Source organism: Streptomyces sp. MMG1533 (assembly GCF_001279775.1).
Classification (GTDB): domain Bacteria; phylum Actinomycetota; class Actinomycetes; order Streptomycetales; family Streptomycetaceae; genus Streptomyces.
The window spans coordinates 1-55,622 of record NZ_LGDG01000211.1 but is presented as its reverse complement, the minus strand read 5'-3'; the positions used below and the strand labels follow the sequence as shown (position 1 = coordinate 55,622).

At 71.4% G+C, this 55,622-nt stretch carries 53 protein-coding genes, 1 pseudogene and 1 riboswitch (1 of these 55 running past the window's edge); of the genes and pseudogenes, 28 read left to right on the top strand and 26 right to left on the bottom strand.

All coding sequences use genetic code 11. From position 1 onward, the window contains the following. From ADK57_RS20545 to ADK57_RS20525, 5 genes are all read left to right on the top strand, one after another. On the top strand, positions 1-1,045 hold the 3' portion of the coding sequence (locus ADK57_RS20545; RefSeq protein WP_053750933.1) for a helix-turn-helix domain-containing protein. 305 nt of this gene lie to the left of the window's left edge; 1,045 of the gene's 1,350 nt are visible here — the last part of the coding sequence; its start codon lies beyond the left edge, outside the window; its stop codon occupies positions 1,043-1,045. Between the two features lie 70 nt (positions 1,046-1,115). Further along, the gene (locus ADK57_RS20540; protein WP_053750932.1) at positions 1,116-2,120 is read left to right on the top strand and encodes a permease; all 1,005 of its coding nucleotides are present in this window, start codon (positions 1,116-1,118) and stop codon (positions 2,118-2,120) included. A gap of 38 nt (positions 2,121-2,158) precedes the next feature. Then, entirely contained in the window at positions 2,159-2,911 is a 753-nt protein-coding gene (locus ADK57_RS20535) for a TIGR03943 family putative permease subunit (RefSeq protein ID WP_053750978.1), read from the top strand. Positions 2,912-2,970: 59 nt separating this feature from the next. Then, on the top strand, positions 2,971-3,792 hold the full coding sequence (locus ADK57_RS20530; RefSeq protein ID WP_078973240.1) for a GAF and ANTAR domain-containing protein: 822 nt from the start codon (positions 2,971-2,973) through the stop codon (positions 3,790-3,792). Positions 3,793-3,852: 60 nt separating this feature from the next. Further along, positions 3,853-4,734 (top strand): GAF and ANTAR domain-containing protein, encoded by an 882-nt coding sequence (locus ADK57_RS20525; protein WP_053750930.1) that lies wholly within the window; start codon positions 3,853-3,855, stop codon positions 4,732-4,734. A gap of 22 nt (positions 4,735-4,756) precedes the next feature. On the opposite strand, the gene ADK57_RS20520 is transcribed toward ADK57_RS20525, so the two are convergent. Beyond that, entirely contained in the window at positions 4,757-5,521 is a 765-nt protein-coding gene (locus ADK57_RS20520) for a hypothetical protein (RefSeq protein ID WP_053750929.1), read from the bottom strand. A gap of 355 nt (positions 5,522-5,876) precedes the next feature. On the opposite strand from ADK57_RS20520, the gene thrS reads away from it, so the two are divergent. Then, positions 5,877-7,106: a threonine--tRNA ligase gene (thrS, locus tag ADK57_RS20515; RefSeq protein ID WP_053750977.1), complete on the top strand. Its 1,230-nt coding sequence runs from the start codon at positions 5,877-5,879 to the stop codon at positions 7,104-7,106. A 50-nt stretch (positions 7,107-7,156) separates the two neighbouring features. Continuing rightward, positions 7,157-8,119 (top strand): nucleoside hydrolase, encoded by a 963-nt coding sequence (locus ADK57_RS20510; protein WP_053750928.1) that lies wholly within the window; start codon positions 7,157-7,159, stop codon positions 8,117-8,119. A 59-nt stretch (positions 8,120-8,178) separates the two neighbouring features. Here the strand turns inward: ADK57_RS20510 and ADK57_RS20505 are convergent, their stop codons facing one another. Next, entirely contained in the window at positions 8,179-8,517 is a 339-nt protein-coding gene (locus ADK57_RS20505) for a hypothetical protein (protein WP_053750927.1), read from the bottom strand. A gap of 236 nt (positions 8,518-8,753) precedes the next feature. Between ADK57_RS20505 and ligA the strand changes: the two genes are divergently transcribed. Further along, positions 8,754-10,862 (top strand): NAD-dependent DNA ligase LigA, encoded by a 2,109-nt coding sequence (ligA, locus tag ADK57_RS20500; RefSeq protein ID WP_053750926.1) that lies wholly within the window; start codon positions 8,754-8,756, stop codon positions 10,860-10,862. Positions 10,863-10,877: 15 nt separating this feature from the next. On the opposite strand, the gene ADK57_RS20495 is transcribed toward ligA, so the two are convergent. Continuing rightward, positions 10,878-12,023 carry a HoxN/HupN/NixA family nickel/cobalt transporter gene (locus ADK57_RS20495; protein ID WP_053750976.1) on the bottom strand — a complete coding sequence of 382 codons (1,146 nt, stop codon included), beginning with the start codon at positions 12,021-12,023 and terminating at the stop codon, positions 10,878-10,880. Positions 12,024-12,050: 27 nt separating this feature from the next. After that, positions 12,051-12,274: riboswitch (cobalamin riboswitch) on the bottom strand. Positions 12,275-12,341: 67 nt separating this feature from the next. Here ADK57_RS20495 and ADK57_RS20490 point away from each other — a divergent pair. Further along, a complete protein-coding gene (locus ADK57_RS20490) occupies positions 12,342-12,698 on the top strand; it encodes an ArsR/SmtB family transcription factor (protein ID WP_053750975.1) in 357 nt (118 codons plus the stop codon). Between the two features lie 124 nt (positions 12,699-12,822). Here ADK57_RS20490 and ADK57_RS20485 read toward each other — a convergent pair whose 3' ends face one another. Continuing rightward, complete coding sequence (locus tag ADK57_RS20485; RefSeq protein WP_053750925.1) at positions 12,823-13,752, bottom strand: LAETG motif-containing sortase-dependent surface protein; 930 nt, start codon at positions 13,750-13,752, stop codon at positions 12,823-12,825. A 285-nt stretch (positions 13,753-14,037) separates the two neighbouring features. Between ADK57_RS20485 and ADK57_RS20480 the strand changes: the two genes are divergently transcribed. Continuing rightward, positions 14,038-15,705 (top strand): glycoside hydrolase family 13 protein, encoded by a 1,668-nt coding sequence (locus ADK57_RS20480; RefSeq protein WP_053750924.1) that lies wholly within the window; start codon positions 14,038-14,040, stop codon positions 15,703-15,705. Between the two features lie 47 nt (positions 15,706-15,752). On the opposite strand, the gene ADK57_RS20475 is transcribed toward ADK57_RS20480, so the two are convergent. Then, a complete protein-coding gene (locus ADK57_RS20475) occupies positions 15,753-16,454 on the bottom strand; it encodes a DUF4142 domain-containing protein (RefSeq protein ID WP_199830635.1) in 702 nt (233 codons plus the stop codon). Positions 16,455-16,795: 341 nt separating this feature from the next. Between ADK57_RS20475 and ADK57_RS20470 the strand changes: the two genes are divergently transcribed. Beyond that, positions 16,796-17,497 carry a DUF6445 family protein gene (locus ADK57_RS20470; RefSeq protein WP_053750973.1) on the top strand — a complete coding sequence of 234 codons (702 nt, stop codon included), beginning with the start codon at positions 16,796-16,798 and terminating at the stop codon, positions 17,495-17,497. A gap of 16 nt (positions 17,498-17,513) precedes the next feature. Here ADK57_RS20470 and ADK57_RS20465 read toward each other — a convergent pair whose 3' ends face one another. Further along, complete coding sequence (locus ADK57_RS20465; protein WP_053750923.1) at positions 17,514-18,686, bottom strand: aminopeptidase P family protein; 1,173 nt, start codon at positions 18,684-18,686, stop codon at positions 17,514-17,516. A gap of 148 nt (positions 18,687-18,834) precedes the next feature. Beyond that, on the bottom strand, positions 18,835-19,326 hold the full coding sequence (locus ADK57_RS20460; RefSeq protein WP_053750922.1) for a hypothetical protein: 492 nt from the start codon (positions 19,324-19,326) through the stop codon (positions 18,835-18,837). 222 nt (positions 19,327-19,548) lie between these two features. Here ADK57_RS20460 and ADK57_RS20455 point away from each other — a divergent pair, with 222 nt between their 5' ends. Further along, a complete protein-coding gene (locus ADK57_RS20455) occupies positions 19,549-20,103 on the top strand; it encodes a DUF7144 family membrane protein (RefSeq protein WP_053750921.1) in 555 nt (184 codons plus the stop codon). Between the two features lie 36 nt (positions 20,104-20,139). Here ADK57_RS20455 and ADK57_RS20450 read toward each other — a convergent pair whose 3' ends face one another. Together ADK57_RS20450 and ADK57_RS20445 are read right to left on the bottom strand one after the other, a co-directional pair. Continuing rightward, on the bottom strand, positions 20,140-20,511 hold the full coding sequence (locus ADK57_RS20450; protein ID WP_053750920.1) for a DUF6479 family protein: 372 nt from the start codon (positions 20,509-20,511) through the stop codon (positions 20,140-20,142). A 57-nt stretch (positions 20,512-20,568) separates the two neighbouring features. Next, the gene (locus ADK57_RS20445) at positions 20,569-21,138 is read right to left on the bottom strand and encodes a TetR family transcriptional regulator (protein ID WP_234390328.1); all 570 of its coding nucleotides are present in this window, start codon (positions 21,136-21,138) and stop codon (positions 20,569-20,571) included. Between the two features lie 255 nt (positions 21,139-21,393). Between ADK57_RS20445 and ADK57_RS20440 the strand changes: the two genes are divergently transcribed. Next, positions 21,394-22,152 (top strand): dienelactone hydrolase family protein, encoded by a 759-nt coding sequence (locus ADK57_RS20440; protein WP_053750919.1) that lies wholly within the window; start codon positions 21,394-21,396, stop codon positions 22,150-22,152. Between the two features lie 107 nt (positions 22,153-22,259). Beyond that, positions 22,260-22,913, top strand: coding sequence for a hypothetical protein (locus tag ADK57_RS20435; RefSeq protein ID WP_234390327.1), 654 nt, complete (start codon positions 22,260-22,262; stop codon positions 22,911-22,913). 30 nt (positions 22,914-22,943) lie between these two features. On the opposite strand, the gene fxsT is transcribed toward ADK57_RS20435, so the two are convergent. Beyond that, positions 22,944-25,763: an FxSxx-COOH system tetratricopeptide repeat protein gene (gene fxsT / locus ADK57_RS20430; protein ID WP_159050112.1), complete on the bottom strand. Its 2,820-nt coding sequence runs from the start codon at positions 25,761-25,763 to the stop codon at positions 22,944-22,946. 226 nt (positions 25,764-25,989) lie between these two features. Further along, on the bottom strand, positions 25,990-27,879 hold the full coding sequence (locus ADK57_RS20425) for a hypothetical protein (protein WP_159050111.1): 1,890 nt from the start codon (positions 27,877-27,879) through the stop codon (positions 25,990-25,992). Here ADK57_RS20425 and ADK57_RS20420 point away from each other — a divergent pair. Both ADK57_RS20420 and ADK57_RS20415 read left to right on the top strand, forming a co-directional pair. Beyond that, on the top strand, positions 27,866-30,340 hold the full coding sequence (locus ADK57_RS20420) for an MFS transporter (protein WP_107091604.1): 2,475 nt from the start codon (positions 27,866-27,868) through the stop codon (positions 30,338-30,340). The genes ADK57_RS20425 and ADK57_RS20420 overlap by 14 nt on opposite strands. 110 nt (positions 30,341-30,450) lie before the next feature. Continuing rightward, positions 30,451-32,154, top strand: a complete 1,704-nt coding sequence (locus ADK57_RS20415) for a lysyl oxidase family protein (RefSeq protein WP_053750915.1) — start codon at positions 30,451-30,453, stop codon at positions 32,152-32,154. A gap of 25 nt (positions 32,155-32,179) precedes the next feature. Here ADK57_RS20415 and ADK57_RS20410 read toward each other — a convergent pair whose 3' ends face one another. Beyond that, positions 32,180-32,656 carry a DUF5994 family protein gene (locus ADK57_RS20410; protein WP_053750970.1) on the bottom strand — a complete coding sequence of 159 codons (477 nt, stop codon included), beginning with the start codon at positions 32,654-32,656 and terminating at the stop codon, positions 32,180-32,182. A 580-nt stretch (positions 32,657-33,236) separates the two neighbouring features. Beyond that, on the bottom strand, positions 33,237-33,569 hold the full coding sequence (locus ADK57_RS20405; RefSeq protein WP_324612200.1) for a hypothetical protein: 333 nt from the start codon (positions 33,567-33,569) through the stop codon (positions 33,237-33,239). Positions 33,570-33,761: 192 nt separating this feature from the next. Between ADK57_RS20405 and ADK57_RS20400 the strand changes: the two genes are divergently transcribed. From ADK57_RS20400 to ADK57_RS20370, 7 genes are all read left to right on the top strand, one after another. Further along, entirely contained in the window at positions 33,762-34,130 is a 369-nt protein-coding gene (locus tag ADK57_RS20400; RefSeq protein ID WP_053750914.1) for a MerR family transcriptional regulator, read from the top strand. 306 nt (positions 34,131-34,436) lie between these two features. Continuing rightward, the gene (locus tag ADK57_RS20395) at positions 34,437-34,640 is read left to right on the top strand and encodes a cold-shock protein (protein WP_010986199.1); all 204 of its coding nucleotides are present in this window, start codon (positions 34,437-34,439) and stop codon (positions 34,638-34,640) included. Between the two features lie 135 nt (positions 34,641-34,775). Continuing rightward, complete coding sequence (locus ADK57_RS20390) at positions 34,776-35,069, top strand: SCO5918 family protein (protein ID WP_053750913.1); 294 nt, start codon at positions 34,776-34,778, stop codon at positions 35,067-35,069. A gap of 274 nt (positions 35,070-35,343) precedes the next feature. Further along, a complete protein-coding gene (locus ADK57_RS20385; protein WP_078973238.1) occupies positions 35,344-36,492 on the top strand; it encodes a ferredoxin reductase in 1,149 nt (382 codons plus the stop codon). A gap of 20 nt (positions 36,493-36,512) precedes the next feature. Beyond that, on the top strand, positions 36,513-37,598 hold the full coding sequence (locus ADK57_RS20380) for a fatty acid desaturase family protein (protein ID WP_078973237.1): 1,086 nt from the start codon (positions 36,513-36,515) through the stop codon (positions 37,596-37,598). Between the two features lie 68 nt (positions 37,599-37,666). After that, positions 37,667-38,257, top strand: a complete 591-nt coding sequence (locus tag ADK57_RS20375; protein ID WP_053750912.1) for a TIGR03086 family metal-binding protein — start codon at positions 37,667-37,669, stop codon at positions 38,255-38,257. A 79-nt stretch (positions 38,258-38,336) separates the two neighbouring features. Further along, positions 38,337-38,948, top strand: a complete 612-nt coding sequence (locus ADK57_RS20370) for a phosphoribosylanthranilate isomerase (protein ID WP_053750911.1) — start codon at positions 38,337-38,339, stop codon at positions 38,946-38,948. 6 nt (positions 38,949-38,954) lie between these two features. Here the strand turns inward: ADK57_RS20370 and ADK57_RS20365 are convergent, their stop codons facing one another. Further along, the gene (locus ADK57_RS20365; protein ID WP_053750910.1) at positions 38,955-39,305 is read right to left on the bottom strand and encodes a MerR family transcriptional regulator; all 351 of its coding nucleotides are present in this window, start codon (positions 39,303-39,305) and stop codon (positions 38,955-38,957) included. A 398-nt stretch (positions 39,306-39,703) separates the two neighbouring features. Between ADK57_RS20365 and ADK57_RS20360 the strand changes: the two genes are divergently transcribed. Further along, positions 39,704-40,078 (top strand): hypothetical protein, encoded by a 375-nt coding sequence (locus tag ADK57_RS20360; protein WP_053750909.1) that lies wholly within the window; start codon positions 39,704-39,706, stop codon positions 40,076-40,078. A 75-nt stretch (positions 40,079-40,153) separates the two neighbouring features. Here ADK57_RS20360 and ADK57_RS20355 read toward each other — a convergent pair whose 3' ends face one another. The 7 genes from ADK57_RS20355 to ADK57_RS20330 all read right to left on the bottom strand — a co-directional run bounded on the left by ADK57_RS20355 (position 40,154) and on the right by ADK57_RS20330 (position 43,997). Next, positions 40,154-40,474 carry an SCO5918 family protein gene (locus tag ADK57_RS20355; protein ID WP_053750908.1) on the bottom strand — a complete coding sequence of 107 codons (321 nt, stop codon included), beginning with the start codon at positions 40,472-40,474 and terminating at the stop codon, positions 40,154-40,156. Between the two features lie 6 nt (positions 40,475-40,480). Next, complete coding sequence (locus ADK57_RS20350; protein ID WP_420711874.1) at positions 40,481-40,777, bottom strand: CBS domain-containing protein; 297 nt, start codon at positions 40,775-40,777, stop codon at positions 40,481-40,483. 95 nt (positions 40,778-40,872) lie between these two features. Then, positions 40,873-42,480, bottom strand: coding sequence for a DEAD/DEAH box helicase (locus tag ADK57_RS20345; RefSeq protein WP_053750906.1), 1,608 nt, complete (start codon positions 42,478-42,480; stop codon positions 40,873-40,875). Between the two features lie 237 nt (positions 42,481-42,717). Continuing rightward, on the bottom strand, positions 42,718-42,921 hold the full coding sequence (locus ADK57_RS20340) for a cold-shock protein (RefSeq protein ID WP_030342329.1): 204 nt from the start codon (positions 42,919-42,921) through the stop codon (positions 42,718-42,720). Between the two features lie 233 nt (positions 42,922-43,154). After that, positions 43,155-43,325, bottom strand: coding sequence for a hypothetical protein (locus ADK57_RS50515; protein WP_199830634.1), 171 nt, complete (start codon positions 43,323-43,325; stop codon positions 43,155-43,157). A 34-nt stretch (positions 43,326-43,359) separates the two neighbouring features. Next, the gene (locus ADK57_RS20335) at positions 43,360-43,716 is read right to left on the bottom strand and encodes a PRC-barrel domain-containing protein (RefSeq protein ID WP_053750905.1); all 357 of its coding nucleotides are present in this window, start codon (positions 43,714-43,716) and stop codon (positions 43,360-43,362) included. Further along, positions 43,713-43,997: a hypothetical protein gene (locus ADK57_RS20330; RefSeq protein ID WP_199830633.1), complete on the bottom strand. Its 285-nt coding sequence runs from the start codon at positions 43,995-43,997 to the stop codon at positions 43,713-43,715. The genes ADK57_RS20335 and ADK57_RS20330 overlap by 4 nt, the downstream gene beginning before the upstream one ends. A gap of 52 nt (positions 43,998-44,049) precedes the next feature. On the opposite strand from ADK57_RS20330, the gene ADK57_RS20325 reads away from it, so the two are divergent. Continuing rightward, positions 44,050-45,474 carry an FAD-binding oxidoreductase gene (locus tag ADK57_RS20325; RefSeq protein WP_053750904.1) on the top strand — a complete coding sequence of 475 codons (1,425 nt, stop codon included), beginning with the start codon at positions 44,050-44,052 and terminating at the stop codon, positions 45,472-45,474. 10 nt (positions 45,475-45,484) lie between these two features. Here ADK57_RS20325 and ADK57_RS20320 read toward each other — a convergent pair whose 3' ends face one another. Together ADK57_RS20320 and ADK57_RS20315 are read right to left on the bottom strand one after the other, a co-directional pair. Further along, positions 45,485-46,762 carry a cytochrome P450 family protein gene (locus ADK57_RS20320; protein WP_053750903.1) on the bottom strand — a complete coding sequence of 426 codons (1,278 nt, stop codon included), beginning with the start codon at positions 46,760-46,762 and terminating at the stop codon, positions 45,485-45,487. Positions 46,763-46,791: 29 nt separating this feature from the next. Next, on the bottom strand, positions 46,792-47,646 hold the full coding sequence (locus ADK57_RS20315) for a patatin-like phospholipase family protein (RefSeq protein WP_053750902.1): 855 nt from the start codon (positions 47,644-47,646) through the stop codon (positions 46,792-46,794). A gap of 137 nt (positions 47,647-47,783) precedes the next feature. Here ADK57_RS20315 and ADK57_RS20310 point away from each other — a divergent pair, with 137 nt between their 5' ends. Beyond that, positions 47,784-48,470 (top strand): TetR/AcrR family transcriptional regulator, encoded by a 687-nt coding sequence (locus tag ADK57_RS20310; protein WP_053750966.1) that lies wholly within the window; start codon positions 47,784-47,786, stop codon positions 48,468-48,470. A 107-nt stretch (positions 48,471-48,577) separates the two neighbouring features. On the opposite strand, the gene ADK57_RS20305 is transcribed toward ADK57_RS20310, so the two are convergent. Continuing rightward, on the bottom strand, positions 48,578-51,565 hold the full coding sequence (locus ADK57_RS20305; RefSeq protein WP_234390326.1) for a hypothetical protein: 2,988 nt from the start codon (positions 51,563-51,565) through the stop codon (positions 48,578-48,580). Positions 51,566-51,917: 352 nt separating this feature from the next. Here ADK57_RS20305 and ADK57_RS20300 point away from each other — a divergent pair, with 352 nt between their 5' ends. Further along, positions 51,918-52,406 carry a hypothetical protein gene (locus tag ADK57_RS20300; protein WP_053750900.1) on the top strand — a complete coding sequence of 163 codons (489 nt, stop codon included), beginning with the start codon at positions 51,918-51,920 and terminating at the stop codon, positions 52,404-52,406. 260 nt (positions 52,407-52,666) lie between these two features. On the opposite strand, the gene ADK57_RS20295 is transcribed toward ADK57_RS20300, so the two are convergent. After that, a complete protein-coding gene (locus tag ADK57_RS20295) occupies positions 52,667-53,410 on the bottom strand; it encodes an SDR family oxidoreductase (protein ID WP_053750899.1) in 744 nt (247 codons plus the stop codon). Positions 53,411-53,558: 148 nt separating this feature from the next. Between ADK57_RS20295 and ADK57_RS20290 the strand changes: the two genes are divergently transcribed. Further along, positions 53,559-54,401, top strand: a complete 843-nt coding sequence (locus ADK57_RS20290) for a helix-turn-helix transcriptional regulator (protein WP_053750965.1) — start codon at positions 53,559-53,561, stop codon at positions 54,399-54,401. A gap of 462 nt (positions 54,402-54,863) precedes the next feature. Here the strand turns inward: ADK57_RS20290 and ADK57_RS51315 are convergent. Beyond that, a pseudogene (locus tag ADK57_RS51315) lies at positions 54,864-55,328 on the bottom strand (GtrA family protein); the annotation flags it as partial. Between the last annotated feature and the right edge of the window lie 294 nt (positions 55,329-55,622).

Below are 55,622 nucleotides of genomic sequence, written 5' to 3'. Positions count from 1 at the left end.
CGCGGCGGTCCTCGCGGAGGCGGAGGCACACGGTCTGGTGGGCGAACAGGCCGACGCCCTGCTCGGGCTCGGCGAGTCCGGCATCGACACCGGCGACCTGGCCGCCGCCCGGCTGTACTTCGAGCGGGCCGAGGAGGCGCTCGCCCGTGCGGACGCCCCCCTCCCCGCCCGCGTCCCGGCGATCCGGGGCCGGGCCGTCGCTCACTACCTCGGCGGCGAACTCCGCTACGCCGTATACCTGTTGGAGTCCACCCTCGACGAGCTCAACCGCGGCGGCCTGCACGACCCCGACGCGCTGCTCCTCCTCTACGCCAGCGTCATCGGCCCCTACATGGACATGGGCGCCCACGCCCGCGCCGCCCAGGCCGCCGAACTCGCCCTCGCCCTCGCACCCCAGGCCGGCGACCCCGCCCTCGTGGCCCGTATGCACCGCTCGGTCGCCCGCACCCTGCTCGCCGAGGGCCGCATCGCCGAGGCCGACGCCTCGCTCGCCAAGGCGGCCGAGCTGTACCGGCAGCTCCAGCTCCGTACCGAACTCGCCAACTGCCACTGGATGCGCGGGTACGTCTACGCGCAGAACGGCGAACTGGGGCGCGCCGAGGCCGAGTTGCGGGAGGCCCTCACGATGCTCTCCGCCAAGCGGGCCGCCCTCTACTCCAGCCAGGTCGGCGTCGAGCTGGCCGACGTACTGCACCGGCGCGGCAAGTCCGAGGAGGCCGCCGCCCTGTTGCACGACGTGCTCAGCGACTTCACCGCCGAACGCGGTGCCCTGCACTCCGCCGCCGCCCACCGCCTCCTCGGCATCATCGCCGAGGACACCCGGGACACCGAGGCAGCCGAGGAGCACTACGTACGCGCCCTGAGCCTGCTGGAGCGCGCGGGTGCGGCCGGTGACCTGGCCGACCTGTGCCGGCTGCTGGGGGATCTGCTGCGCCGCACGGGGCGGGTGGAGGCGGCGCTGGACGCCTACCGGACGGGGCTCGGACACCGTACGGCCCCGGGGACGACCACCCTCGGGCCCGCGCCCGCACAGCCTCCTCTGTGACGAAACCGGGGCGGCCCACAGCGGTCCCGGCTACCGTGCGCTGAGACCAACGGACTACCGGGACAGGCACGTGGAGAACCAACGGACGGCGGGCGACAGCGTGCGCCTCGCCGTGCGCGCGCTCTTCTACGCCGTCTTCGGCGGGGCGGCGCTGCTCGCCATCGCGACGGTCGTGTCCGTCCTCGGGCCGATGCTCGCGCTCGATCTGTACACCCCGACCGTCGCCGCCTGGTGGACCGTCTTCACGGCGGTCGCCGTCCAGGGCGTGCCGTTCCTGCTGCTCGGCACGGTCGTCTCGGCGGCGATCGGAGCGTTCGTGCCGGAGAAGGTGTTCAAGCGGCTCCTCCCGCGCAACCAGGCCCTAGCGGTGCCGGTCGCGGGGGCCGCGGGAGTCGTGCTGCCCGGGTGCGAGTGCGCGTCCGTGCCGGTGGCCGGGAGCCTGATGAGCCGGGGGGTGGCCCCCGCGGCCGCCCTCGCCTTCCTCCTCTCCGCGCCCGCGATCAATCCGGTGGTGCTGGTGGCGACCTCCCTCGCCTTCCCCCGGCAGCCGGAGATGGTGCTCGGGCGGCTGGTCGCCTCGCTGGGGACGGCCGTGGTGATGGGCTGGCTGTGGGCCCGGTTCGGGCGGGACGAGTGGATACGACTGCCCAGGCGGCGCACCCCGGCCGGCGGGGGTGGTCTGCGGGCCTTCGGCGCCGGGCTCCAGCACGACTTCCTGCACGCCGGCGGGTTCCTCGTCCTCGGTGCGGCGGCTGCGGCGACCTTCGACATCGCCGTCCCGCGGTCCGTGCTCGACGTCTTCACCGGCTCGGCGTGGCTGTCGGTGCTGCTGCTGGCCGTCCTGGCCGTCGTCCTGTGCGTGTGCAGCGAGGCCGACGCCTTCGTCGCCGCCTCGCTCAGCGGCTTCTCGCCCACCGCCCGGCTGGCGTTCATGGTCGTCGGGCCGATGGTCGACCTGAAACTGATCGCCCTGCAGACGGGGACCTTCGGGCGTGCCTTCGCCGTACGGTTCTCGGCCGCGACCTGGGTGGTGGCCGTGGCGAGCAGCGTGCTGGCGGGGTGGTGGCTGCTGTGAGCGTACGACGGTACGGCTCCCCCCTCCTCCTCGCCCTCATGGGCGCGGCGATCCTGCGGATATCCCTGTTCAGCGAGCTGTACCTGCGGTACGTGCAGGCCTCGTTGCGCCCGTACCTGGTCGTGTCGGGGGTGGTGCTGTTGCTGCTGGGGGTGGTGATGGCGGTGGTACGGCGGTTCTCGCCCGCCGGCGCCGAACACGCCGAGCACGCCGAGCACGGGGAGCACGGGGAGCACGACGAGCACGGGGACCACGACGAACACGCCGAGCACGGGGGGCACGGCCATGACCATCACCACGGCCCCCGCGTCGCCTGGCTCCTCGCCCTGCCCGCCCTCGCCCTGCTGCTGTTCCCGCCGCCCGCGCTCGGGTCGTACAGCGCCGGGCGCGAGGCCGCCCAGCGGGCGGCGCAGGGGGTCGGGACCTTCCCGGCGCTCGCTTCCGGGGACCCGGTGGAGCTGACCCTCGCCGAGTTCAGCTCCCGGGCGATCTACGACAGCGGGCGGTCGCTGCGGGGCCGTACGGTCCGGATGACGGGCTTCGTCACGCACGGCGACGACGGCACCTGGTACGTCACCCGGCTCTTCGTCACCTGCTGTGCCGCCGACGCGACGGCGGGCAAGGTCGAGATGCGCGGGGACGACGCGCCGCCGGTCGACACCTGGATCACCGTGACCGGCACCTGGCATCCGAAGGGCAGGCTCGGCAGCGACGCGGCCTGGCCGCCGGTGCTCGACGTCAGCTCGGTGAAGCGGGTGGAACAGCCGGCGGATCCGTACGAGCAGCGATAGGGGGTACCCGGCGAGCGGACCACGGTCATCCACCGTGTCGTCGTTCTTGGGAGGCCTTCGTGACGGATTCATCTTCCGCTTCCCCGCCCACCGGGCCTGAGGGCGGCGAGGAGCTCCTCGTGCGGTTGCAGGCGCTGCTGCTGGAGGCCGACGGGATCGAGGACTTTCTCCGGGAACTCGTCGCGCTCGCCGCGACGGCCCTGCCGGCCAAGGTGCACTGCTCGGTCACCCTGCGCGCCGAGGACCCGGACCATCCCTACACCGCCGCCGCCAGCGACGAGGCGGTGGACGTGTTCGACCAGCGCCAGTACGACGTGGGTGAGGGCCCCTGTCTGGAGACGCTGCGCACGGGCACGCCCCACCACATCGACGACGTCGACGAGGAGGAGCGCTTCGGCGCCTTCCCGAAGCTGGCCCGCGAGAGCGGCATGTGCAGTGTGCTCGCGCTGCCCCTGGTCCCGCCCCGGCAGAACGTCGCCGGCGTCCTGAACATGTACGCCGCGAAGCCGCACAGCTTCACCCGGCCGGTGCGGGAGCAGGCGGCCGTGTTCGCGGGGCACGCGTCGGGCGCGCTCGGCGTCGCGCTGAAGTTCGCGGGGCAGCTGCAGTTCAGCATGGACCTGCAGACCGCGATCGCCTCGCGCACGGTCATCGACCAGGCCCTCGGCGTCATCATGTCCCAGGAGTCGTGCACCGCCGGGCGGGCCTTCGAGATCCTCACCCAGGCCTCGCAGCACCGGAACGTGAAGCTGCGAGAGCTCGCCGCCGACATCGTCACGAAGGTCGGCGGGCAGCCGCCCGAGGTGCGCCCGCTGTGGCCCCGGCCCTCCCCCCTGAGCGGGGAAGGCCGGGCGGGGTTTCGCCCTTCGGCCGAGGGGTAGTCGGGCGTCGCCCCCGAGGGGGCCAGTACGAGGGTGGGCGCGCTGTGATCAAAGGAGGCGGTGGCCGTGCGTCCCAGGGACGGCCCAGAGGGCGCCCACGGTGACGAGCCCGGCCGGCACGGGGCGGATAGCGGCGAGCCCGGTCACCCTCGGCATCCGCCGCACCCCCGGTACCCGGAGCCTCTCGGGGCGTCGGACCTCGATGCCGAGCGCGAACTCGCCCGGGACCGCCTGCAGGCCGTCGACGTGATCGCGGAGGGCGTGCGGGACGTCGAGCCCAGGGAGCTCCCCGGGCGGCTGTGCGGGGTGGCGGTCGAGCTGCTGCCGGTGGTCTGCGCGAGCGTGGCGCTGCACAGCGACGGCATGCCGGTACGGCTCAGCGCGAGCAGCGAGCAGGCCCGCCGCGTGGCGGAGATCCAGGCCACCCTGGGTGACGGGCCCTGTCTGTACGCGGCCCGGATCGGCGCCCCCGTGCTCGCCTGCGACCTCACGGCCGGGCGGGACGTCCACCGCTGGCCGGTCTTCGCCCAGCAGGCCACGGCTGCCGGGGTACGGGCCATGTTCTCGATCCCGCTGGGCAACGACTCCGTGTGCTTCGGCACCCTCGACCTCTACCGCGACACCCCCGGCGAGCTCACTCCCCGCCAACTGCGCACCGCACTGCTGGTGGCCAGCGTGATGACGGTCGCCCTGATGGCACTGCCCCGCGGCGAGGAGAACGAGGGCCGGGAGTCGGAACCCTGGATGAGCGGCCTGGCCAAGGACCAGGACGAGGTGTACCAGGCCGTCGGCATGATCATGGCCCAGCTCGGCGTCGACTCCGACGAGGCCCTGGCCCGCCTGCGCGCCCACGCCTTCGCGGAGAGCTGTACGGCGCTGGAGATGGCGCGGGACGTGGTCGGACTCCGTACGAGGTTCGACCGGGACGGCGACGGGGACTGAACCGCCGTGGCGTCGTGGGAGCTCAGACCTGCACCCGCGCCTGTTTGCGGACCTCCGTCAGGCGTTGCGCCCCGAGTTGGACGACCGCCTGCGCGACCTCGGGCGACACCTCGCCGAAGCCGCCGTGGGTGAGACCGATCGCGTCGTCGCCGATGCGGACGGCGGCGACGTTCAGGGTGAACGCGGCCGGTTCGCCGTCGGCCGTCTCGCCCCACACGATGATCCGCAGCCCCGCCCGGGCTTCCCCGACCTCCGGCAGCGGGGCCGCGGTGACCTCGACGGCGTGCACGTCGCCCTGGGCGGTCTTCGCCGTGAACCTCCCGCACTTCTTCGGCAGCGTCCTCAGCCAGGCCAGCGTGCGGTCCACGTCCGCCGCCGGGTGGGCGACGAACTGCTGGCGCAACTGGGCCTCGTTCCAGTCGTCGTCGAGCCTGACCACCGCGCGGGGGCGGGCGTCCGCGCCGAACAGCTCCTCGGAGTAGAGGGTGCCGAGCAGGCGCCGGCAGTCCGGCAGTTTCGTCGTCGCCTTGAGCACGGTGTCGTGCCAGGTCGCGGTGGACTGCGTCGGCGTCCACGGCTCCCCCAGATCGGCGTCGGTGAGCAGCGTGGACTGCGCCTGCGCCTGGGTGAGGGCGGAGGTGGCGGCCGGGGCCGGGCTCTTCCCGGTCGCGGAGAGATCGGGTTTCTCGGCGGTGGGCGGGGTGGTGAGGGCGGAGCAGGCGGTCGCGGTCAGGAGGGCGCACAGGGTGAGCGCGGCGGCGAGAGTGCGGGCCGGGGGTGGTGTCATCGAGGGCTCCTTGAGGCGGCCAAGATCGAGTGCGCCCTCTTACGGCACCACCGGGACCGACCCGCCACCAGCGAGCCGGTCCGTCCGGGTGAGGGGCCTCGGTGCCGAGGGGGTGCGCAGCCCGGCGCTGCGGGGTGCCGCCCGGCGGAAAACCCGTCGCCCCGCTCTCCACCCCTTGTTAGCGTTCCCCCATGCAGCGCGCCCACGTAGTACTCGTGTCTCTCACGACGACGCCGGAGAGTGTCCCGGCGCGCTGACAGCTGACCCAGTCGAAAGCCCCGGGGCGAGTGCCCCGGGGCTTCGCCGTGCGGGGGCTCGTCTCCGGTCACCGTGAGGAGAAACCGCCATGAGCGCCATGACCGGTTCGCACGACCACCGCCGGCTCGGCCGTGAACTCGGCCTGTTCGACACCGACCCGCTGATGGGCGCGGGTCTGCCCTACTGGCTGCCCGACGGGGCCGTCGTACGGCACACCCTGGAGGAGTACGTCCGGGAGGCCGAACGCGCCGCCGGCTACCGGCACGTGTACTCGCCGGTCCTCGGCAAGCGGGAGCTGTACGAGATCTCGGGGCACTGGTCCCACTACAGCGAGGACATGTTCCCGCCGATGGAACTGGGCGCGGAGGAGGTCGTGCTGCGGCCGAGCCTGTGTCCCCACCACGCGCTGATCTACCGTTCCCGCTCCCACAGCTACCGTGAACTGCCGTTGCGAATGGCCGAGTTGGGCGGCATGTACCGCTCCGAGCTGTCCGGGGTGCTGGGCGGCCTGACCAGGGTCCGGTCCATCAACCTCAACGACGCGCACATCTTCTGCACCCTGGACCAGGCCGTGGACGAGGCCCGCGCCGCCCTGGAGCTCATCGGCCGCGCCTACGCCGACCTCGGCATCCGCCCCGCCCGCCACCGGCTCTCCCTGCCCGGCGAGGGCGGCAAGTACGTCGCCGACCCGGACCTGTGGCGGCGGGCCACCGCGCTGCTCAGGGAGGTGCTCGACGCCTCCGGCGTGGAATACGAGGCCGCGGAGGGCGAGGCCGCCTTCTACGGCCCCAAGATCGACGTCCAGATCGCCGATCCCGCCGGCCGCGAGGCCACCCTCTCCACCGTCCAGATCGACTTCCACCAGCCCGAACGCTTCGACCTGCACTACATCGGAGCCGACGGGGCGAAACACCGGCCGGTCATGGTGCACCGCAGCATCATCGGCAGCGTGGAACGGATGGTCGCGCACCTCATCGAGCAGCACGGCGGCGCGTTCCCGGCATGGCTCGCGCCCGTGCAGCTGGTGGTGCTGCCGGTGGCGGACGCGCAGGAGGAACGGGCTCACGAGGTCGTACGGCAGGCCCTGGCGCGGGGACTGCGGGCGGAACTCCACGGCCCCGGCGACGGCACCCTCGGCGCCCGCATCCGGGCGGCGCGACTCGTGCCGTACCAGGCGGTGATCGGGGAGCGGGAGGCCGAGGACGACCTGGCGGCCGTACGGCTGCGGGACGGGAGCCGTCCGGGGGCGGTGCCGGTCGCGGAGCTGCTGGACCGGATCGCCGCCCGGGTCGGTGCTCGCGGGACCGAACTGTGGGGGCCTGCGTAAGGTCACTGTCGTAGGACCGCGGACACACCTATGTAGTGAGGAGCGCCGCCGTGACCGGTCAGCCCATCCCGGTGATCATCGACTGCGACACGGGAGTCGACGACGCCCTGGCCCTGCTGTTCGCCGTACGACACCCGGCGCTCGATGTGCGCGCGGTGACCTGTGTGGCCGGCAACACCGACGTGGACGGGGTCGTACGCAACACCCTGACCGTGCTGGAGCAGGCCGGCGCCGGTGACATCCCGGTCGCTCGGGGTGCCGAACGCCCGCTCATCGAGCCGGTGCGGGTGGCACGGCACGTGCACGGGCAGGACGGGATGGGCGACCTGGGGCTGCCCGCGCCGACCCGGGTGCCGGTGGACGTGGACGCGGTGACCCTGCTGCGGCGGGAGATCCTCGCCTCGCCGACGCCGGTCACCCTCATCCCCACCGCGCCGCTGACGAACATCGCGCTGCTGCTGCGCACCCACCCCGAGGTGGTCCGCAACATCGAGCGGATCGTGTTCATGGGCGGCGCGGTGGCGACCGGGAACGCCACGCCGGTCGCGGAGTTCAACGTGTGGCACGACCCCGAGGCGGCCGCGATCCTGCTCACGGCCGGGGTGCCGATCACCATGTACGGCCTGGACGTGTTCGAGCGGGTCGTCGTCCCGGCGGCGGACGTGCAGCGGCTGCGGGCGAGTTCGGAACCCCGCCTCCGCCTGGCCGGCGAACTCCTCGCCCACCGCGACCCGGCCACCTCCGGCGACCCCACCCCCACGGGCGGCCTCGGCGACGCGGGCGCGGTCTGCGCGGTCGTCGACCCGGAGGGCATCACCACCGAACGCCTCCCGGTCGAGGTGAGCCTGGCCCCGGGACCGACGCGGGGCCAGACGATCGCCGACCGCCGTCCACGCCCCGGCGAGGCCGAGATCCACGAGGGCGGCCGTGAACAGCGGCTGGTGGACGTGGCGTTGGGCGTGGACGTGGAGCGTTACGTGAAGCTGTGGCTGACGACGGTGGAGGGCGCCTAGGCCGTGAAGGGCCGTACGGGCCGGGGTGACCAGCCCTTCGGCCGCGTGCGGCCGTTGGCCTAATAGGCAGTGGACCAGGCCTGCGTGGTGTGGTGGATCCAGCGCTGGATGGTCATGTTGATGCTGTCGGGCAGGGCGCTGAGCTGGTCGATGGCTTCCCGGTCCTCGAGCTGGGGCGGGACGCCGGCCGTGGTGAGGGCGGCGTGCAGGTCCAGTCGCCTTCGGTCGCGCGGGCCGACCGAGATGTCGAGGCGCTGGGCGGGGTTCGGGGGCGGCAGCAGGTAGTCGTCCTGCTCGGGCTGCGGAGCCGGCTCCCGGCTGGAGGAGTCGGGGACGTCACAGGCGTAGGGATCGAAGAATGCCTGCGCCGCGTCGGACTCGAAAACCGTGGCAGTCATGAGGATCTCCTCGCGTGAGGGGTATTCGGTTCTGCAAGCCAGGAGTCGGTCCGTGCACCAGCCGGTTGCAGAACGGGCCGCATGTCACGCGGACGGCGGCATCGGCAGCTCATCCGCCCGTCACATCAGCCTGCCGCACCCGGCTGCTGCCGCACCCGGCTCCTGGTCCCCCGGTACCAGGACGGCGTCCTCACGGCGGGCGGCCTGCAGGGGCGTTGTCAGTGGTGGCAGGCAGGATGACGGGCATGACGACACCAGCTGCTCGGATCGTGGATGCCGCCGCCTACGCGCAGGCGGTCGAGACCGTGGTGAAGGCCGCGGCCGCCTACTACGCGGACGGCACTTCCCCGCTGGACGACGACACCTACGACCGGCTGGTGCGCGGGATCGAGGCGTGGGAGGCCGGTCATCCCGACGAGGTGCTGCCGGATTCGCCGACGGGGAAGGTGGCCGGCGGTGCGGTGGAGGGGGACGTCCCGCACACGGTGGCGATGCTGAGTCTGGACAACGTGTTCTCCCCGGAGGAGTTCACCGCCTGGACCGAGTCACTGGCCCGGCGCATCGGCCACGACGTCACCCGCTTCAGCGTGGAGCCGAAGCTCGACGGGCTCGCGGTCGCCGCCCGCTACACCCGCGGCCGGCTGAGACAGCTGATCACCCGCGGCGACGGGACCGCCGGGGAGGACGTCTCGCACGCGATCGGCACCATCGAGGGCCTGCCCGAGCAGCTTGCCGAGCCGGTCACCGTGGAGGTGCGTGGCGAAGTCCTGATGACCACCGCCCAGTTCGAGCACGCCAATGAGGTGCGCACCGCGCACGGCGGGCAGCCGTTCGCCAATCCGCGTGGTGCCTCGGCCGGCAGCCTGCGTGCCAGGGAGCGTGCCTACACCGTGCCGATGACGTTCTTCGGCTACGGGCTCCTCCCCGTGCCCGGTACCGAGACCGCGCCGGCGGAGCGGCTCCTGGAGCTCGCGCACAGCGACCTGATGGCGCAGGCCGCCGCGTACGGAGTGAACACCACCGCCGCCACCGCCGTGCCCGGCGTCACCGCCGCCACCGCCGAGCAGGTCCTGGCCCGGGTGAGCGAGATCGCGGAGCTGCGGGCCGAGTTGCCGTTCGGGATCGACGGGATCGTCATCAAGGCCGACCTGGCCGCCGACCAGCAGGCCGCCGGCTCGGGCTCGCGTGCCCCGCGCTGGGCGATCGCCTACAAGCTGCCCGCGGTGGAGAAGATCACCCGGCTCCTCGAGGTGGAGTGGAACGTGGGCCGCACCGGCATCATCGCCCCGCGTGCCGTGCTGGAGCCGGTCGAGATCGACGGCGCCACCATCACCTACGCCACTCTGCACAACCCCGGCGACATCACCCGCCGCGACCTGCGCCTGGGCGACCACGTCATGGTCCACCGGGCCGGCGACGTCATCCCCCGCATCGAAGCGCCCGTCGCCCACCTGCGCACCGGCGACGAACAGCCCATCGCCTTCCCCGAGGTCTGCCCGCGGTGCGGGTCGGACATCGACACCAGCGAGCAGCGCTGGCGGTGCGAGAACGGCCGCAACTGCCACCTCGTGGCCGCCCTCTCCTACGCCGCCGGCCGCGACCAGCTCGACATCGAGGGCCTCGGCCACACCCGCGTCGTCCAGCTCGTCGAGGCCGGTCTGGCCGCCGACCTCGCCGACCTGTTCACCCTCACCCGCGACCAGCTCCTCGGCTTGGAGCGGATGGGGGAGACCAGCACCGACAACCTCCTCGCCGCGCTCGGCCGGGCCAAGGAGCAGCCGCTGTCGCGGGTGCTGTGCGCGCTCGGCGTGCGGGGCACCGGCCGGTCCATGTCCCGCCGTATCGCCCGCTACTTCGCCACCATGGATCACATCCGGGCCGCGGACGCCGAAGCGATGCAGCAGGTCGAGGGCATCGGCACCGAGAAGGCCCCGTCGATCGTGGCGGAACTCGCCGAACTCGCCCCGCTCATCGACAAGCTCGCCGCGGCCGGGGTGAGTATGACCGAACCCGGCGCCACCCCGCCCTCCCCCACGACCGGTGCCGCCGCCGATGCCGGAGACGGACCGCCGGTGACCGCGGACGGGGTGGGTCTGCCGCTGGACGGGATGACGGTCGTGGTGACGGGTGCGATGACGGGCGCACTGGGGGAGCTCAGCCGGAACGAGATGAACGAGCTCATCGAACGCGCCGGCGGCCGCTCCTCCTCCAGCGTCTCCAAGAAGACCAGCCTGGTCGTCGCCGGAGAAGGCGCCGGATCCAAGCGGGCCAAGGCGGAAAGCCTCGGCATCCGGCTTGCCACCCCGGACGAGTTCGCCGCCCTCATCGCCGACTTCGTCGGCTGAGACGCGCGGCGCGTCTCAGCCCGCGGACCGGGACCCGGCTCCCGCCGGCCGTACCGCCCACCGCTGTTCCACCTTCGCGAGCCGCCAGTAGCCGATGGCCGCCGCCCACACCACCACGAACAGGCCGACGATGACGTAGCCGACGCTGTCGAGGTTGATGCCGGCGATCCAGGTGGTGACCGTGTCGGTCAGGTCGAGCTTCTCGTGCAGGACGCCGACGAGTTCGATGGTGCCGATGAAGAAGGCGACGGCGATGGACAGCCCGGTGATCGTGAGGTTGTAGAAGACCTTGCGAACCGGGTTGGAGAACGCCCACTGGTAGGCGAAGTTCATGAACGTGCCGTCGAGGGTGTCGAACAGGCTCATGCCGGCGGCGAAGAGGAGGGGCAGGGAGAGGATCGCGTACCAGGGCAGCCCGGCCGCCGCGCCCGAGCCCGCCATCACCATCAGGGTGACCTCGGTGGCGGTGTCGAAGCCGAGGCCGAAGAGGAAGCCGAGCGGGTACATCTGGCCGGGGCGGCTGATGGACTTGGTGAGGCGGCCGAGGATCCGGTTCATGAACCCGCGCGAGTCCAGGTGCTGTTCGAGCTCCTTCTCGTCGTACGAGCCCGCCCGCATCGCCTTGAACACCTTCAGGATGCCGAGCAGGGCGGCGAGGTTCAGGGCGGCGATGAGGTAGAGGAACGTGCCGGAGATCGTGGTGCCGAGGAAGCCGAGGACCTGGTGGGTGCCGGAGTCCTCGTTCATGACCTTTCCGGCGAGCTGCGTGCCGCCCGCGATCAGCAGGGCGAGGAGCACCACCACGCTGGAGTGGCCGAGCGCGAACCAGAAGCCCACCGACACCGGCCGCTTGCCGTCGGCCATGAGCTTGCGGGTGGTGTTGTCGATCGCGGCGATGTGGTCGGCGTCGAAGGCGTGCCGCATGCCGAGGGTGTAGGCGGTGATGCCGAGACCGATGCCGAAGGCCTTGTTGTCGACCTCGTAGTGCCCGGGGACGACGAGGAGGAACAGCACCCCGAAGGCCACGACGTGGAGTGCGGCGACGACCGCCATCAGGCCGGCGGTCTTGAGGGTGTCCTCCCGGCGCCACTTGAACGACGCCGACGTCGCGGCGGGGGACGTCGCGGCGGGGGACGTCCGGGCAGGGTCGGGCAGGGTCATGCGGTCACGCTCCAGCACCTCGTGGATCACCTCGTGAGATGCCGCGGCCGGTCTCCTGGCTGACGGGTCGTGCGTCCGCGCACCTGCCTTCCCGGCCCCCTTGCGGCGGCCAGTGGCTCGTCCCTCGCGGGACGGCGGTACGCGAACTCCCCGATCACAGTGGCGAGGGCCGCTCCGGCATGGACCCCCTGAGGGGCCGTCACCGGCTTCCCGAGCACCACGGCCCGCCCACCGTAGGTGGGCAGACGGTCTTCTGCATAGCTGCGCACCTGCGCAGGTATGGAAGATCACACAAGAGCGCCTGCGAGGATGGGCGGCATGCATCTCGTTCCGGCCGACCGAGCGGATCGCCGAACCATTGACGGGCACCGGGTGTGCGACGCGATCGCCGCGATCGGTGAACCCGGCCACGTCCGCACCTGGGCCGACCGCTTCTCGCTGCTCGCCGATCCCAAGAGGCTCGCACTGCTGCTCGCCCTGCACCGGACCGGGCCACTGGCCGTGTCCGACCTGGCGATCGCCACCGGCATGAACGACCCCGCCGTGTCGCAGGCGCTGAGGCTGCTGCGGGCGGCGGGGGTCGTGGAAGGGGCCAAGGAGGGGCGGGTCGTGCGGTACCGGGTGGTGGACGCAGACGTCGCCGCGCTGCTCGAGCACTGTGCGGCGGACGGCTGAACGCCGGTCGAGCGGGCTGCCCGACCGGCGTTGTCGTCACCCTGCCGAAAGCGAGCCGCCATGCGGCTTGCTGTCGTCACCTGACCAGGAGCGAGCCGCAATGCGACTCGCTGTCGTCACCTGACTACGGGCGAGCCGCCTTGCGACGTCGCGTGGCCACCACGATGCCCGCGCCGCCCGCGAGGAGCACCGCCGCGCCGATCGCGATCGGGCCGGTCGCGCTGCTGCCGCCGGTCTCGGCGAGGTCGTCGCCGCCGCCGTTCGGAGTGGTGGCCGGGGCGGTGGTGGACTCCGAGACCGACGGCGTCGGGGTCTCGGTCGTCGTCGAGGCCGACGGGGTCGGGGTCGGGGCCTCGGTGGCCGGCTCCGTGGCCGGGGGCGTCGTCTCCTCCGACGGGGTCGACGGGGTCGGGGTCGGGGTGGCCGGGGGCTCGGACGGGGCCGTCGTGCAGTCCTTCGTGCCGCCGTTCCAGGCCGCGATCAGCTTGTCCTTGATGACCGGACGGTCCGGGCCCTTGGGCAGGTCGCCGTGGACGAAGCCGTCGTTCGCGTCGAGGACGCCGTCGAACTTGACCGCACCCCGGTAGAGGTCGATCTGCGCGAAGCAGCCCGCGTCCGGCACCGCGATGTCGAGGGATTCGGTCTGGCCCGGCTTCACGGTCACCGTGTCGAAGTCGACGAAGACCTGCTCGCCGGAGGTGGCGAAGGTGGCGCCGTGGGCGAGGTAGGAGGCCAGGGAGGCCGTGCAGGTGGTCGCGTCGCCCGCCGTGCGGACCTTGACGTGGACCTTGCCGTCGTCGGTCGGCTTGAGGTTCTGGTCGTCGACCTTGACCGAGTCGTAGAAGTTCGTGCCGTCGAGCGAGAACTGACAGCGGTCGGTCACCGTCTCCGTGCCGGCTCCGGTGCCGGGCTTGTAGCTGCCGCCGGAATTCCAGCCCTCGCCACCGGGGGTGCCGGTGGCCCAGGAGGTCGGGGCGGAGACGGCGCAGAGGACGAGCGCCGCGGCGCCCGTCCCCAGCAGGCGGCGCGCGGTGACACGTCTGACTATGGACATGCAGATCCCATCGGGGTGAGGGGGTGGCGGTGCTCCCGAAGGGCACCGGTCTCAGAAACACTGGGCTCATTGGTCACATGCGCCACAGTGTCCGCTCATCGTGGATCTCCCCACGGAACGCTGTCAACCTGCGGTGATGCAGAGCGAGTTCAAGAGTCCATCACAATTCCGCCACACAGGGAATGAAGTGCTCCGGACGGCGTTCGAGTTCGCTTTCCCGACAATGGGGACAGGTACCTGAGTGCCGCTGACCACCGTCATGACCGCCATGAGGGAGACCGCCGCGTGACCGACCTCAACCCCGACCTTCCCGACCTCTCCTCCAAGGACCCCGACTGGTGGCGCCAGGCCGTCGTCTACCAGGTCTACCCCCGCAGCTTCGCCGACGCCGACGGCGACGGGCTCGGCGACCTGCGAGGCGTCACCCGGCGCCTGAACCACCTCGCCGCGCTGGGCGTGGACGCCCTGTGGCTCAGCCCCTTCTACCCCTCCGAACTCGCCGACGGCGGCTACGACGTCGCCGACTACCGTGACGTCGACCCGCGCCTGGGCACCCTCGACGACTTCGACGCGCTCGCCGCCGAGGCCCACCGTCTCGGCCTCAAGGTGATCGTCGACCTCGTCCCGAACCACACCTCCCACCAGCACGTCTGGTTCCAGGAGGCCCTCGCCGCCGGGCCCGGCTCGCCCGCCCGCGACCGCTACGTCTTCCGCGACGGCCGCGGCCCGCACGCCGAACTCCCGCCCACCGACTGGCAGTCCGTCTTCGGCGGCAGCGCCTGGAAGCGGGTGCCGGACGGACAGTGGTACCTGCACCTGTTCGCCCCCGAGCAGCCCGACCTGAACTGGTCGAACGAGGAGGTCCGCGCCGACTTCCGCACCACCCTGCGCTTCTGGTCCGACCGCGGGGTCGACGGCTTCCGCGTCGACGTCGCCCACGCCCTCGCCAAGGACCTGGACGAACCGCTGCGCGACCTCGGCGCCCCCGAGCTCAGCAGCGAGGACGCGCTGTCCGAGTTCCCGCCCGGCACCCACCCCTTCTTCGACCGCGACGAGGTCCACGAGATCTACCGCGACTGGCGCAGGGTCCTCGACGCCTACCGCCCGCCCCGGATGGCGGTCGCCGAGGCCTGGGTGCAGGGCGATCGCCGGGTGCGGTACGCCCGTCCCGACGCACTCGGCCAGGCCTTCAACTTCGAGTACCTGCAGGCCGGCTGGGACGCCGACGAGCTGCGCCAGGTCATCACCGACTCCCTCGTCACCGCCCGCGCGGCCGGCGCCTCCGCCACCTGGGTGCTGTCCAACCACGACGTCGTACGCCACGCCTCCCGGCTGATGCTCCCGCCCGGCACCGACGACAACGCCTGGCTGCTGTCCGGCGGCCACGCCCCCGCGATCGATCCGGCCGAGGGCCTGCGGCGCGCCCGCGCGGCCACGCTCCTGATGCTGGCGCTGCCCGGATCCTCGTACGTCTACCAGGGTGAGGAACTCGGTCTGCCCGAAGTCGCCGACCTGCCCTTCGAGGTCCTCCAGGACCCGATCTGGGAACAGACGGGGCGGGTCCGCAAGGGCCGCGACGGGTGCCGGGTGCCGCTGCCGTGGACGACGACGGGACCCTCGTACGGCTTCGGCGCGGGCGGCGCCTGGCTGCCGCAGCCGGAGAGCTTCGCGGCGTACGCCGTCGAGGCACAGAACGGGGCCGAGGGCTCGACCCTGGAGCTCTACCGCACGGCCCTGAAGCTGCGCCGCAAGCTGCTGGAGGGCGAGTCGCTGACCTGGACGGCCGACAGCCCGGCCGGAGTGCTGGACTTCGCCCGGCACGACGGCTGGCGGTGTGTGGCCAACCTGTCACAGACGGCCGTACCGCTGCCGCCGGGGGAGGTGCTGCTCTTGAGCCGCCCGTTGGAGAACGGGCGGCTCGGGCCGGACACCACCGTCTGGCTCGCGTCCTAGGACAGTCCTGGGACAGGCCCTGGCGACCGGTCACCCCACCGACGGGCTCAGGGCGTGATGGTCGGGGTCGCGGTCGCGGTCGCCGGCGGACTGAGGACGACCATCGGCTCACCGGCCTGCGGCGCCGGCGGGGTGAGGTCGTCGCTGGGCAGTTTCGGCGGGGTGGTCTGCTGGAAGAGGGCCTGGTCGTAGTTGACCAGGCCGGTCTTCTCCATGACCGTGATGTGGTCCAGGACGGTGTTGTTGGCCTGGTCGGCCAGCTGCCGTATCAGCGAGTTCTTGGTGGTGGAGCGGATCTTCGCGATCGTGTTGAAGATCGAACCGTGCGTGGTACGCAGGATGTTGGCGAAGTTGGAGTCGAACGCCTTGCCGGTCTGCGAGTCGATCTGGTTCACGAAGGACACCTGCTGCGGACTCGCCACGTTCGGGAGGGTGATGTTCAGCATCGGGGCGATCTTGCGGCAGCTGGCGTCCAGCGCCGCGTGCCCGTCGACGAGGTGCTCGGATGCGGTCTTGACCTCCGGGGTCGTCCCCTTCTTCAGGCCGATCTGCCCCAGCGGGTACTCCCACAGCCCGGCCGCGCGCACCTTCACCACGAAGTCCCGGTCCCCCTCCGTCAACGGCCCCCACTGTGTCTGGGCGATGATCCGGTCCTGGGAGCTGGAGACGGTGTCGAGGCCGAGCATCGATGGGTAGGCGAGTGCGCCCAGAGTCAGCGTGAGGGCACCGCCCACAAAGAGGGTTCCCATCGCATTCCGTGACAGCGGCACCTTGCCTCCTACCCGGTCGGGGGCCCGCCGTCAGGCGGGTCGGACGCATATGAGTACGCACGTCGAGGCGTAGGTGTTCATCAGCCCCGGGTGCTTCCTCGTCGCCGCCTCAGAAATGCATCCCTCGCCCGTACGGCCGCTCGGCGCAGACCACCTGCGGAAACGGCCCGCGAGGATCGCACGCAACGAGGGCCGCGCCGACGGGTGTTGCGGTGGCGGGCACGCCGGCCGTCCGGATCCGCCGGTCGGGATTGACACAAGCTTGACCGGTTCGCGGGCGAGTGCAGAGGGACCCCGGAGATACCTTCACGCGCATGTCCATGTCAGCAAGGCGGCGCCCGGCGGGGACCCCCGGGCCCCCGCGGACGCCCCTCCCCGTCCTCCCTTACCGCAAGCCCACCAAGGGCCGTGACTACTGGGTCCTGGACGACGTACTGCCGGACGTGGACGCCGTACGGGAACGCTGCCTCGCCAAGGACGACTGGACCGAGGGATACCCGCACAAGCCCGAGGCCTGGCCGGGACTGCGTGCGATGCCCGGCCTCGAACCGTCCGAACTGGCCCGCGTGGAGCGCCTGGTGCGGCAGGCGACCGGAGCCGGGGAACTGTGGGTGCAGCGCACGCCCGGCGGCGGCACCCTCAACCACAACTGCGTCCAGGTGGTGGGGGAGGGCGAGAGCACGCCCCGCCCGCACACCGACTCCCGCTCCCTGTGCCGGTACGCGGCCGTCCTCTACCTCAACCCCGGCGTCCCCAAGGACTGCGGCACCAGCTTCTACCGGCAGTCCCTGCCCGGCGGACGGCTCGGTGGCAACGTCGTCCAGGCCCCGCACAACAACCTCGTCGACGCCCTCGGCACCCGGTTCGTCGCCCCGGACGCCTTCGAGGAGGACGTCCGCGTGCCCCACAGGTACAACCGGCTGCTCCTCTACAACGCCAACCTCGTGCACAGTGCGACCGGTTACTCCGGCCTCACGCTGGAGGAGAAGCGGATGACGGCGGTCTTCTTCTGGATGGCGTGAGCCCCCACCAGGGGACTCAGCTGACCACGGCCATCTCGTGCGGTGTCGCGTTCAGCCGCCGCCCGCCCGTCTCCGTGCACGCCACGATGTCCTCGATACGGACACCGAAGCGGCCGGGCAGATAGATGCCGGGCTCGATCGAGAAGCACATCCCGGGCACCAGCGGTCGCTGTTCGCCCGCCACGAGGTACGGCGGCTCGTGCGTGGTGACACCGATGCCGTGGCCGGTGCGGTGGATGAAGTACTCGCCGTAGCCGGCGTCCTCGATCACCATGCGGGCCACCCGGTCGATCTCCTCGCAGGGCACCCCGGGCTGTACGGCCTCGAAGGCGGCCTGCTGCGCCAGGCGCACGACGTCGTGCACCGCGCGTTCCTCGTCCGTGGGCTCGCCGACATGCACGGTCCGCGTGGTGTCCGAGCCGTACCCGTCCTTCAGACCGCCGAAGTCCAGGACCACCATGTCGCCGTCCACGATGGTGCGTCGGCCCGCCTCGTGGTGCGGGTTGGCGCCGTTGGGCCCGGAGCCGACGACGGTGAAGTCGACCTGGCTGTGCCCGTGCCGGCGCAGCAGATGGGCGAGGTCGGCGGCCACGTCGGCCTCCCGGCGCCCGGCGAACCGTACGGACAGGATCGCCTCGTACGTCGCGTCCGCCGCCGCCCCCGCCGCCGCGAGCCGTGCCAACTCGTGGTCGTCCTTGACCGCCCGCAGCATCGGCAGCGAGGTGGTCAGGGCCCGGTAGGTGGTGAGCGGCAGGGCCTCCTGGAGGCCGAGGAGGTGCAGGGCCCAGGTGGAATCGGAGATGCCGATGGGGGCACCTCCCACGCCCTTGAGGCTGTGGGGGAGGCCGCCCGGGCGCAGGAGGCCGGCCGCCGCCGCGTACGGGTCCTGGCCGTCCCGCCACTCCGACAGCCGCAGGGCGCCCGCACCGGGGGCCGCCTCCGCCTCCGGGCGTTCCAGCGCGGGGACCAGCAGCCGGGGTTCCGACTCGGGGATCAGCACCAGCAGGGTGAGGCGTTCGGTGACCGCGGTGGGCCGGTAGCCGCACAGCCAGACCAGGTCGGGGCCGGGGGTGACGAGCAGTCCGGAGAGTCCGGCGGCGGCCGCGTCCCTTGTGGCCCGGGCCATACGGTCCGCGTGGTCCTGCTCGGTGAAGGCCACCGGTGTCCTGCTCATCGGTGTCTCGCTCATCGCCCTGCCTTGTCGCCGCGGTGCCGTGCGCTGACCTGTTCATTGGACGGGGGGAGGGGGCGGTGCGTGCGGGTGGACTGGGCCGTTCGGGTGAACCGGGAGGTCCCGGCACCGCACCTCGCCGCACCGCTCCGTACCGCCTCACCTCTCAGTACCGCACCGCCCGCCCCACCTTCGCTCCCACCTCGCCGCCCAGCTTCCGTGTGCTGCGGGCCGTGGCCTTGGCGGACTCGCCGGAGGAGACGTCGGAGACGGTGACGACGACCGTGTCGACCCGGTTGCCGCCCTGGTCGGTGAAGTCGACCTGGACGAGGAACGACCTCGTCGAGCCGACGGTGTTGTCCACCGTGACCTCGACCTTCGTACGGCCGTCGCCGTCGGTGGCCGGGATTCCCAGCTTCACGTCGCCCTTGGCGTCCACGCCGCCCTTGACCTCGTCGAACTTCCGGCCCGCCTCCGCCGTCGCCGACGCGAACGCGGCCGTCGCCTCCGCACCCGCCGAACGCGCCGCCGACGCCGCCCTGCTGACCGCGTCCGAGGGGCTGTCGTCGTCGGAGCAGCCGGTCAGCGTGGTCAGCGCGGCGGCCACGACCGCCGTCAGTGCCGTGCCGGTCGCCCAGCGTGCCCGGTAACCGGCCATGTCGCCTCCAGGAGTGCGGTTGGGATGCCCGTCGGGTGCCCTTCGGGTTCCAGTGAAGGCCCGCGGGCGTACGGCCGCATGCCGGACGTCACCCGGACGGTCCGTCCCTCTGGCGACGGCCCCCGTGCCGCCCGATCGTCGAAGGAGTCGAACGACTCAAGCGACTCAAGCGACTCATGCGACTCGAACCGCTCGCAGACTCGGAAGAAACGGGGCTCGCCCATGACCCAGCAACCGCACCGAACCGAGCCGCAGACCGGCGCAGGTCAGCAGCCGACGGGCGGGCAGCAACCGCCGGTCTGGGACGACACCCACCGCTCGGCCGGCATGCCGCCCGGCCGGGCCGACTACGGCTACACCCCGACGCCGACCGAGACCGGCTGGGCCGCGGGCGGCGTCGTCTTCGCCGGTGTCCTGATGCTGATGAACGGCGTCCTGGCGATCTTCCAGGGCATCTCCGCGCTCGCCGAGGACGACGTGTGGGCCAACCTCGGCGACTACGTCTACAAGATCAACCTCACCGGCTGGGGCGTCATCCTCATCTGCCTCGGCGCCGTGGCCGTGCTCACCGGCGCGGGCATCCTCAAGGGCGCCGAGTGGGCCCGCGTGACCGGCATCTTCCTGGCGTCCCTCAGCCTGGTCGCCCAGTTCCTGTTCCTGCCTTACGCGCCGGTCTGGTCGGTCATCATGGTCGCCGTCAACCTCTTCGTGATCTGGTCGCTGGCGGTGTACCGGCACAACTCTTCAGCGCGCGGCAACACTTCGGCGGAGCGCTGATCCCCGCCGGTTCGGTCGTTACCGGGGGTCACACGGTCACACGTGCCCGAGGCCCCCGCTGCCGAAGGAACCGCTGGAACCAGGCAGCCAGCGCTTTCGGTGCTGGTCCTTTCCTCGTCTGGTTCCGGCGTGGTGGAGTTGATACGGCATGAGCCGTTCCCGCTTGTCCTCGGGGATCGGCAACTCGTCCGGCTCCCGCATCTCCCGCATCTCGCGGACGGCGCCGGTCGAGGGAAGATGCGCCTGCTCGTCGGGCCGGGGCCGGGGCAGTTCCCGGTCCTGGACCCGCATGCCGAACTGCACGGCCCACACCAGGGCACCGGCGATGAGCAGGCCACCGGCAAAGGCGGCGATCACGTTGAGTACATCGCTCGACGAGGCCGCCAGTACAAACGTTGCGGTACTCATGGTTCCGATTATCGCCGAAATGGGCGGTTGATGTGTGGCTCGGGCCACATGATTTTGCTATCGGGGCGTCGGTGCCGACGCCGGTGCCGGTGCCAGTGCCGCGAACGCCTCGTCCAGCAGCGTGACCAGGTCGAGACGGCCGTCGGAGGCGGTCCAGTGGTCCAGGGCGACGTTCAGGCAGTCGAGCGCGGCGGCCGCCCGGACCGTCTGCCCGAGGGTCACGGACTCCGGGTTGCCCGCACGCTCCGCGAGTGCCTCGGCCAGTGCGGGCGTCCAGCTGCGCTGCTTCTCCAGGTGCCGGGCGCACAGCGCGGGTGTCTCCCGGACGAGCCGGGTCGTCGCCAGCGCACCCGCCGGGTCCTCGTGATACCGCCCGATGACCGTGTCCAGCGCCCGCCGCAGCGCCGTCCAGTCGCCCTCGTCGGCGGGACGGGCGCGCAGGGCGTCGGCGACCCGCCGGTCATGCCCGTCGAAGGCGGCCAGGACGGCGTCCTCCTTGGTGCCGAAGTACCGCAGGAAGGTGCTCCGGGACACCCCGGCGGCCGCGGCCAGGTCGTCGAGGGTGACCTTGTCGAACCCCTCGCGACGGAACAGCTCGAAGGCCACCTGGGCGAGTTCGGCCCGCACGGCGGCTCGGGCGATATCCCTGGTGTTCGTACGCGTGTTCGCATTCGCTTTCGTGCTCGTGCTCGTGCTTGCACTGGTGCTCGCGCTCGTACGTGCTGCTGCTCCTGTCACCCTGCGATCGTAGCCCGCTGGAAGGACCTTGCTTGCAGTCTCGGTACTCAGTGGCTAGCGTGACGCTGAGTTTCACATACGGCACTTCTCTTCACGTAGGCCCGACCCTGCGGCCCTGCTGCAGGAGCAGGAAAGGCACACACCATGACCCCCGTGCACGGCTCGCCCGTCGACATACCCACCCCGGACGGCACCGCCGACGCCTACCTGGCCCACCCCGACGACGGCGCCCCGCACCCCGCCGTCCTGCTCTACATGGACGCCTTCGGCCTGCGCCCGCACCTGAAGTCGATGGCGGACCGCCTGGCCGCGGCGGGCTACACGGTCCTGGTCCCCAACGTCTTCCACCGCTACGGCCGCGCTCCCGTCGTGGACCTGCCGGAGTTCATCAACCCGGCAGAGCGCCCGGAGATCATCCAGGCCCTCCGCCCGGCCGCCGAAACCCTCACCCCCGAGGCGGCGATGCGCGACGCCGCCGCCTACCTCGACTGGCTGGCCGCGTCCCCGCTGACCACCGACGGCCCGGCCGGCGTCACCGGCTACTGCATGGGCGCGGGCCTCGCCCTGCGCACGGCCGGCACCTACCCCGACCGCATCGCCGCCGCGGCCGGCTTCCACGGCGCCTACCTCGCGACCGACGCCCCGAACAGCCCCCACCTGCTCGCCGAACACATCACGGCCGAGCTGTACTTCGGCCACGCGGACCAGGACTCCACCAACCCCGCCGAATCCATCGACCGCCTGGACAAGGCCCTCACGGAAGCGGGCGTCCGCCACCGCACGGAGGTCTACGAGGGCGCCCACCACGGATTCACGCAGGCCGACACGGCGATGTACGGGGCGGAGGCGACGGAACGCCACTGGAGGGCCCTGCTGGACTTGCTCGACAGGTCCTTCCGGTAGTTGACGGTGTCGCCGGAGGAGCGGCACCTGCCCTGGTGGTGGGGCAGTGGTGCTCCGCCGGACTTATGGTGTGTGAGGCGCTGTACAGGGAGTCTGGCGGGGGACTGATGTCTGAGATCGGAGTGCCCGGCCCGGGACTTGTCCCGGACGAGACGGACGAGACAGGCGAGACAGGCGAGACAGGCGAGACGGGCGAGGCAACGGAGCCACAGGGTGCCGAGGGCCACGCCGCGCATCGCGGAGCCTCCCCGACCCGGCGGCGACTGTCGTGTCTGGCGGTCGGCGTGGCATTTCTCGCCCTGTCGGCCGGAGGCCTCGTCTGGCTCTTCCAGGACGAGCTGTTCCATCCCTTCGGAGACGCCCGAGCCTGCGAAGGCAGCGACACGAGCCTACCGAAGGTCATCTCGGCCGGCGGCACCCCGCTCCCCGCCGACGCCTCGGAAATCCACTACGCCACCGACGACGGCACCGCCCAGGTCTCCTTCCTGACCAGCCGGCTCCCGGACTACCTGCACCGCGCGGGCCTCGTCCCGGACGGCGCCCCCCTGCTCGACGAGCGGTACGGCAGCGCGTACGCGCTCGGCACGGACGAGACCGAGTTGCCGAAGGGGCTCTGCGGCCCGGCCCTTCGGGGCCCTGCGTGGAGTTACCTCGCGACCGGGTCGGGGCCGGGGGTGAACGTCCTGGTGGAGCGTTCGCCGATCGGGACAGACGGGTTCCGGGATCCGGCTCGGGTGATGGTGTCCTTCGACGTCGGCTGAGCGGGAGGAGCCGGGCGTTCGTCCGGTGCCCTAGCTGTTCCGGTCGAGGTGGTCGAGGAAGCGGGCGGTGCGCAGGGTGTCGGGGTGGTCCTCGCCCAGGACGCGCCGTTGGCGGTCCAGTGTGTCTTCGGCGAGGGTGCGGGCCTGCTCGGTCTCGCCCACTTCCGACAGGTCGATGGCGTGGTTGCCGGCGGTGGTCAGGGTGTCGGGGTGGTCCTCGCCCAGGACGCGCCGTCGTCGGGCCAACGTGTCTTCGCTGAGGGCGCGGGCCTGTTCGGTCTCGCCCAGGTCGGCCACCCGGATGGCGAGGTTGTTGGCGGTGCTCAGGGTGTCGGGGTGGTCCTCGCCCAGGACGCGCCGTTGGCGGTCCAGTGTGTCCTGGCCGAGGGTGCGGGCCTGTTCGGTCTCATCCAGATCCGCCAGCCAGTTGGTGAGGTTGCTTGCGGTGCGCAGGGTGTCGGGGTGGTCCTCGCCCAGGACGCGCCGTCGTCGGGCCAGCGTGTCCTGGCCGAGGGTGCGGGCCTGTTCGGTCTCGCTCAGAGCCGCGTGCCAGATGGCGAGATTGCTTGCGGTGCTCAGAGTGTCGGGGTGGTCCTCGCCCAGGACGCGCCGTCGTCGGGCCAGCGTGTCCTGGCCGAGGGTGCGGGCCTGTTCGGTCTCGCCCAGATCCGCCAGCCAGATGGCGAGGTTGCTTGCGGTGCGCAGGGTGTCGGGGTGGTCTTCGCCCTGGACGTGCCGTTGGCGAGTCAGGGTGTCCCGGCCGAGGGTGCGGGCCTGTTCGGTTTCGCCCAGAGCCGCCAGGCGGTTGGCGAGGTTGCTTGCGGTGCGCAGGGTGTCGGGGTGGTCTTCGCCCTGGACGTGCCGTTGACGGGTCAGGGTGTCTTCGCCGAGGGCGCGGGCCTCTTCGGTCTCATTCAGAGCCGCCAGCCAGTTGGCGAGATTGCTGGCGGTGATCAGGGTGTCGGGATGGTCCTTGCCCTGCTTCTGACGCAGTCGCGTGAGGGCGTCTTCGTCCAGGTCGCGGGCCCGGGTGTGGTCGTTGGTGTCGGCGTAGGCGCGGGCGAGGTTTCCTGCCGCCCACAGGGTGTTCGCGTTGTCGGGTCCCAGGTGCCGGGTCCAGCTCTGGTGCAGGCTCTGCAGGCGGGGCAGGGCGGTGGGGGCGGCGGCGCGGTCCATCAGATACCAGGTGGCCTGGCAGGCGGCGGCCCGGGCCTCCGAGGTGGTGAGGTCGGTGGGGTCGATGGCCAGCAGGTGAGGCAGGAGGGCGGGCCAGCGGGGCCAGGTGCCCGGATCAGCGGCGTCACCGGGGGAGGCGGAGGCCAGTAGGAGGCTGGCGTGGTGGCCGGCCTGGGTGCGCTGCTCAGGGGTGAGCCGGCTGCGAAGGATGGCCTGCGTCAGGCGATGCAGCTGCACGCTGCCGCCGGCGATGCGGGCCAGCCCGAAGCGGTCCACCGCAGCCAGCACCCGCCTGAAGGCGCGGGGGTCGGACAGCATGTGCACCAGCCCGGAGTCGTCACCCCCGTCGGGATGGCCGCTGACGGTGGTGATGGCGTGCAGGGGGAAGGGCTCGGGGGCCAGCAGGGCGCAGGCGCGCAGCAGGTTGGCGGCGGCGGGATCCTGAGCGGTGAGACGCTCCATGCTCAGGCTGATCTGTGCGGTCAGGGAGCGGGGGTAGTCGGGCGGGGCACCGTCGTCATTCGCGTCGCTGGCATGACGTTCCAACAGGTCCAGGTACTGCCGGGGAGTGAAGGCCGTCAGGGCTTCGGCAGCCTGCACCAGAGCCAGCGGCAGATCATCCAGGGCCTCGGCCAGCCCTCCGGCGTCCTTCTCGCTGAGTCCGCGGCTGCGGGAACGCAACAGCGCGACGGACTCCGCGCGGGCCAGGACGTCGACATCCACCAGGGCGGCGATGTGATGCCAGCGCGGGTTGCGCGAGGTGATCAGCACGTGCCCCGCTCCGGCCGGCAGATACCCGGCCAGCTCGGCCGGGTCCTCGGCGTTGTCGAAGACCAGCAGCCATCGCGCCCGGGTCCGCAACTCCGCACCCAAGGCCTCCAGCGCTTCCACCGGGGGGCTACCGCGCTGAGCACAACCGGTGGCGACGGCCAGCGCGGCCAACTGGTCCGGAATCAGCGTGGGATCCTCCGCCGCGACCCACCAGGCCAGCTCGTACTCCCCGCTGAACCGGTGGGCGTACTCGATCGCGAGCTGGGTCTTGCCCACCCCGCCCCGCCCGTCCAGTGCCAGGACCGCGACCGTACGCGTCCCGGCCAGCCCGGTCCGCACGGTCACCAGCAGCTCGTCCCGCCCGGTGAAGCCGGCGTTGCGGGCCGGGATGTTCCACACCCGCGGCAGACTTCCCGGCAACCGCGGGCCGGTCGCTCCCATCTCCCGCAACCTGCCCGGCACCTCGCCCTCCGGGAAGAGGGGCGGACTGTCCGGCGCACCGGGCGGCCCCGCCACCGCCCGCAGCAGCACGGCACGGGCCTGCTCCTCACCCAGCCCGAACAGATCCGGAGTCAGCAACGGGCGCAGCAGCTTCGGAGTGGCGGCGTCCTCGATGCGCACCGGCACCAACTGCTCCCGCGCAGCCAGCACCGCCGTCCACTCGTCCTCGGTGAACCGGCCGAGGTCGAAGTACGCGCGGGAGAACAGGGCCACCGTCCGCCCCTGCTCCAGGGCACGGCTCATCCTCGTGACGAAGTTCTCCCCGGCACCCCAGTGCCACACATCCAGCTCGACCTCGTACCCGGCATCCTGCAACTGCCAGGCCACCCACTCCGCCCACGCCCGATCCGCACCCGCATGCGACACGAACAACCGCCCGCCCACAGCACCCCCGACACTCACCCGCGCACCCCCGTACTCGTCCCCCACCGAGGCTAGAACCACCAGGGCGGCCCCGTCCTCCTCTCACCCTGATACCTGAACAAATGAGCATCCGGCTGCTTTCACCGAAATTCCCCCCTGCGCGACCATCAGCTTCCCCGGCGCCCGTCGGACGCGAAGACCTCGGCAAGCAGGCGGCCCGGGGGCGCCCGGGAGGCGGCGCTCGGACCGGCCGGTCGTCCTCCGGCTAGCGTCGGTTGAGGGAACGTGTGATGCCGATGACCATCGTCGTGGCGAGGATCCATCCGCAGCCGGTGAGCAGGTAGCCGATCCACTGGGTGCCGGGCGTGGGGGTGAACGCCGTCCCCTGTCCGAGGCCTATGACGGGGAGCAGATGGTCGAGGGTGAAGATCACCGGGTTGAAGACCTCGGTACCACCGGAGGCGTTGCGGGTGGGCCGCTGGACTGTAAAGACGACGGAGCCGAGGGCCAGCAGGCCTGTCAGCCAGAGGCCGGCGCGCATCGGCCGATAGCCGTAGCCGACCGTGATGTCCTGGATCGCTCCCCAGGCGCGGGCAGGTCGTGGCAGGGTCCTGCGGCGGAGGCGCTCCTTGAGCAGCGAGACGGTGCGTGCGTCGTCGTCGTGGCCCAACGAGCGGTATGCGAGGGCCAGTTGCTCGAACGGTTGCGGGGCGTAACCGGAGCTGTCGCGAAGCAGCCACCGTATGCGCTGTCTCGGCGGCAGCGGGTTCTCGAACCGGTCGTAGCGCAGACCGTCGAGCTTCAACTCGTCGGGCCAGCTCTGCGATGCGTCCCGGATGATTCCGAACATGGCGTGACGGAGGTCGACCAGGCCCCGCGGGTGCTGCCTCATCCGCAGATCCACCTCTTCCGCATGGGCGTGCGGCATGGCAAGCGCGACGCCGCCCGGGGTCATGACCCGCGCATCCCGCAAGGTGATCCGGCCGTTCACCCTGGCTCCAGCCAGATCGATACTCCCTTCCGCGGTGAAGCCGCTGTTGAGGTGCAGGCTTGTGCCGACCTCCAGGTGGTATCCGTGCAGCGCCCTGCCGCCCGGGTTGCTCAACTGAGCACCCCAAAAACGCACGACCCCCTCGACTCTGGCGCCCGGAAAGTCGACTTCGCCCACAGTCTTGAGCCGGTCGCACAACACGTCGCCCTCGACGTGCATCCGTGAGGCCGTCAGCGCTGCGCCCCCGGGGCTCGACAACTGGGCGTCACTCATGTCGAGGTCACCGCCGACGTGAGCGCTGCGCAGGATCACCTCGCCCTCAGCGGTGAATCCGTGGCGCATCCGTATGTGGTCGTCCACCTGAAGCCGGTTGGCGGTCAGGGCGGGTCCGTCGGAGTTGGTCAGCAGGCTTCCGTCGAGGTCGAGGATGCCGGTGATGTGAGTACCGTCCAGCTTCAGCAAGCCGTCCAGCCGGCAACGACGAACCTTCAAGGTGCCGTCGACCGAGGCATTGGCGGCGTAGAAACGGACCAGGCGGCAACGCTTCAGGCTGAACTGCCGGGTGCGCGCGCTGTAAAGGGTGACCCTGCCTCGGAAGTCGCAGCCGTCCATGGTGACTCGGTACGGAATCTCGGCATAGTCGAGCTCCAACGATCCGTCGACGCGCGCGCCGTCAAGACGCAGTGCGGGTACGTGCCCCGGCTCGGCGACAGCGCCGTCGAGCAGCAACCACGTGAGCGCAGCGCCCCTGACCACGCGGTCGGGCCCCCAATGATCGCTGTTGGCCGGATCATCCTCCACCGGATCACCGACCCGCAGATCCAGTCTCTCGCCGCGCGAGAACGCGTCCCGAACACGCAGTTCCACCGGAGTCAGATCCTCTGCGCGCACGCTCGTCCCCCCCGGCCGCGTTGCCCGTAGGTTACCCACGAGGGCCTGGCCCAGGGCAGCTTCGCCCGGGAATGGGTGACGAGAACCGAACTCGCGCTCTCGGCTCCAGAGGCCGCCGGACCGGCGACCTGGTGCACCGGGGCGAACGGGCCTTTGCCGAGTCTTTGAGGCCGTCCACCCCCAATCCACTTGCCTGCAGCAACCATCCGAAACCATGCTTGCCTTACGCAACAAGCAGCGCGGGAAGCGAAGGGCGCCCATGGCATCGTCCACACCGACCGGAGTGCGGGCTCAGGGAAGCCAGGGGCCCGGATCCGCCGAAGCCGCCGCCGCTCCCATGACCCACCGCCAGATCATGGAAGCCCTGACCGGACTCCTGCTCGGCATGTTCGTGGCGATCCTCTCCTCGACGATCGTCTCGAACGCCCTCCCCCGCATCATCGCCGACCTCGGCGGAGGCCAGTCCGCCTACACCTGGGTCGTCACGGCGTCGCTCCTGACGATGACCGCGTCCGTCCCCCTCTGGGGCAAGCTGGCGGACCTCTTCTCCAAGAAACTGCTCGTGCAACTCGCGCTGAGCGTCTTCGTCTGCGCCTCCGCCGTCGCCGGGATCTCCCAGAGCCCCGGCATGCTCATCGTCTGCCGAGCGGTCCAGGGCATCGGCATGGGCGGCCTGACCTCGCTCGCGCAGATCATCCTCGCGGCGATGGTCCCGCCACGGGAGCGCGGTCGGTACAGCGGCTACCTCGGTGCCACCTTCGCCACCGCGATGGTCGCCGGACCGCTGATCGGTGGCGTCATCACCGACACCAGCTGGCTCGGCTGGCGCTGGATCTTCTACATAGGCGTGCCGTTCGCGGTCGTCGCGCTGGTCGTGCTGCAGCGCACCCTGCGCCTGCCCGTCGTCCGCCGGGAGATCAAGGTCGACTGGGCGGGGGCCTTCTTCATCACCTCCGGTGTCTGCCTGCTCCTCCTCTGGGTGACCTTCGCGGGGGACAGGTACGACTGGCTGTCCTGGCAGACGTACGCGATGGTCGGCGGCACCGCCGTCCTCCTCGCCGCCTTCGTCCTCACGGAGACCAGGGCCGGCCAGCCGATCATCCCCCTCCGCCTCTTCCGCAACCGCACCATCACCCTCGCCGCCCTGGCCTCGCTCTTCGTCGGCGTCGCGATGTACGTCGCGATCATCTACTTCAGCCAGTACTTCCAGCTGGCCCGCGGCAAGTCGCCCACGATGTCCGGCGTGATGACCATCCCGATGATCGTCGGGCTCGCCGGCGCCTCCACGGTCTCCGGCCGGATCATCACCCGCACCGGCCGGTGGAAGGCGTGGCTGCTGGCCGGTGGTCTGTTCGTCAGCGCGGGCCTCGGCCTCCTCGGCACCATCCGCTACGACACCACGTACTGGCACATCGCCATCTTCATGGCACTGCTCGGCCTCGGGATCGGCATGATGATGCAGAACCTGGTCCTGGCCACGCAGAACCAGGTCGAGGTCGCCGACCTCGGCGCCGCCTCCTCCACGGTGAACTTCTTCCGCTCGCTCGGCGGCACCCTCGGCACCTCCGCGCTGGGCGCGGTCCTCGCCCACCGCATCACGCACTACCTCACCGACGGACTGGCCGGCCTCGACCCGAAGTACCGCGCCGCGCTCGCCTCGGCCGACTCCTCCGACACCATCCCCGACGTCGCCACCCTCCCCGGGCCCCTCCGCACGGTCGTCGAGAGCTCCTACGGCCACGGAATCGCCGACATCTTCCTGTACGCGGCCCCCTTCGCCCTCGTCGCCTTCCTCTTCTGCCTGTTCATCAAGGAGGTCCCGCTGAGGAAGGCGAAGGGGACGGGACCCGCCAACGTCCCGTCGCCCAAGGGAGAACCCACGGAAGAACCCAGGCAAGAACCCAGGCAAGAACCCAAGCCAGAATCCACGCCAGAACCCAGGCCGGAACCCACGCCGGAAGAAGCCCCCAGCGGCATCCCGGTACGCGGCTCCGTCCGCGGCACCGACGCCACCCCCGTCCCGCACGCCGCCGTCACCCTCATCTCCCTCACCGGCCGGCAACTGGACCGCGCGCTCGCCCGGCCCGACGGCTCCTACGCCCTGCGCGCCCCCGCCCCGGGCTCGTACGTCCTCATCGCCTCCGCCGACGGCTTCCGGCCCCAGGCCTCGACCATCGCCATGGACGACGGCGCGCCCGTCTCGTACGACGTCCTTCTCGCCGGCGCGAGCGGCCTGACCGGCGTCGTCCGCGCCGCGCAGACGGGCACGCCGGTCAAGGACGCGATGGTCGTCGTCACGGATGTGCGAGGTGATCTGCTCGCCACCCGGACCACCGGTGAGCAGGGCGAGTTCGACTTCACCGAACTGCCCCCCGGCCCGGTCACCCTCGCCGTCAACGCCGACGGGCACCGCCCTCGCGCCCTCCCCGTCGAGATCGGCGGCACCGGTGTCACTCGGATCGAGGTCGACCTCGACTCCGGCGCCCGCCTCCAGGGCGTCGTACGAGCCCCGAGCGGCCCCCTCGCCGACGCCCGGGTGACGCTGGTCGACGCGGCCGGGAATGTCGTCGGCACGGCGACGACCGGAACGGACGGGGCGTACGCCTTCACCGATCTGGCCGTCGGCGAGTACACCGTGATCGCCACCGGATACCCGCCCACCGCCACCGCGCTGACCCTCAACGGCCGTGCGGTGGACGACCACGACGTCGAACTCGGCCACTCGGACGCCTAGTTCGCGTCACTCCCCTTCGTTTCATCCTCAACAGGCAACCCCGACACGGCTCTCACAACTCTCACAGGGCGCTCACAGTCTCGATCGAGAACCTCTGGAGACGAGAACCGATGACCAGCCAGGAACAGCACAGCAGTCGTAGAAGCACGCGCAGCCACTTACAGCGCTCCGCCCTCGCCGCCGGAGCAGTGCTCGCCGTCGTCGTCACGGGGGCCGGAGCCGTTCCCGGCACCGGAGCACAGGCGGCGGAAGCGGTCCCCGGCAAGCCGAAGCTGAAGCTGATCGCCGCGTCGAACTCCGTGACGCTCGACCGCTACGAGGGGAACTCCGGCGTCTATCTCGACCTCGGCACGTACGTCACCGTCGACGACGCGCCGCTGGAGTTCAAGGTGACCCGGAAGTCGTACAAGGACCCGGTCGTCGCCCGGCAGATTCTCCGCGACGGGACCGGCACACGGACCAAGACCCTGCCCGCCGGGCTGGTGAAGGACTTCTCCGGGCTGCAGGGCTTCCTGAACGTGTCGATCACCGACGCGTCCGGCAAGGAGGTGACGACGAGCGAGGGAACCTTCTGCCCGAACAACGCCTCCGGACGGCTCCGTCCGGACGCCCCCGCGACCTCGCACTATCCGGAGAGCTGCCCCACCAACCCGTGGACGCTGGGCTCGGTGTGGGGTACCGAGAAGGGCTGGGCGTCCAACTCCAGCACGGTCGACTACGACAAGCCGGTGGACCTGCCGGCGGGTGAGTACACGGCCAAGGTGTCGGTGGCGAAGAAGTACCGCGACCTGTTCGACATTCCCGACGACCAGCCGATCATCAAGGTGACGGTCCGCGAGAACAGCGACGAGGGCGGCGGGGCAGGTCTCAAGACGTCCGCGTCCGGGGCCCGGGCCCACCACTCCGGCGGACACGACGCCCACGCGGCCGGCGCCTCCCACTACGGCCCCCGCGGCGCCGACGAACCCACACCCCCCGCCCTCTCCCACGCCCTCGAAGACCGAGGTCTGGCCCACCACCTGGGCGACGGAACCGGCCACACCGACGGCTCCCGCATCGCGCCCGCGCTGACGCCCGCCGCCAAGCGGCCCACCGGCCGGGCCGGCGTCGCGGCGAGCGTGCCCAAGCCGGACCTGCGTTCGCTGCCCGCCTGGGACATCGCCGTCACCGACGGCGAGGACGGGGACGTACCGGGCAAGGACTACCTGGCGTTCAGCGCGAACGTGTGGAACGCCGGCCCCGCTCCGCTCGTCGTGGACGGGTTCCGCAGTCCCGGCAAGGAGGTGATGGACGCGTACCAGTACTTCTACGACGCCGACGGCAAGCAGGTCGGGTACACGCCCACCGGCACCATGGAGTGGGACCCGCGCATCGGCCACGAGCACTGGCACTTCACGGACTTCGCCAGCTACCGGCTGCTGAGCGAGGACCAGACGAAGGAGGTGCGCAGCGGCAAGGAGGCGTTCTGCCTGGCCAACACCGACGCCGTCGACTACACGGTGAAGAACGCCAACTGGAAGCCGTACAACACCGACCTGTCGACCGCCTGCGGTCAGCAGAACTCCATCTCCGTGCGCGAGGTCCTCGACGTCGGCTCCGGCGACACGTACACCCAGTACCGTCCCGGGCAGTCCTTCGACATCACCGACCTGCCGAACGGCACGTACTACATCCAGGTGATCGCCAACCCGGAGAAGCGCCTCCAGGAGACGAACACCGACAACAACGTCGCGCTGCGCAAGGTAGTCCTGGCGGGTGAGCCGGGCGCCCGCACGGTGACCGTGCCGCCGCACGACCTGGTCGACGCCCCGTAGGCCGTAACGGATCGAGGGCCGCCGCTCAGCGCGGCGGCCCGGTGTCGATGCCGATGAGGATCTGTCCGGCCTGTTTGAGGTTGTCGGCGCGGACCGCCTCGGCCATCGCGGCGCGGGCCGCGTCGGGCGGTGTGTGCGGAGGGACGAGGAGGAGGGAGAAGTGGTCCCCCTCGCCGCGGCTCACCAGGACGGTGTCGTCGCCCACGGCCGACGCGTCGATGTGCACCACGCGGTCGTCGACGACCAGACGCGTCGGCAGAGCGTCCCAGGCGGCGGAGTCCAGCCCCACCCGGGTGATCGGCCCGAGCCGTTCGGCAAGCGCGCGGATCAGGCCGGGGAGCTCGGTGGCGACGTTCCGGGAACGGGGCCACCACGCGCCGTCGAGCACTCCTCCGCGCTCGTGCGTGGTCTCCAGCCTCAGGAGGGCCGTCCCGGGGCGCACGGACTCGTGGATGCCGTTCGGCAGGAGCCGTGGCGCCGACGGGCGGTCGCTACCGGTCATCGCGCTCACCTGCCTGTTCCTCTTGTCCCCACGCTACTCCCGCGGACTGCCCCGCCCGGGGGCTGGCGGGGTTCGACCGCCATGAGCGCGCTCGCGGCGAGGCGCGGGGCGGGACGGGGCACTCCGGCGACGCCACACGGGCCGTGCGCGGGGGTATCCACCCCGGGGAAGCTCACCTAGGCTTGCGCTGCTCGGCCGCGGCATTCCGCAGGTCGGCCGCAGGATTCCGCAGGACAGTAAGTCGCACGGCAGCTCACCGGCCGCCCGCGTCCCGAGAGCCAGTCGCCCGGGCGGTTGCCCGGGCAAGGACCGTTTCGCCGCCACCGCAGGGCAGCCGGCCGTCACCTCGCCCGTACGCCGTCGGTCCCTGCCGCCTTCGCCTCCCCCGTCGTGAAACCACCGCGGTGACCTCCCGCATCCGCCGCGGATCCGATGTGGGGTACCCAGGCTCCGACGCGCGCGCCCGCGAGGGGGAGCGGCCACGCGGCGGAGCCGCAGAAGACGGCCGCCGCCGGCCCCGTCCACCACGGGGCCCGGCGGCGGCCGTCGGACGTGCGCGTACGGCTCGGGCCGGTGCGAGTCAGCCCGGCTCGTCGGTGTGGGCGCGGCGGCCCTGGGAACGGCTGCTGACGAGCCAGGTCGAGGGGTCGGGGGAGGCGTCTGCGACGCGTCCGGTGTCGACCGTCAGGTGGAGGAGGGTGCCGTGTCCGTCCGGGCCCGTGGGGTAGCTGCGGGGTTCGTCGCAGTGGAAGACCTGGCGCAGGAGCAGCGCGACCCGCTGGGCGACATCGGGGTCCGCCGCGATGATGCGCACCTCGGCGAGGTCGTCTCCCTCGGGCGGGCGGTCGGACGTCGAGCCCATGTCGGTCACCGTTCCTCTTTCGCCGCAGGTCTGCCGCATGCCCCCGGTCATGTCCACCGTACCCGGCGGGGTCATGACGTGCCGGGGAGTTCCGGTACGGGACGGGCCGGGCTCACCCGGCCGACGGGTGTCGCACATCTATGTCCGCCGCAGCAGGGATTCGGCCGGGGCGACTAGAGTTCTCGTACGGGGAAACTGCCCCATGCGGCGGGCCGCGCCCTGGCGGCCCGCGGGAAGGCGTACATGCCCTCGGAAGACCAGTCGCAGGCCGCCGACCGGCTCGACGACGACCACTACCCGGCGTACACCATGGGCCGGGCCGCCGAGCTGATCGGTGCCACGCCCGGGTTCCTCCGGGCCCTCGGCGAGGCGAACCTCGTATCCCCGAAGCGGTCGGACGGCGGCCACCGCCGCTACTCGCGCCACCAGCTGCGTCTGGCCGCCCGGGCCCGTGAGCTGGTCGACCAGGGGACCCCGATCGATGCCGCCATCCGCATCATCGGCCTCGAGGACCAGCTGGAGGAGGCCCTGCGCGAACACGAGGAGCTGCGCCACCCGGCGGAGGGGCCCGGGACCGGGTTCGAGCCCGACCCCGACAAGCCCGACGAGTGAATATCTGACATGACCGCAGAAGAAACCTGACGCGGCCGGGGCAGAAAACTGGCGCGACCGGGGAAGAAATTCGAGCGGGCCCGGGAAAAGGATTCTCAGATCCTCCGAAGCTCTCCAGGGCGTGTTTATCCGGGTGATCGGCTCGCCGAAGTCATCCCCTGTTGCCGAATTCTTTCCGTGCTACGCTCAACCTCAGTTGCAGTTGTGGTTGCCATTTTGCTGCCGGTTTTTCCGGGCAGGTGATCATCACGGCGATGAGGAGATTCGCGAGGTGCGGGTCCCCAGCACTGCCTCAGGAGATATGACATGGCCACCGGTACCGTGAAGTGGTTCAACGCGGAAAAGGGCTTCGGCTTCATCGAGCAGGACGGCGGCGGCGCCGACGTCTTCGCCCACTACTCGAACATCGCCACCCAGGGCTTCCGCGAGCTGCAGGAAGGCCAGAAGGTGACGTTCGACGTCACTCAGGGCCAGAAGGGCCCGCAGGCGGAGAACATCGTTCCTGCCTAGTCAGCGCTGCGACAGGGCCCGCACCTTGGGTGCGGGCCCTGTTCGTTTTCCCTGGACCGGCCATGCGCCGGCCCTGCGCTTTTGCGCGCACCCCGCGTTTCCCGCCTGCTCCGCCCGACCCTTGGTGAGGCACCCATGCGCTGTGTGATCGCCCGTTTCCCCTTCGACCTCGTCAAGTCCGAGGTGGAGTCGAAGATGGATGGCCTCGCCCCGGAGGAGGTCACCGGGGCCTGCGTGGTCATAGGGCGCAAGGTGTTCCCGGTCAAGCAGGTCGGCGAGGTGATCACCCGTCAGGACCGCCGTGACTTCACTGCCGGCGAAGTGACCCGGGCACTGGTCCGCCTGGGCTTCGTCTGCCACGCGACACCCCCTCAGTCGCCGCTCGCCTCCGGCTCGGCGCCGGACCCGTTCGGGGAAATGGGCGGCTGACACCGGCCGATTCCCGGCCCGTTCCGCACCGGCACCACCGCCATCAGGCCATCCCGGCGCGGAACCATCCTCCTTCTCACCTCCGCCCCGCGCAGGTCACCGCGCCCGTACGCCGACCGCCGTCACGTCCCTCCTGGCAGGGCCCGCACGGATCCTGGCGCAAAGCCTCCCCGAGGCCGGGGCCCCTGCCGCACGGTGTGCTTCGCTGACTGCGACTCCCGAGGATCCCAGGCGCGCCCGGAGCAGGGGGCACGAGGAGGAAAGGGTGCCCCGCATGCCCGTGCCGTCGCTCTCGCTCTCATCGCCGCCGCCCCTCGCCGGGAGCCGGCTCGCCGCGTGGCTGGGCGGTCGGGCCTCGGACAGTGTGCTGTCGGCGGTGACCCGGCTGGCCGGCCCGTTGACCAGCCCCCTCGCCCCGGACGACTACCTCGGCATGCTCGACCCCCTGCTGTCGGCACGGCACCCCGCCGGCCGGGTCGTCGCCGTACGGGCGGAGGGGCCCGAGGCCGCGACGCTGGAGATCCGGCCGGGACGCGGCTGGGCGGGGCACCGGGCCGGGCAGTTTCTGCCGGTGGGCGTCGAGATCGACGGCGTACGGCACTGGCGTACGTACTCGATCACCTCACCGCCCGGCGCGACCGTCACCATCACGGTCAAGTCGGCCGAGAAGGGCGTGGTCTCCCCGCACCTCGTGCACCGGACCGCTGTCGGCACAGTGCTGCGACTCGGCCCCGCCCAGGGGGAGTTCGTGCTGCCTGAGCCGCCTCCCGCGCGTGTCCTGTTCGTGACGGCGGGCAGCGGCATCACCCCTGTCATGGGGATCCTGCGCACCCTCGCCGCTCGTGGCACGCGCCTCCCGGACGTCGTACTCCTGCACAGCGCGCCCACGCCGGAGCGGTGTCTCTTCCACGCCGAACTGACCGAGTCGGCCGACCGGTTGCCGTGGCTCACGCTCCGACTGACGTACACGCGCGCGGACGGCAGGCTCACCCCCGAGCGGATCGCCGGGCTCTGTCCCGACTGGCGTCGGCGGGAGACGTGGGTGTGCGGGCCGGCGGGGCTGCTGGGCGAGGTGGAGCGGTGGTGGGCCGACGCGGGTGAGGGGGACCGGCTGCGGACGGAGCGCTTCCGGCCGGCCGCGGTACCGGCACCGGGTCCGGACACGGGCGGCAGCCGGGTGCGGTTCGACCGCAGCGGGGTCGAGGCCGACGCGCCCGCGTCCACCACTCTGTTGGCGACCGGTGAGGCGGCGGGGGTGGTGCTGCCGTACGGCTGCCGTATGGGTGTGTGCCACGGCTGCCTGGTGGCACTCGTGGACGGGCGGGTCCGCGATCTGCGGACCGGTGAACTGCACGGTGAACCCGGCGAGTTGATCCAGACCTGCGTCAACGCGGCCGCAGGTCCCCTCGCCCTCGATGTCTAGGACCTCCCGAGGAGGCTCCCATGGCCGTAGCAACTGCCGTACCGACCGAGCGAGTTGACCATACCGACCGTACCGACCGTACCGGGGAACTGGGCAGGGAACTCGACCGGATCCGGTCCGAGGTCGTCGCGGCGCGCGGGGCGGACGACGCCCGCTACATCCGCAGGGTGATCGCCGTCCAGCGCGGACTGGAGACCGGTGGCCGAATCGCCCTCGCCGTCTCGCTGTTCCCGCCGGCATGGTGTGCCGGTACCGCGATGCTGACCGGCGCCAAGATCCTGGAGAACATGGAGCTGGGCCACAACGTCCTGCACGGCCAGTGGGACTGGATGGGCGACCCGGCGATCCACTCGACCACCTGGGAGTGGGACTTCCTCACCCCCGCCGACGCCTGGAAGCACACCCACAACCACCTCCACCACACCTACACCAACGTCGTCGGCCTCGACCGCGACCTCGGCTACACCGTCCTGCGGATGAGCCCCGAACAGCCCTGGCGGCCCCTCCACCTTCTCCAGCCGCTGTACGCCGCCCTGCTCGCGCCCGTCTTCGAGTGGGGCATCGCCGTGTACGACCTGGAGGCCGACGCGGTGACGGCCGGCCGCAAGAGCGTGCGGGCCTTCCTCGGCGATCTGGCGGGGCTGGTCGGCAAGGGGGTGCGGCAGGCGGCCAAGGACTACGTCCTCTTCCCCCTTCTCGCCGGGCCGTCCGCGCTGCCCTGTCTGCTCGGCAACCTCACCGCCAACACCGCGCGCAACGTGTGGGCCCACACCATCATCTTCTGCGGTCATTTCCCCGGTGACGTGCAGACCTTCGCCGAGGAGCAACTGGAGGGGGAGAGCCGCGGGCAGTGGTACCAGCGCCAGATCCAGGGCTCGGCCAACATCGAGGGCGGCTTCCTCTTCCACGTGCTCACCGGCAACCTCAGCCACCAGATAGAGCACCACGTCTTCCCCGACCTGCCCAGCAACCGTTACGCCGAGGTCGCGCCGCGGGTGCGGGAGATCTGCGCGCGGTACGGGCTGCCGTACGTCACCGGGCCGCTGGGGCGTCAGTACGGGTCGATGTGGGGGCGGGTGCTGCGCCACGCGCTGCCTCCGCGCTGACCTGGGCATCTTCCAGCTGTCGCGTTTCTTCAATACCCGTCGCCGTCGTACCGCCTAGCGTGGCGGTCATGGAACTGGCACCTGTGATGGCCCGGGCCTCCGCGGCCGCCGTGGACGTCGTGCGCGGGATCGGGCCGGGCGACCTCGACGGGCCCACTCCGTGCGAGGAGATGACGGTCGGCGCCCTCGTGAACCACCTGATGTTCTGGACCGCCGTACGGGGGCACACCGCCGGGCTCAAGCAGCCGCCGTCGGACCAGGTGGCGGAGGGGTACGACTTCACCGCGGAGCCGGACTGGGCCAAGACGTACGCCGCCCGTTCGGCGGCGACCGCCGCCGTGTGGAGCGACCCGGGGGCCTGGGCCGGCGAGACGGCCCTGACCGGCAGCGGCCGGACGATGCCGGCCCCCTTCGTCGGCGGAATCCTGCTGTGCGAGTGGCTGCTGCACGGCTGGGACCTCGCCGTGGCCACCGGCCGGAAGCTGACGGTGGACGACGAACTCGCCGCGGCGGTGTACGAGGACGTCTCCGGCAGGGCCGAGACGGCCCGACGCTACGGCGCCTTCGGCCCCGAGGTGGCTGTGCCCGCGACCGCCCCGCTGTTCGACCGCGCCCTGGGCCTGGCGGGCCGCGACCCGTCCTGGAAGCGCGGAGCCTGAACCGAGGGCCGGCCGGGAGGACCACGCCGGTAACGTTGTCTCACCCGCTTCCCGTCGTACGCCCCACTGGAGCACCAGCGTGAGCAACTCCCTGTTCGTCAAGATCTGTGGTCTGAAGACCGAGAGGGACGTCGACACGGCCATCGAGGCGGGGGCCGACGCCATCGGGTTCGTGTTCTCCGACAGCCCGCGCCGGATCGACGCCGCCACGGCCGCACGGCTGTGCCGTCGCGTACCCGAGAGTGTGCTGACGGTCGGCGTGTTCCGCGAGGAGCCCCTGGACGAGGTGCGGTCAGTGGCCGCCGACGCGGGAATCCGGGCCGTACAGCTGCACGGGCCGGAGGACCGAGGGTATTACGCCGGCCTGGCGACGGGCGGGTGGACGCTGATCCGGGCCGCGGCGTTCGGCGACTCCGTGCCGCGCTTCGGAGACATGGGCGAGGACATGCTGCTGCTGGATGCCCCCGTGCCGGGCTCCGGTGTCGCCTGGGACTGGTCCGACGGGCCGCTGGCCGGATCCGGGGAGAAGTGGCTGCTCGCCGGTGGCCTCAGCCCGGACAACGTGCGGGACGCCGTCGATGCCACGCATCCGTGGGGCGTCGACGTGTCGAGCGGTGTGGAGCAGAGCCGGGGGGTCAAGGACCCCGTCCTGATCACGGCGTTCGTCAAGGCCGCGCGCGCACGATCCTGACGCGGCTCAGCCCGCCCCGGAGCGGGAACCGCCGGCCGCCTCGCTCGCGGCCCGGCGGTACTCGGCGTTGATGCGCTGGGCCTCCTCCAGCTGGTCCTCGAGGATGACGATGCGGCAGGCCGCCTCGATCGGGGTGCCCCGGTCGACGAGCTCGCGGGCGCGGGCGGCGATCCGCAGCTGATAGCGGGAGTACCGGCGGTGCCCGCCCTCGGAGCGGAGCGGTGTGATCAGACGGGCCTCACCGATGGCCCGCAGGAAGCCCGGCGTGGTGCCGAGCATCGCGGCGGCCCGGCCCATCGTGTACGCGGGGTAGTCGTCGTCGTCCAGACGACCGCTGAGCGGAGTATCTGCTGTCATGTCACCTCGTTGACCAACGCGTCGAGGGGCCCCAGTGCCGTACGGCACCAGGGCCCCGAAGGAAATTGAACACCATCTGTCGGCTCTACTGCTGTGCCGACCTTCTACTTCCGTCACCCGGCCCGGAAGAGGGGCGGGGGTGCGGGGATCGCGGCTGCGTGACCGGGGACCACCTTCCAATCCGGGGTCTTGCGGTACCCGGGCCGAACGTGCTCGGTCCGGGCGATCCTGATGGCGTTTTGCTCCTCCATCCGTCCTTCGATCTCGTCTACGAGAAAAACGCTACCCGCAGCGACGGCCAATGTCTACCCTGGCAAAGATAGATTTCACTCCTCTGGAGGGCCAGGTATCCTGCCGCCTGCACATCCTCGGCCGTCCGCCGCATAGACTTGGCTCTCATGCCGAACCCTGACGAGCTGCTCGTGTCCATCTCCGCCATGGTGGAGTCCGAGCAGAGCAATCAGATGTCGCTGACCGTGGTCGTCGGAGGTGCCGTCATCACCGGCCGACTGGCTCCCGAAGCCGTGTGGCGGGAGCGGGTGTCGGAGGTCCTCAAGGACTCGGACCACCTCGGCCCGTTCGCCGACGTCTTCACCGCGGGCCGGACGGAACCCCGGCCCGACCCCGGCGAAGCGCCCACGCATCTGCACTTCCATCTCGCCCGGATCCTGCAGGGCACCGTGGGGATCCCCGAGACGGGCGGGATGTACCGGGTCGCGATCAAGGACGTCAGCGCCTGGACCGTGGGCGACTTCAGCTACTCCGACCACTGAGCACAGCAGTGAGGGCCCTGCCGACGAGCGTCGGCAGGGCCCTCACTGCTGTATTGAGGCGGCTTTCGCCCGTCCTCACACTTCCTGGGGCTCGGGGCTGCCGAGCAGCGCCGAGGCGGTCTGGAGCGGGCTGAGGACCGGCGCGGGCGCCGGCACGGCCTGGGGGTGCTCGTGACAGGTGAAACCGAGGCGGGCCATCGCGCGGGTGACCTCACCGGCGGAGAAGTCGCGGCGGTCCTGTCGGGTGAGGATCTCCCCCACCTGCTTGACGGGGTAGCGGCGGCGGCCGATGGTCACGGACTCACCCGTGATGAGCTCGGGCTTGACGCCCTTCATCGAGTCCAGGACCCCGACCTTGGTGAAGTCGAACGGGTAGCGGGCGATGACACAGCGCATGATGCCTCACAGAGGGAAGGAGAACGGGCGGGGCGAGTGGCCGCCGAGGATGTCCCGCAGCCGGATCCGGTCCGTGTACGCGGAGCTGTCCCGGAGGCGGGCGAGCTGGGCCCGGGTGATCGAGCCGGTGCTCTCGTCGTCCCCGTCGCACACGAGCAGATACTGGACACGGGCGCCGGCCATGACCGACAGCGCCACCTCGACCGTCATGTCGTCACAGACCCGCGGCCCGGACACATCGACGTCGACCACCGTAGTGGTGACGGGACCCGCCGGATGCCGCTGCATCTGAACCGATGTCAAAGAGTGCCTCCTGCGAGATGACGGACAGGGCGGACAGGGCGGACAGGGCGACGAGAAGGGAGGGGAGCCGGGTGGGCTCCCCTCCCACAAAAGCGCTACGCCGCCGAGTCGAACGAGGACCTACGACGCGCCGTGCGGCGCCCGGCCTCACTCGTCGTCCGGCTCTGGCCGCTCTGGCCGCTCTGACCGCCACGGCTCTGACCGCCCTGACCGCCTCGGCTCTGGCCGTTCTGTCCGCCACGGCTCTGACCAGCCTGGCCGCCCTGCCCCGCCTGGCCGCCGCGGCCACGGCGACCCCGGGACGAGGAGGAGGACGCGGCGCGGCGGGGGCGTTCCACGACCGGCGCGGTGATGACCACCGGGACGCCGGAAGGTGCCTGGGCGCCCGTGATGCGGCTCAACTCCGCCTCGCCCGAGCGCACCGGGGTCACCGTCGCGGTGATGCCGGCCGACATCATCAGCCGGGTCATGTCGCGACGCTGATCGGGCGTCACCAGGGTGACGACACTGCCGGACTCGCCGGCGCGGGCCGTACGACCGCCGCGGTGCAGGTAGTCCTTGGGGTCGGTGGGCGGGTCCACGTTCACGACCAGGTCGAGGTTGTCGACGTGGATCCCGCGGGCCGCGACGTTGGTCGCCACCAGCACCGTCACATGCCCGTCCTTGAACTGGGCGAGGGTCCGGGTGCGCTGCGGCTGGGACTTGCCGCCGTGCAGGGCCCCGGCGCGGACGCCGTTGTTCAGCAGGTGCTTGGTCAGCCGGTCCACCGCGTGCTTGGTGTCCAGGAACATGATGACCCGGCCGTCGCGCGCCGCGATCTCGGTGGTCGTCTGCTGCTTGTCCGTGCCGTGGACGTGGAGCACGTGGTGCTCCATCGTGGTGACGGCGCCCTGGGACGGGTCGACGGAGTGGACCACCGGGTCGGTCAGGTAACGGCGGACCAGCAGGTCCACGTTGCGGTCCAGGGTGGCGGAGAAGAGCATCCGCTGGCCGTCGGGACGCACCTGGTCGAGCAGGGCGGTCACCTGGGGCATGAAGCCCATGTCCGTCATCTGGTCGGCCTCGTCGAGGACGGTGATGTCGACGCGGTCGAGGCGGCAGTCGCCCCGGTCGATGAGGTCCTTGAGCCGGCCCGGCGTCGCGACGACGACCTCGGCTCCGGCGCGCAGCGCGCCGGCCTGCCTGCCGATCGACATCCCGCCGACGACGGTGGTCAGTCGCAGCTTCACGGCCCGGGCGTACGGGGTGAGCGCGTCGGTGACCTGCTGGGCGAGCTCGCGGGTCGGTACGAGGACCAGGGCGAGCGGCTGCCGGGGCTCGGCGACGCGACCCGCCGTACGGGCCAGCAGCGCGAGGCCGAAGGCGAGGGTCTTGCCCGAACCGGTGCGGCCACGCCCGAGGACGTCACGGCCGGCGAGGGAGTTCGGCAGGGTCGCAGCCTGGATCGGGAACGGCACGGTCACGCCCTCGTGGCCGAGTGCGGCCAGCATCCGTGCCGGCATGTCGAGTTCGGCGAACGCCTCGACGGCGGGCAGGGCGGGCGTGATGGTCTTCGGCAGGGCGAACTCGCCCTGCGGTGCGGCCTGTCGGCCGCCGCGGCCGGTGTTGCCGCGCTTCCTGGGAGCCGAACCCGAGGCCGTGCCTCCGGTGCGGGTACGGGCGAAGCGGTCATTGGTGCGGGTGCGCGTGTAGGCGCGGTTCATACGGAACCTTCCTTGATGCGGCACGTACCAAGGAATTCCCGCAGCAGATGAGCAGCGCAGAGAATTGCAAGAACGGGCCGAATGTGAATTCCAAGCCGAGATGGGTCAGGAATTGGATATCGGATCCGATATCCGGAGTCGGGCGTGATATTTGCTTGTGGTGCCCTGGAATGCAGCGAGCTGGGGCCCGCACCCCTAGGTGCGGGCCCCAGCTGCGAAGTCAGCGTCTGATCAGTGTCAGGCGGGGACGATGTTCTCGGCCGTCGGGCCCTTCTGGCCCTGCGCGATGTCGAACGACACCTTCTGACCCTCCAGAAGCTCGCGGAAGCCCTGGGCGGCGATGTTCGAGTAGTGGGCGAAGACGTCGGGGCCGCCGCCGTCCTGCTCGATGAAGCCGAAGCCCTTTTCCGCGTTGAACCACTTCACGGTGCCGGTAGCCATATTGTTTCTCCTTTGGGACGGTGTTCGGAGTCGCCGTGTGCGAACTCCGGTCGCCGTGATGATCAGCCCGTCGGAAAAAACCTTCTGGCAACCACACCTGCAACTGAGATCGACAGTAGCATGGTGCGATCGGCCGTGCACGGTCGATAATTTCGCCTGGTCTGCCGACCGGGGAATACTCATCGCGCGTCGCGTCGATTTCTCACTTCACGGTCACAGATATTGCTCCGTGGTCAGCGGATGGGCCGCCTTCGGCCGCGTCGGACGCCTCGTACCGTGATGAAGACCACATCTGCCAGGAACACCACGATGCCGATGACGAGCAGGTATCCCAGGCCGTCCGCTGCCACGCCGATGATGCCCAGCGCCACGGCCACGAGGACGAGCAGCAGGAAGGTCACCATCAACTCGAACCACCTCCGGCGCCGCGGTGAGAGGTCAGCGGCGCGCGAGTTGACGTTCGCCGTTGGCGCCCGGCCGGTACGTCATGCCGTAGTGCTGGAAGATCGCTTCCTCCCGCTCGGCGGGCAGTACGTCGTCCGTCCCGATCGAGGGGGCCTTCCGCACCTCCCCCCTGGAGTGGGAGACCTTGACGTAGTCCGGCCCGAGGACCACCTCGTCGAGCGGTACGAAGACCAGTCGCCGGCGGGCGGGCAGCCCGGTGCGGACGGTGGCCACGGCCGGTTCGTCCGTGGTCGTGTCCACATAGACGGCCTCGAGCATGCCGATCTTGTGTCCCTTGGGGTCGACCACGTCGTGGTTGCGCCACTCGCGGATGTCGGCTGAACGGATCATGCCTGCTCCCTGTGTGCTGGCCCAGTTGTCATCGTATGACCGGAAGGGCCTTCCAGCACCCGCCGAACCAGGTCCACCCAGGTGGCCTGGAGGCGTGCGGTGGGGATTCCGCGCTCGTTGTGCAGGTAGTCCGTCGTCTCGAAGCCCGCGAAGGCGAGCAGGGCGCGGGCGAGCATGTCGTGGTCCCCGTCGACTCCCGCCTCCCGCAGCAGGGTTGAGACGTGGCGATGGAAGGCCCGGCCGGTGTCCGAGGCTTGGCGGCGGTCGTGCCTCCACGGCACGTAACCGGAAATTGATTTTCCGGTTATCTGTGCAGACCTGAGGAGGCCCCCCATGACCGTGCCGGCCGACCCCCGCATCCACGCCGACGTCCCCTCCGACTTCCGTGGCACGGTGCTCCGGCCCGGCGACGACCGGTACGACGCGGCGCGTGCGCTGTATCAGGGCCGCGCCGCCGACCAGGGCCCGGCGCTGATCGCGCAGTGTGCCGACGAGGGCGATGTCGTGACGGTCGTGCGGCACGCCCACGCCCACGCCCACGGCATCCCGGTGGCCGTGCGCGGCGGCGGGCACGGCTCGGACGGCTACGCGATGCCCGGTGGCGCGCTGGTCGTCGACCTCTCGCGACTCAAGGCGATCACCGTCGACCCGGAGACCCGGGTGGTGCGTGCCCAGCCGGGCGTTCTGCTCGGTGAGTTGGACGCCGCGGCGCAGCGGCACGGTCTCGCCGTGCCCGCCGGCACGGTCAGCAGCACCGGCGTCGCCGGACTGACTCTCGGCGGCGGGATCGGCCACCTGATGCGCCGCCACGGCGCGACCGTCGACAACCTGCTGGCCTGCGGGATGGTCACCGTCGACGGTCGCCGGGTCCGGGCCGACGAGGCCGAGAACCCCGAGCTGTTCTGGGCGTTGCGCGGGGGTGGCGGCAACTTCGGGATCGTCACGTCCTTCGAGTACCGGGCGCATCCGGTCGGCCCCGAGGTCGTGGCGGGACAGCTGATCTTCCCGTTCGACCAGGCCGCCGGCGTCCTCGGAAAGCTGCCCGCGTACATGGCCGGCGCCCCGCGTGAACTGGGCCTGCTGGCCGCGATCGCCCCCGCGCCCGCACTGCCGATGCTGCCCGAGGAGGCGCACGGGAAGCCGGTGCTGGTCCTCGTCCCCGTCTACACCGGGGACCCGGCCGGGGCCGACGAGGTCGTCGAGCCGCTTGCCGCGCTCGGCCGGCCCCTGGCCGACCTGGTCACGAAGATGCCCTGGTCGCGGGCCAACAGCATGCTGGACGCCGTAGCCCCCTACGGCAGGCGCATGAACCTGCGCGGCGGATACCTCCCGGAGCTCTCCGCCGAGGTCGTCGGCACGCTGCTGGCGAACGCCGCCGCGGCGCCGTTGTCGCACTCCGGCGCCGCCACGATCAACCTCTGGTGCATGGGCGGCGCGATCTCCGAGGACGTTGTCGAGGACGCGACGGCCTTCTCCCGCGCGGGTGCCGCCTGGCTGTGGGAGGCCGTCGGCATGTGGGACGCCCCCGACGACGACGCCCAGTACGACCAGTGGGCGGCGACCCTCGGCGAGACCATGCGCCCCCACTCCCTGACCAACGGCTACACCAACCTCACCGACGACCTGGGGGAGGCCTGGCGCCGCGGAGTCCACGGCGCGGAGGCCAAGCATCGGCGGCTGCGTGCGGTCAAGGCCGCCTGGGACCCGGACAACCTGCTCCGCTTCAACAAGAACATCGCTCCGGCGAACGCCGGATGACCTGGCCCGATCAGCCGAGGCGCACCGGCAGTTCGGCCAGGCCCCGCAGCAGTGTGCTGGTCCGCCAGGTGAGGGCCGACGGTTCGGTGGCGAGGGCGAGAGCGGGGTGCCGGGCCAGGAGCAGGCGAAGGGCGATCTCGGCTTCCAGGCGGGCCAGCGGGGCGCCGAGGCAGTGGTGGAGTCCGTGACCGAATCCGAGGTGGCCCTGCACACGCCGCGTGATGTCGAAGCGGTCGGGGTCGGGGAAGGGCAGCGGATCGCGGGAGGCCGCGGCGAGGGACACCAGGACCGCGTCGCCGGCGGTGATGCGGGTGCCGGCCAGGTCCAGGGGCTCGGCGGCGAAGCGGAACGCCGTGGCGTGGACCGGTGAGTTGTGGCGCAGTGACTCCTCGACGGCGCGGCCGGTCAGCGCGGGGTCGGCGCGGAGCAGGTCGAGTTGGTCCGGGTGGGCGAGCAGGCTGTGGAGGGTTCCGGAGATCAGGTTGACCGTCGTCTCGTGGCCTGCGACGAGGATGAGGAAGGCCATGCCGAGGAGTTCCTCGGCGGTGAGGCCGGATCCGTCTGCCGCCGCGTCGTCTGCCGCCGCGTCGTCTGCCGCCGCGTCGTCTGGCGCCGCACCGTCTGCCGCCACGCCGGCCGCGGCCGCGGGTTCGCGGGACGCCGCGGCCAGTTCGCCGAGCAGGGTGCCGTCCGGGGCGTCGGCCTTGCGGTCGATCAGCTCGGTGAGACAGCCGGTCAGCGCGGTGGCCGCCGAAGCTGTCGCCTCCTGCGAGGTGGGCATGACCAGCTCGTTCGACCAGGTGTGAAAGGCGGAACGGTCCTCCGCGGGGACACCGAGCAGGTCGCAGATCACGGTGACGGGCAACGGCAGCGCGTACCGGCCCACCAGGTCCGCGGTCCCTCGCCGCGGCAGTGCGGCGAGCAGGTCGCGGGCGATGCCGTCGATCCTCGGGCGCAACGCGGCGACCCGGGCGGGAGTGAAGTGGCCCGCCACCAGTCGGCGCAGCCGGGTGTGCTGCGGGGGATCGCTCTGGAGCATGTTGCGGCCGAGGGCGTGGCCGCCGTCGGTGCGCCAGGTCGAGGAGTGCCGGATGTCGTTGCGCAGGCGCGGGTCGGTCAGCGCGGCGCGCGCCGCGTCGCGGGTCACGACCAGCCAGCACTCTCCGCTGCCCGGGACGAGCACGCGATGCACGGGGCCCTCGGCGCGCAGGGCCGCGTAGACGGGATACGGGTCACTCGCCAGGTCGTGGCCGTCGGGGGCCAGTTCATCCAGGGTCGGGGCCTGCATGGCCTCGCCTCTCGTCAAGGACTGTCCGGTCACCGCTCGCTCCGCGAGTCGTGCCATACGCCTGCCACGCCGTCCGCGAGGGCGGTGGCCTGGGCGTGCCCGGCGAGGGCGGCGTCCAGGCGGTGGGTGTCGGCGGTCAGGTCGCGGCCCATGGCCCGGCGGGAGGCGCGGTCCGGGGCCAGCAGCGTGACGGCGACTCCCTCGGCGGCGAGTTCGGCGGCCTCCTGCTGCGCGCTGGGGTGCGGCCCGACGGCGGAGGGAATCGGGGCGACGGCCAGCACCCGCTCATAACCGCGGGCCAGGCGGATGTTGGTGGTGGAGCGGCTGCCGCCGTCCATCCAGCGGCGACCGGAGGCCGTGATGGGCGGCCAGACCAGGGGTACCGCGCAGCTGGCGGCGACCGCTTCGACGAGCGTGAGCGCCGAGTCCGCGCCGAAGGTCTCCACCTGCCCGGTGTGGGCGTCGACCGAGGCGATCCGCAGGGCGCGTGCGGGCCAGTCCGACGCCCCGCGCAGCAGGGGGCGTACGACGTCCGGCAGGTCGGCGCCGGGGGTGGGCCGGGCGGTCAGGGCGGCGCGGCCCAGGCGGCGTACGGAGCGGTCGGGGTTGCGGGATCCGAGTGCCGCCCACAGGAAGCGGAGGGTCTGGGCCGCGGTGACGTTCATGAGCAGCCGGTCGGCGCCGGTGAGTTGACGCTCGTACATCTCGCGCGGCGGCTCCCCGCACGCGAGCCGGGAGCCGAAGATCGCGCCCGCCGAGGTGCCGATGACGACGTCGGCCCGGTCGAGGTCGATGCCGGCGTCGGTGAGACCGGCGAGCACGCCGGTCATCCAGGCGCCGCCGACCGGGCCTCCGCCGCCGAGTACGAGTGCCGTTCCGCCCATGCCCTGCCCCTCCCGAACACCCGAAGTGGGGAGTGGTCCCCATTTCATGTTCCGACGATAACATCGCCGGCGGGGAGTGCTCCCCACTTCGGGCTCGGTGACGCCGGGCCCCGGAGTTCCCCGTAGGGAGGGTGATGATGGCCGTCGGCGCACACCGTGCGACGCCCCCACGGCGCCGCGACGCACGGCGCAGCTGGGAACTCCTGGTGGCGGCGGCCCACGAGGTGTTCACCGAGCAGGGGCTCGAAGCGCCGCTGGACGTGATCGCCCGCCGGGCGGGCGTGGGGAACGCGACGCTGTATCGGCACTTCCCCACCCGCGCCGCCCTCATCGACGCCGTCTTCCACGGCCTGCTGACGGACACGATGACCGCCGGGGAGCAGGCCCGGAGTGCGTCGGACGCGTGGGCGGGCCTGAACGCGTACCTCCAGGTCGTCTTCACCACCCTGGCCGCCGACCGCGGCACCAACGACCTCATGACCACCCGCCTGGACGGCGTCGACTCGCTGGAGGCCGTGCACGCCCACAATCACGAGACGGTGGAACTCCTGCTGCGCCGTGGCCGCGACGAGGGCACGGTCCGCGCCGACGCCACCGTCGAGGACGTCCTGTTCGGGCTCGCCGCCCTCGGCCGCGCCGTCCCGGCCCTGACCACCGCGACGACCCCCGAGGCCTGGCGCCGCCCCCTCGCCCTCTTCCTCGCCGGCCTGCGCCCTTCGCCGACCTCGCCGCCGCTTCCCGACCCCGCACTCAGCCCCGCCCAACTCGGCGATGTCCTTCAGGAGCTGGGGCCCCACCGCACGTCGCGCGGCACCGGGAGCTGAGGAAGGGCACGGGAGCTGAGGAAGGGCAGCAGAGAACCCCCAGGTCCATGACCTGGGGGTTCTCTGCTGCTGCTGGTTTGCTTCTCCTTCTCCTTCTTCTTCTCCTTCTACTTCTGCGGGGACGGGGACGCCGTGACGGCGTCCGAGGGTTTGCCGGGCAGGGGCTCGAAGGCCAGGGCGTCCCAGGCGATCGAGTCGTCGCCGGTGCCGTCGGCGGTGTCCGAGCTCAGGGAGACGCTCGGGGTGCCGTGGAACTCGTACGAACCCAGGGAGACCCAGGTGTTCTTGCCGCCGGTGTCCTGGGAGATCGTCTTCTCCACGACGGTGCCGTCACCGAGGTCGACGCGGTAGGTCGCCTGGTCGGTGTTGGCCTCGTGGTCGGGCAGGTGGACCATGACCCGTGCCCAGCCCTTGAGCGACCGGTCTGGTGTCCAAGTGCCGGTGACGACCGAGTCGGTGTAGGTCGGCACCCTGGTGTGGGTGAACCAGAAGTGGCCGCCGAAGCCCGAACCGAGTTGATGGAAGTCGATCTTCGACGGGTAGACGGTCGCGCCGTTCTGCTCCGCGGAGCCGAAGGTGAACGACAGGGTGCCCCGGCTGGTCCAGTTCCTCTCGCCGGCGCACGGGTTGGTGCTGCCCACCCGGAACTTCACCGTGTTCGGCACGTCGTCCACGATCAGCGCGTTCGACGGCAGGGAGGAGGTGCAGGACGCCGGGTGGGTCGAGGTGGCCTTCGGCTCGGGGTCGGTCGCCTCGTAGGTCAGGACCTCGGTGCCGCACGTGGCGGTGCAGTCCGTCCAGGTCGACGGCTGGTGCCACCAGCACTTGAAGTCGTCGCGCTGGCAGGGGCCTTCGGGCTGGCTCGAACCGTCGACCTTGTGCGGCTTGGAGGTGTCGCACGCGTTGGCGGCGGGATCGCAGAAGGCGTCGTGCGGCGGCTCGGCGTCCGGCGCGTTGCCGGTGGGCCAGGTGCCGACGGTGAAGGCCGGACCGGTCGTGCCGGTCGTCGGGTCGGTCTTCTGCTGGGAGTACGCCGCCCAGCCCAGGACCCGCTCCGGGTAGGACCACAGGTTGGGGGTGCGGGAGTCGTCGTAGCCGGACGACAGGAACATCTTCCGGTCCGGCGGGTAGAGACCGTTGGCCGGGTTGTTGAACCAGCCGAGGCCCCAGGGGGCGGCGGCGTCAGAGGCGTCCGGCTGGTTGAAGCCGCTGTTGTACGCCCACAGCGCGAACCACCAGTTCTCCAGGTACTGCGGGTCACCGCCGTTGGCGAGAATGCCCTGCGCGTACAACTGGTTCCACTTGTCCTGGAGGATCTGCACACTGGCCGCGATGTTGGCCGCGTAGTCGACGGTGATCGCCTTCTGCTGCTCGGCGGTGTAAGTGGTGTCCGAGCGGGCCATGCCGCTGGTCACCTGGCCGATGCCGTAACCGCAGTCGACGGCCGACCAGTCGACGGTGTGGACGCTGCCGGCGTTGCCGTAGTAGCCGCCCTGGATGAAGTTGCCGCTCTCGCCCGCGGACGCCCGGGAGGTCGCCTGCACCAGGTTGGACTCCTGGGTGAGCACACCGAGCATGATCTGCGCGGGCACCCGGCCGCCGCCCTTGAGCGCGACCGGCGGGAACAGCCCCTGGGGGGTGTACGACGAGAGGTCGGTGCCGTTCCATCCCGAGCGGCGGCGGACGTCGAGCCGGCCCTGCACGGCGAGGTCCGTGGCCCACTCGACCATGTCGGGGGACGGCTGGAGCGCCTGGAGTTCGGGGTCGTTGCGGGTGACGGCGCAGGCCCGGTCCGGATCGGTGGTGGTGTGCGCGGGGCCGTCGTCGACGCTGTCCAACCGCATGGCGTCCGACGGGCTCTGGACGCTGTTCGTGTGCAGGCCGTCCGACGGGGCCTCGCCGCTGATCGACAGGGCCGGGGACTGTTCGGCGCCCTCTCCCTGCTGCGGCGACTCGGGCTTCACCCGGAAGTCGAAGGTCGCGCCGGTGCCCGGTGCCAGGGCGTCGATGCCGACCGGCTCGGCGGTGTCGGTGGCCGGCCCCACGGTGACGGTCTTGCCGCCGGCCGCCTCGGCGCCGTTGCCGACACTGGTCAGGGCCAGAACACCGGTGGTGGAGACCTCGGACGAGGCCGGGACGTCGAGGACCTTCCAGCCCTTCGGCCAGCTCTTCGGAACGACGGAGCCCGCGGTGTCCTCCTGCGCGCCCTTCCCGGTCACGAAGACCCGGCCGCCGGTGCCGTGCACGGCCAGGGCGCCGAGGGCGCCGGAGCCGAGCAGGCGGTCGGAGCCGGCGTCCGTGACCCGGCGGACCTCCACCTTCTTCCCGGCGGCCGGGACCTGGTAGGCCAGGCCGCTGTCGGCGTCCGGCACCAGACGGAACGGTGCTCCCGCCGTGCGGGCCAGGGTGCGGATGTCGCCCTGCCGGTCGACCGAGACCACCGAGTCACCGGTGGCCGCCGCGATGCCGGTACCGAAGGGCACGGCCGAGGTCAGCTGACCCGGCACGGTCTGCTGACGCGTCACACTTCCCTGCCGCGCGTCGACGGTCAGCAGTTGCGTGCCCTCGCCCTGCGGCCGGGAGAGCACGGCCTGTTCGCCGTCGCCGCAGCCGGGGTTGAAGTAGGCGAGGGAGACCAGCTGCGGCAGCTTGGTCACCGTGCCGTCCGCCAGGTCGACCACGGCCGCGAAGGCGCCCTGCTGGAAGCCCAGTTGGTCGTTGACCGCCTGCCGGGGCGCGTAGACCACCACGGCGCGGTCGCCCGAGGCCGTCACACAACTCTGCCCGATCCACTGGTCGGTGTCGATGCCCGGCTCGGACAGGGTGGCCGCGGTGCGCCACTTGTAGGCGTGCGCGGCGTCGGCGACCAGTACGTGCAGTCCGGTGCCGTCCCCGTCGTAGGTGACGACACGGTCGTCGGACTGCCGCCATCCCGACGGCAGTTGGGAGGTGTCGGTCACCCGGTCCGGCAGTGGCGTGGGGGCGGGCCCGTCGGAGCCGGTCAGTGCCGCCGACGCGAGCGGGGCGACGAGTGCCATCGCCAGTACGGACATCGCGCCGGCCGCGAGTATTCGACCGCGTCGGCTCTTCGGCACCCGCCAGCGGTGCCTTCCTCCTGAGGTTTCACGAGAAGCGCGCAAGACATTCCGTCCGGATTCACTTGTGAAGGTCTGAAACCGGCTTCGATGGTTCCCCCGAGCCGGTGAAGCGGAAGTTATCAGTCCGCTATGACGGCAGTTGGCGGCCGAGGAGCCCTACCGGGGGGTATCCACGAAACATCCACGAGAGGTGAGGATCAGTTCATCTCTCGCTCCGCGACGCCGAGTTGCCTGCGGTTGCCGCCACGTGTCGCGCACTCCCCGCCTCGGCCGTTCGGCTGATCCGCCGGTCTCCGGCCGCGGGTTACGCTGCCGCCCATTCACCCGAGCGAACCCGAAGGATCAGCGCGTGTCGTCGAAGAACAGTCGTTTCAGGGTTGCTTTCCTGGCTCTCGCCGTGGCACTGGCCGGATTGGCCGTCGCAGGGCCCGCTGCGGCGGCCACCACGCATCAGGCCGCCGCGGCAGTGTCCGTACCCGTCGACTTCGTGGACCTGCCCACTGCCCCCCTCGCGGCCGACAACCGGAAGCACGAGTTCACGGTCACCTATCGCAACGAATCCTCGGCGGACCAGACCGTCGCCCCGCAGCTCCTGGTGGAGTCGCCGGACGCGGGACCGTTCCTCGAGCCCTCGGACATCAAGGTCGAGCAGCGCACCGCGACCGGCTGCTGGGATGCCGTCCCGCTCGCAAGCCAGACCGGCACGCTGTACACGGACCTTTCGACCACACAGCGCACGCTGCACTCCGGTGACACCCTCACCGAGCACTACCGGATCACCGTCCTCGACCCGGAGGCCGAGGGCACGGTGCATCCGAGGGTGGCGCTGTTCGGCTGAGCCCGCGCACGCGCATGTGCCTTGTGGTCAGCCGGTGTGTATGACCCGCCCGGAGATGCGCCGGCCATCGGCGGTGCGCCGCAGTTCGTCCGTGTGGACGGCGCTCGTGACGGTGCCGCCGTCCATGATCCCGAGGGCTTACGCGTTTGGGACGACCGGGGTCCCGCTGGTCTGCATGAGGACGGCGACGTCGCCGCGCTCCGCCGCGCACGGCGCGGGCGTCCAGTCGGAAGTGTCTTCGTCCGTGGGTTTCATGTCGATCAGAGTCCGCTCAGCATGGTCAGGACGTCGTCGTACGTGCCGTTCGCCTCCGCGTCGCGCACGAACCTGGCCCGCTCGACGACGAGTTCCCTGGCGTCGGGCCGGTCGCGCAGGAGGGCCAGGGTCTCGGAGAGGAAGTCCTCCAGGGGCATGGAGTTCTCGTCGTTCTCCTGGCCCAGCAGGGTCGTCCGCACGCCCGGCGGGGCCACCTCGATCACCTGGACGCCGGTGCCGGTGAGCTGGACGCGCAGGCTCTCGGAGAAGGAGTGCAGCGCGGCCTTGGTCGCGCTGTAGGTCGGAGTGACGGGCAGCGGCACGAAGGCCAGCGCGGAGCTGACGTTCATGACGACCGCGTCGTCCTTGTCCACCAGCAGCGGCAGGAAGGCGTACGTCATCCGGATCGTGCCGAGCAGGTTGACCGTGACGTGGTCCTCGGCGACCGGGAGCGAGGCCGGGTCGAGGAGGTTCTCCGCCAGCATGATGCCGGCGTTGTTGACGAGGACGTTCAGCTCCGGATGGCTGGCCGCGACCGTTTCGGCGGCGCGGGCGATCGACGTGGGGTCCGCGATGTCGAGGACGAGCGCCTCGATGCCCGGGTGCTCGGTCGTGATCCGGTCCAGCAGTTCCTTGCGCCGCCCGGCGACGATCACCTTGTTGCCGGCCTCGTGCAGACGCAGGGCCAGGCCGAGCCCGATGCCCGAGGTGCCGCCGGTGATCAGGATCGTGTTGCCGGTCATCTTCATGGGGTGTTCCTCTTCCTTCGCCGCCGCGGGCCGGTGAGCGCCCGCGGCCTCGACCGTAGGAGCGCCTCCGCAGGGGCGGGAGAGGACGGTTCATCCATGGATCGGCGATCCCTGGATGGGAAAACGAAAAGCGGCGACGATGGACGGCATGGACAGGAAAGAACTGGCGGAGTTCCTGCGCCGACGGCGGGAGACGCTGCGCCCCCGCGACGTCGGGCTGGTCGAGGGCCCGCGCAGGCGCACCCAGGGGCTGCGCCGCGAGGAGGTCGCCCAGCTCGCCGGCATGTCCACCGACTACTACGCCCGCCTGGAACAGCAGCGCGGCCCGCAGCCCTCCGTACAGATCGCCACCGCCCTCGCCCGGGCGCTGCGCCTGACGCCGGACGAACGCGACCACCTCTTCGGCCTCGTCGGCCACAACGCCCCGGTCCGCTTCCAGCGCTCCGACCACGTCAGTCCGGCTCTGATGCGGGTCCTGGAGCGCCTGAACGACGACACCCCGGCCCTGGTGCTGACCGACATGGCCGACACCCTCGCGATGAACCCGCTGGCCACCGCACTGCTCGGCGACCAGACCCGCCACACCGGCCTGGCCCGCAGCGCCTATTACCGCTGGTTCACGGACCCCGCCGAGCGCCTGGTGTACCCCGAGGAGGACCACGAACGCCACGGCCGCGCCCAGGCGGCCCGTCTGCGGGTCGCGCTGACGGCCGGCAGCGACGTCTCCCGAGCCACCCGTATCCTCGCCGAACTCCAGGAACACAGCCCCGAGTTCGTCCGCGTGTGGGACCTGCAGGAGGTCGCCCAGCGCTACGGCGACAGCAAGACCATCGTCCATCCGGACCTCGGCCGTATCGAGGTCGACGCCCAGGTCCTGTTCACCGAGAACCGCGCCCAGACCCTGGTGGTGCTGACCGCGCGCCCCGGTACGGAAAGCCACGGCAAGCTCGAACTGCTCTCCGTCATAGGGCACCAGCAGCTCACCCACTGATGCACCACCGGAAGGAACACGACGCCCGAGCGCGACAGAGCCGGCCCCACCGCGCACGCACACGCGGTGGGGCCGGCTCCCGGGCCCGGGGGTGACCGTCAGGGAGTGACGGTCAGCACGGTCGTGCCGATGGTGTCGCTTCCGTCGCCGTATCCGACGAGGCCCAGGTAGGTGTGGCCTGTTCGCCACCCGTTTGCCAACGCCCTTGACCTGAGGGCCTGTTCGGGGCGGCCGAAGGGGAAGGCCGACCGTCCCGGGTCACGCCGGCGACAGGACCATCGGCCGCACCGACCGCGGGGTCTTCGACCGCGCCGGAACCAGGACCGGAACAGGGGCGAGGACCGGAGCCGGAGCAGTGGCAGTGGCCGCGGCAGGAGCCGGGACCGGAGCGGGAACCTGGGCCACGGCCGGAGCGGACGGGGACGCCGACCCGCTCGTCTCCCGGATTCCCGCCGGGCTGTTCACCGGCGCCGCCACCGGCGCGGTGGTCCGGTTGCGGCCGGTGGCGAAGACGAACAGGCGCAGGACCACGAAGCGGCCGATTCCGGCGAGGCCGGAGGCGCTGAGGTAGACGATCTGCTCGGTGAGCATCCCCGGCGACGACTGCACCAGGTGCAGGACGAATATCGCGGCGCAGGTCACGGCATAGGCGGCCGTGGCCGAACCCGCCGACTGCCAGTGCTGGCGCCACCCGGGGCGCCGCCCCGAACCGAAGGTGAAGCGCGCGTGGAGCTCGGTGCACAGCAGGGTGGAGGCGATGGTGATCAGCGCGTTCGCGACCACCCAGGGCATCAGCCCGGCCAGCATCGGCACGGCGAGGCCGGAGAGGAGTCCGACGCCGCCGCCGAACACCACGAACCGGGCGAAGGAGGCGAGCGGGCCGGGTGCGGCCGGGGTGACAGGCGCGTTGTCCATGGCGGTCTCCATCCGCTCCGTACGCTGCGCCTCGGTTTCACGGCCGCGTATGTTTGCTTGACTTACTCAACCATAATTGAATTGCTTGAGTTACGCAAGTACATCCGGATCGGATGTTGCACATGCCGAACGGCCGCCTCCCGTGAGGGAGACGGCCGTTCGGATGGTGTGTGAGCGCCGGTGTCACACCTTGGCTGTGGTGATTTCGGTGGTGTCGGTGGGGGTGTCGGTGGTGGGTGTGGTCTGGGGGGTGCGGGGCTTGGGGATGAGGGTGGCGATGAGGAAGGCGAGGAGGGCTGCTCCGGC

Excerpts from the sequence above, each read along its gene's own strand:
- ADK57_RS20395 (WP_010986199.1), top strand. The coding sequence starts at position 34,437 with ATGGCCACCGGTACCGTGAAGTGGTTCAACGCGGAAAAGGGCTTCGGC.
- ADK57_RS20410 (WP_053750970.1), bottom strand. The coding sequence starts at position 32,656 with ATGACCGGTAGCGACCGCCCGTCGGCGCCACGGCTCCTGCCGAACGGC.
- ADK57_RS20485 (WP_053750925.1), bottom strand. The coding sequence starts at position 13,752 with ATGTCCATAGTCAGACGTGTCACCGCGCGCCGCCTGCTGGGGACGGGC.
- ligA (WP_053750926.1), top strand. The coding sequence starts at position 8,754 with ATGACGGGCATGACGACACCAGCTGCTCGGATCGTGGATGCCGCCGCC.
- ADK57_RS20520 (WP_053750929.1), bottom strand. The coding sequence starts at position 5,521 with ATGACACCACCCCCGGCCCGCACTCTCGCCGCCGCGCTCACCCTGTGC.
- ADK57_RS20455 (WP_053750921.1), top strand. The coding sequence starts at position 19,549 with ATGACCCAGCAACCGCACCGAACCGAGCCGCAGACCGGCGCAGGTCAG.
- ADK57_RS20335 (WP_053750905.1), bottom strand. The coding sequence starts at position 43,716 with ATGATCCGTTCAGCCGACATCCGCGAGTGGCGCAACCACGACGTGGTC.
- ADK57_RS20315 (WP_053750902.1), bottom strand. The coding sequence starts at position 47,646 with ATGGGCGGAACGGCACTCGTACTCGGCGGCGGAGGCCCGGTCGGCGGC.
- ADK57_RS20390 (WP_053750913.1), top strand. The coding sequence starts at position 34,776 with ATGCGCTGTGTGATCGCCCGTTTCCCCTTCGACCTCGTCAAGTCCGAG.
- ADK57_RS20290 (WP_053750965.1), top strand. The coding sequence starts at position 53,559 with ATGGACAGGAAAGAACTGGCGGAGTTCCTGCGCCGACGGCGGGAGACG.
- ADK57_RS20375 (WP_053750912.1), top strand. The coding sequence starts at position 37,667 with ATGGAACTGGCACCTGTGATGGCCCGGGCCTCCGCGGCCGCCGTGGAC.
- ADK57_RS20470 (WP_053750973.1), top strand. The coding sequence starts at position 16,796 with ATGTCAGCAAGGCGGCGCCCGGCGGGGACCCCCGGGCCCCCGCGGACG.
- ADK57_RS20405 (WP_324612200.1), bottom strand. The coding sequence starts at position 33,569 with ATGACCGGGGGCATGCGGCAGACCTGCGGCGAAAGAGGAACGGTGACC.
- ADK57_RS20415 (WP_053750915.1), top strand. The coding sequence starts at position 30,451 with ATGACCAGCCAGGAACAGCACAGCAGTCGTAGAAGCACGCGCAGCCAC.
- ADK57_RS20490 (WP_053750975.1), top strand. The coding sequence starts at position 12,342 with ATGCATCTCGTTCCGGCCGACCGAGCGGATCGCCGAACCATTGACGGG.
- ADK57_RS20380 (WP_078973237.1), top strand. The coding sequence starts at position 36,513 with ATGGCCGTAGCAACTGCCGTACCGACCGAGCGAGTTGACCATACCGAC.
- ADK57_RS20450 (WP_053750920.1), bottom strand. The coding sequence starts at position 20,511 with ATGAGTACCGCAACGTTTGTACTGGCGGCCTCGTCGAGCGATGTACTC.
- ADK57_RS20365 (WP_053750910.1), bottom strand. The coding sequence starts at position 39,305 with ATGACAGCAGATACTCCGCTCAGCGGTCGTCTGGACGACGACGACTAC.
- ADK57_RS20360 (WP_053750909.1), top strand. The coding sequence starts at position 39,704 with ATGCCGAACCCTGACGAGCTGCTCGTGTCCATCTCCGCCATGGTGGAG.
- ADK57_RS20420 (WP_107091604.1), top strand. The coding sequence starts at position 27,866 with ATGGCATCGTCCACACCGACCGGAGTGCGGGCTCAGGGAAGCCAGGGG.
- ADK57_RS20345 (WP_053750906.1), bottom strand. The coding sequence starts at position 42,480 with ATGAACCGCGCCTACACGCGCACCCGCACCAATGACCGCTTCGCCCGT.
- ADK57_RS20325 (WP_053750904.1), top strand. The coding sequence starts at position 44,050 with ATGACCGTGCCGGCCGACCCCCGCATCCACGCCGACGTCCCCTCCGAC.
- ADK57_RS20495 (WP_053750976.1), bottom strand. The coding sequence starts at position 12,023 with ATGACCCTGCCCGACCCTGCCCGGACGTCCCCCGCCGCGACGTCCCCC.
- ADK57_RS20505 (WP_053750927.1), bottom strand. The coding sequence starts at position 8,517 with ATGACTGCCACGGTTTTCGAGTCCGACGCGGCGCAGGCATTCTTCGAT.
- ADK57_RS20320 (WP_053750903.1), bottom strand. The coding sequence starts at position 46,762 with ATGCAGGCCCCGACCCTGGATGAACTGGCCCCCGACGGCCACGACCTG.
- ADK57_RS20340 (WP_030342329.1), bottom strand. The coding sequence starts at position 42,921 with ATGGCTACCGGCACCGTGAAGTGGTTCAACGCGGAAAAGGGCTTCGGC.
- ADK57_RS20435 (WP_234390327.1), top strand. The coding sequence starts at position 22,260 with ATGTCTGAGATCGGAGTGCCCGGCCCGGGACTTGTCCCGGACGAGACG.
- ADK57_RS20355 (WP_053750908.1), bottom strand. The coding sequence starts at position 40,474 with ATGCGCTGTGTCATCGCCCGCTACCCGTTCGACTTCACCAAGGTCGGG.
- ADK57_RS20385 (WP_078973238.1), top strand. The coding sequence starts at position 35,344 with ATGCCCGTGCCGTCGCTCTCGCTCTCATCGCCGCCGCCCCTCGCCGGG.
- ADK57_RS20295 (WP_053750899.1), bottom strand. The coding sequence starts at position 53,410 with ATGAAGATGACCGGCAACACGATCCTGATCACCGGCGGCACCTCGGGC.
- ADK57_RS20440 (WP_053750919.1), top strand. The coding sequence starts at position 21,394 with ATGACCCCCGTGCACGGCTCGCCCGTCGACATACCCACCCCGGACGGC.
- ADK57_RS20310 (WP_053750966.1), top strand. The coding sequence starts at position 47,784 with ATGGCCGTCGGCGCACACCGTGCGACGCCCCCACGGCGCCGCGACGCA.
- ADK57_RS20460 (WP_053750922.1), bottom strand. The coding sequence starts at position 19,326 with ATGGCCGGTTACCGGGCACGCTGGGCGACCGGCACGGCACTGACGGCG.
- ADK57_RS20465 (WP_053750923.1), bottom strand. The coding sequence starts at position 18,686 with ATGAGCGAGACACCGATGAGCAGGACACCGGTGGCCTTCACCGAGCAG.
- thrS (WP_053750977.1), top strand. The coding sequence starts at position 5,877 with ATGACCGGTTCGCACGACCACCGCCGGCTCGGCCGTGAACTCGGCCTG.
- ADK57_RS20400 (WP_053750914.1), top strand. The coding sequence starts at position 33,762 with ATGCCCTCGGAAGACCAGTCGCAGGCCGCCGACCGGCTCGACGACGAC.
- ADK57_RS20535 (WP_053750978.1), top strand. The coding sequence starts at position 2,159 with ATGGGCGCGGCGATCCTGCGGATATCCCTGTTCAGCGAGCTGTACCTG.
- ADK57_RS50515 (WP_199830634.1), bottom strand. The coding sequence starts at position 43,325 with ATGGTGACCTTCCTGCTGCTCGTCCTCGTGGCCGTGGCGCTGGGCATC.
- ADK57_RS20475 (WP_199830635.1), bottom strand. The coding sequence starts at position 16,454 with ATGGGAACCCTCTTTGTGGGCGGTGCCCTCACGCTGACTCTGGGCGCA.